Annotated in this window: 42 protein-coding genes and 1 tRNA gene (1 of these 43 running past the window's edge); 28 read left to right on the top strand and 15 right to left on the bottom strand. The window is 70.4% G+C overall.

From position 1 onward, the window contains the following. From ADL03_RS25895 to ssb, 3 genes are all read right to left on the bottom strand, one after another. The coding region (locus ADL03_RS25895; protein ID WP_157529227.1) for a hypothetical protein at positions 1–3,347 on the bottom strand (3,347 nt) is incomplete at its 3' end. An 18-nt stretch (positions 3,348–3,365) separates the two neighbouring features. Continuing rightward, positions 3,366–5,042 (bottom strand): energy-dependent translational throttle protein EttA, encoded by a 1,677-nt coding sequence (gene ettA / locus ADL03_RS25890; protein ID WP_053736142.1) that lies wholly within the window; start codon positions 5,040–5,042, stop codon positions 3,366–3,368. A gap of 264 nt (positions 5,043–5,306) precedes the next feature. Next, entirely contained in the window at positions 5,307–5,732 is a 426-nt protein-coding gene (gene ssb / locus ADL03_RS25885; protein WP_053736141.1) for a single-stranded DNA-binding protein, read from the bottom strand. Positions 5,733–5,965: 233 nt separating this feature from the next. Here ssb and ADL03_RS25880 point away from each other — a divergent pair, with 233 nt between their 5' ends. Genes ADL03_RS25880 through ADL03_RS25870 form a run of 3 tightly spaced genes read left to right on the top strand, consistent with a single transcriptional unit; the run spans position 5,966 to position 8,302 of the window. Then, positions 5,966–6,580 carry a TetR/AcrR family transcriptional regulator gene (locus ADL03_RS25880; protein ID WP_053736140.1) on the top strand — a complete coding sequence of 205 codons (615 nt, stop codon included), beginning with the start codon at positions 5,966–5,968 and terminating at the stop codon, positions 6,578–6,580. Further along, positions 6,573–7,496, top strand: a complete 924-nt coding sequence (locus ADL03_RS25875) for an ATP-binding cassette domain-containing protein (RefSeq protein WP_053736139.1) — start codon at positions 6,573–6,575, stop codon at positions 7,494–7,496. The genes ADL03_RS25880 and ADL03_RS25875 overlap by 8 nt, the downstream gene beginning before the upstream one ends. An 8-nt stretch (positions 7,497–7,504) precedes the next feature. Next, positions 7,505–8,302 (top strand): ABC transporter permease, encoded by a 798-nt coding sequence (locus ADL03_RS25870; protein ID WP_053736138.1) that lies wholly within the window; start codon positions 7,505–7,507, stop codon positions 8,300–8,302. Here the strand turns inward: ADL03_RS25870 and ADL03_RS25865 are convergent. Continuing rightward, positions 8,299–10,230: a cytochrome c oxidase assembly protein gene (locus ADL03_RS25865; protein ID WP_231642263.1), complete on the bottom strand. Its 1,932-nt coding sequence runs from the start codon at positions 10,228–10,230 to the stop codon at positions 8,299–8,301. The genes ADL03_RS25870 and ADL03_RS25865 overlap by 4 nt on opposite strands. Positions 10,231–10,265: 35 nt before the next feature. Between ADL03_RS25865 and ADL03_RS25860 the strand changes: the two genes are divergently transcribed. After that, positions 10,266–10,787, top strand: coding sequence for a lipoprotein (locus ADL03_RS25860; protein WP_053736136.1), 522 nt, complete (start codon positions 10,266–10,268; stop codon positions 10,785–10,787). Here the strand turns inward: ADL03_RS25860 and ADL03_RS25855 are convergent. Beyond that, positions 10,765–11,787: an MFS transporter gene (locus ADL03_RS25855; protein WP_197288656.1), complete on the bottom strand. Its 1,023-nt coding sequence runs from the start codon at positions 11,785–11,787 to the stop codon at positions 10,765–10,767. The two genes, ADL03_RS25860 and ADL03_RS25855, sit on opposite strands and share 23 nt — an antisense overlap. 202 nt (positions 11,788–11,989) lie before the next feature. Here ADL03_RS25855 and ADL03_RS25850 point away from each other — a divergent pair, with 202 nt between their 5' ends. The 4 genes from ADL03_RS25850 (at position 11,990) to ADL03_RS49770 (ending at position 14,657) form a co-directional block, all read left to right on the top strand. Further along, positions 11,990–13,078, top strand: a complete 1,089-nt coding sequence (locus tag ADL03_RS25850) for a LacI family DNA-binding transcriptional regulator (RefSeq protein ID WP_053736135.1) — start codon at positions 11,990–11,992, stop codon at positions 13,076–13,078. A gap of 130 nt (positions 13,079–13,208) precedes the next feature. Further along, positions 13,209–13,281, top strand: a tRNA-Arg gene (locus tag ADL03_RS25845). 220 nt (positions 13,282–13,501) lie between these two features. After that, on the top strand, positions 13,502–14,083 hold the full coding sequence (locus ADL03_RS49775) for a hypothetical protein (protein WP_231642260.1): 582 nt from the start codon (positions 13,502–13,504) through the stop codon (positions 14,081–14,083). Positions 14,084–14,141: 58 nt separating this feature from the next. Beyond that, on the top strand, positions 14,142–14,657 hold the full coding sequence (locus ADL03_RS49770) for a hypothetical protein (RefSeq protein ID WP_231642258.1): 516 nt from the start codon (positions 14,142–14,144) through the stop codon (positions 14,655–14,657). A gap of 61 nt (positions 14,658–14,718) precedes the next feature. On the opposite strand, the gene ADL03_RS25835 is transcribed toward ADL03_RS49770, so the two are convergent. Beyond that, positions 14,719–16,206 (bottom strand): alpha/beta fold hydrolase, encoded by a 1,488-nt coding sequence (locus ADL03_RS25835; RefSeq protein ID WP_053736134.1) that lies wholly within the window; start codon positions 16,204–16,206, stop codon positions 14,719–14,721. An 85-nt stretch (positions 16,207–16,291) separates the two neighbouring features. Between ADL03_RS25835 and ADL03_RS25830 the strand changes: the two genes are divergently transcribed. After that, the gene (locus tag ADL03_RS25830; protein WP_157529225.1) at positions 16,292–16,675 is read left to right on the top strand and encodes a hypothetical protein; all 384 of its coding nucleotides are present in this window, start codon (positions 16,292–16,294) and stop codon (positions 16,673–16,675) included. Here ADL03_RS25830 and ADL03_RS25825 read toward each other — a convergent pair. After that, complete coding sequence (locus ADL03_RS25825) at positions 16,651–17,457, bottom strand: NAD(P)H-binding protein (protein WP_053736132.1); 807 nt, start codon at positions 17,455–17,457, stop codon at positions 16,651–16,653. The two genes, ADL03_RS25830 and ADL03_RS25825, sit on opposite strands and share 25 nt — an antisense overlap. Positions 17,458–17,547: 90 nt before the next feature. Between ADL03_RS25825 and ADL03_RS25820 the strand changes: the two genes are divergently transcribed. Beyond that, positions 17,548–18,300 carry an AraC family transcriptional regulator gene (locus tag ADL03_RS25820; protein WP_082373480.1) on the top strand — a complete coding sequence of 251 codons (753 nt, stop codon included), beginning with the start codon at positions 17,548–17,550 and terminating at the stop codon, positions 18,298–18,300. A 24-nt stretch (positions 18,301–18,324) separates the two neighbouring features. On the opposite strand, the gene ADL03_RS25815 is transcribed toward ADL03_RS25820, so the two are convergent. Further along, positions 18,325–18,894 carry a TetR/AcrR family transcriptional regulator gene (locus ADL03_RS25815; RefSeq protein ID WP_053736130.1) on the bottom strand — a complete coding sequence of 190 codons (570 nt, stop codon included), beginning with the start codon at positions 18,892–18,894 and terminating at the stop codon, positions 18,325–18,327. A gap of 85 nt (positions 18,895–18,979) precedes the next feature. Here ADL03_RS25815 and ADL03_RS25810 point away from each other — a divergent pair, with 85 nt between their 5' ends. Next, positions 18,980–19,627 carry a class I SAM-dependent methyltransferase gene (locus ADL03_RS25810; protein WP_053736129.1) on the top strand — a complete coding sequence of 216 codons (648 nt, stop codon included), beginning with the start codon at positions 18,980–18,982 and terminating at the stop codon, positions 19,625–19,627. A 34-nt stretch (positions 19,628–19,661) separates the two neighbouring features. Here the strand turns inward: ADL03_RS25810 and ADL03_RS25805 are convergent, their stop codons facing one another. Next, on the bottom strand, positions 19,662–20,474 hold the full coding sequence (locus tag ADL03_RS25805) for an NAD(P)/FAD-dependent oxidoreductase (protein WP_053736128.1): 813 nt from the start codon (positions 20,472–20,474) through the stop codon (positions 19,662–19,664). Between the two features lie 50 nt (positions 20,475–20,524). Between ADL03_RS25805 and ADL03_RS25800 the strand changes: the two genes are divergently transcribed. Continuing rightward, positions 20,525–21,082, top strand: coding sequence for a helix-turn-helix domain-containing protein (locus tag ADL03_RS25800; RefSeq protein ID WP_053736127.1), 558 nt, complete (start codon positions 20,525–20,527; stop codon positions 21,080–21,082). A 9-nt stretch (positions 21,083–21,091) separates the two neighbouring features. Next, positions 21,092–21,361 (top strand): DUF2277 domain-containing protein, encoded by a 270-nt coding sequence (locus tag ADL03_RS25795; RefSeq protein WP_053736126.1) that lies wholly within the window; start codon positions 21,092–21,094, stop codon positions 21,359–21,361. Here ADL03_RS25795 and ADL03_RS25790 read toward each other — a convergent pair. Beyond that, positions 21,358–21,564 carry a hypothetical protein gene (locus ADL03_RS25790; protein ID WP_053736125.1) on the bottom strand — a complete coding sequence of 69 codons (207 nt, stop codon included), beginning with the start codon at positions 21,562–21,564 and terminating at the stop codon, positions 21,358–21,360. The two genes, ADL03_RS25795 and ADL03_RS25790, sit on opposite strands and share 4 nt — an antisense overlap. A 340-nt stretch (positions 21,565–21,904) precedes the next feature. Here ADL03_RS25790 and ADL03_RS25785 point away from each other — a divergent pair, with 340 nt between their 5' ends. After that, the gene (locus tag ADL03_RS25785) at positions 21,905–22,585 is read left to right on the top strand and encodes a hypothetical protein (RefSeq protein ID WP_197288655.1); all 681 of its coding nucleotides are present in this window, start codon (positions 21,905–21,907) and stop codon (positions 22,583–22,585) included. 133 nt (positions 22,586–22,718) lie between these two features. After that, positions 22,719–23,456 carry a trans-aconitate 2-methyltransferase gene (locus tag ADL03_RS25780; protein ID WP_063798705.1) on the top strand — a complete coding sequence of 246 codons (738 nt, stop codon included), beginning with the start codon at positions 22,719–22,721 and terminating at the stop codon, positions 23,454–23,456. Here the strand turns inward: ADL03_RS25780 and ADL03_RS25775 are convergent. Together ADL03_RS25775 and ADL03_RS25770 are read right to left on the bottom strand one after the other, a co-directional pair. Continuing rightward, positions 23,443–24,093, bottom strand: a complete 651-nt coding sequence (locus ADL03_RS25775) for an HNH endonuclease family protein (protein WP_053736123.1) — start codon at positions 24,091–24,093, stop codon at positions 23,443–23,445. The genes ADL03_RS25780 and ADL03_RS25775 overlap by 14 nt on opposite strands. Positions 24,094–24,165: 72 nt before the next feature. After that, entirely contained in the window at positions 24,166–25,113 is a 948-nt protein-coding gene (locus ADL03_RS25770; protein ID WP_053736122.1) for a methionyl-tRNA formyltransferase, read from the bottom strand. A gap of 92 nt (positions 25,114–25,205) precedes the next feature. On the opposite strand from ADL03_RS25770, the gene ADL03_RS25765 reads away from it, so the two are divergent. Beyond that, positions 25,206–26,456: a lysine N(6)-hydroxylase/L-ornithine N(5)-oxygenase family protein gene (locus tag ADL03_RS25765; RefSeq protein ID WP_053736121.1), complete on the top strand. Its 1,251-nt coding sequence runs from the start codon at positions 25,206–25,208 to the stop codon at positions 26,454–26,456. After that, complete coding sequence (locus ADL03_RS25760; protein ID WP_197288654.1) at positions 26,453–27,988, top strand: amidohydrolase; 1,536 nt, start codon at positions 26,453–26,455, stop codon at positions 27,986–27,988. The genes ADL03_RS25765 and ADL03_RS25760 overlap by 4 nt, the downstream gene beginning before the upstream one ends. A gap of 178 nt (positions 27,989–28,166) precedes the next feature. Here the strand turns inward: ADL03_RS25760 and ADL03_RS25755 are convergent, their stop codons facing one another. Then, entirely contained in the window at positions 28,167–28,976 is an 810-nt protein-coding gene (locus tag ADL03_RS25755; RefSeq protein ID WP_053736149.1) for a hypothetical protein, read from the bottom strand. Positions 28,977–29,127: 151 nt separating this feature from the next. Between ADL03_RS25755 and ADL03_RS25750 the strand changes: the two genes are divergently transcribed. Both ADL03_RS25750 and ADL03_RS25745 read left to right on the top strand, forming a co-directional pair. Next, the gene (locus ADL03_RS25750) at positions 29,128–30,597 is read left to right on the top strand and encodes a CYTH and CHAD domain-containing protein (RefSeq protein ID WP_053736120.1); all 1,470 of its coding nucleotides are present in this window, start codon (positions 29,128–29,130) and stop codon (positions 30,595–30,597) included. 674 nt (positions 30,598–31,271) lie between these two features. Further along, a complete protein-coding gene (locus ADL03_RS25745; RefSeq protein ID WP_231642256.1) occupies positions 31,272–32,771 on the top strand; it encodes a beta-N-acetylhexosaminidase in 1,500 nt (499 codons plus the stop codon). On the opposite strand, the gene ADL03_RS25740 is transcribed toward ADL03_RS25745, so the two are convergent. Further along, a complete protein-coding gene (locus tag ADL03_RS25740; protein WP_053736119.1) occupies positions 32,772–34,109 on the bottom strand; it encodes an aldehyde dehydrogenase family protein in 1,338 nt (445 codons plus the stop codon). It lies immediately after the preceding gene. Between the two features lie 160 nt (positions 34,110–34,269). Between ADL03_RS25740 and ADL03_RS25735 the strand changes: the two genes are divergently transcribed. The 8 genes from ADL03_RS25735 to ADL03_RS25700 are packed head-to-tail and all read left to right on the top strand — an operon-like array spanning position 34,270 to position 40,391. Next, positions 34,270–35,664: a GAF domain-containing protein gene (locus tag ADL03_RS25735; RefSeq protein ID WP_231642254.1), complete on the top strand. Its 1,395-nt coding sequence runs from the start codon at positions 34,270–34,272 to the stop codon at positions 35,662–35,664. 58 nt (positions 35,665–35,722) lie between these two features. Continuing rightward, positions 35,723–36,997 (top strand): NAD(P)/FAD-dependent oxidoreductase, encoded by a 1,275-nt coding sequence (locus ADL03_RS25730; RefSeq protein ID WP_053736117.1) that lies wholly within the window; start codon positions 35,723–35,725, stop codon positions 36,995–36,997. Beyond that, on the top strand, positions 36,975–37,526 hold the full coding sequence (locus ADL03_RS25725; protein WP_053736116.1) for a DUF402 domain-containing protein: 552 nt from the start codon (positions 36,975–36,977) through the stop codon (positions 37,524–37,526). The genes ADL03_RS25730 and ADL03_RS25725 overlap by 23 nt, the downstream gene beginning before the upstream one ends. Next, the gene (locus ADL03_RS25720) at positions 37,523–38,110 is read left to right on the top strand and encodes a uridine kinase (protein WP_053736147.1); all 588 of its coding nucleotides are present in this window, start codon (positions 37,523–37,525) and stop codon (positions 38,108–38,110) included. Before ADL03_RS25725 ends, ADL03_RS25720 begins: the two co-directional genes overlap by 4 nt. A 46-nt stretch (positions 38,111–38,156) precedes the next feature. Next, positions 38,157–38,714 carry an RNA polymerase sigma factor gene (locus ADL03_RS25715; protein WP_053736115.1) on the top strand — a complete coding sequence of 186 codons (558 nt, stop codon included), beginning with the start codon at positions 38,157–38,159 and terminating at the stop codon, positions 38,712–38,714. After that, positions 38,711–39,436: a hypothetical protein gene (locus ADL03_RS25710; RefSeq protein WP_053736114.1), complete on the top strand. Its 726-nt coding sequence runs from the start codon at positions 38,711–38,713 to the stop codon at positions 39,434–39,436. Before ADL03_RS25715 ends, ADL03_RS25710 begins: the two co-directional genes overlap by 4 nt. Before the next feature lie 10 nt (positions 39,437–39,446). Continuing rightward, positions 39,447–39,731, top strand: coding sequence for a DUF6412 domain-containing protein (locus ADL03_RS25705; protein WP_053736113.1), 285 nt, complete (start codon positions 39,447–39,449; stop codon positions 39,729–39,731). A gap of 42 nt (positions 39,732–39,773) precedes the next feature. After that, positions 39,774–40,391 carry a membrane protein insertase YidC gene (locus tag ADL03_RS25700; RefSeq protein WP_053736112.1) on the top strand — a complete coding sequence of 206 codons (618 nt, stop codon included), beginning with the start codon at positions 39,774–39,776 and terminating at the stop codon, positions 40,389–40,391. Here ADL03_RS25700 and ADL03_RS25695 read toward each other — a convergent pair. Next, positions 40,373–41,881 (bottom strand): CdaR family transcriptional regulator, encoded by a 1,509-nt coding sequence (locus tag ADL03_RS25695; protein WP_053736111.1) that lies wholly within the window; start codon positions 41,879–41,881, stop codon positions 40,373–40,375. The two genes, ADL03_RS25700 and ADL03_RS25695, sit on opposite strands and share 19 nt — an antisense overlap. Positions 41,882–42,037: 156 nt before the next feature. Here ADL03_RS25695 and pruA point away from each other — a divergent pair, with 156 nt between their 5' ends. Further along, positions 42,038–42,183: the beginning of an L-glutamate gamma-semialdehyde dehydrogenase gene (gene pruA, locus ADL03_RS25690; protein WP_053736110.1), read on the top strand. The gene runs 1,480 nt beyond the window's last position; only the first 146 of its 1,626 coding nucleotides appear in the window; its start codon is at positions 42,038–42,040; the stop codon falls past the right edge of the window.

Below are 42,183 nucleotides of genomic sequence, written 5' to 3'. Positions count from 1 at the left end.
GACGTGGAGGCCTCGGACCGGGTGGCGAGGTCGCCGAGCTCGAGAGAGCTGAAGTCCAGTTCGGGGAGTTTCAGCTCGGGCAGGGTCAGGTCGGGGAGCTTCAGGTCCGGCAGCTGCAGCTCGGCGGGCTCGGGCTCGGCTGCGCTCGCCGGAGAGGGCGTCGGCTCGGTGGGAGTGGCCGCGGGGAAGCCCGATGACGGCGTGAACAGGGGATAGCCGGGGTCGGCGGACGGCAGCCGGTTGTTGGTGGCGGGAAGGCCCACGGGCGACGGGTCGTCGAAGTGCGGGCCGAAGTCCGGGGCCGCGGGCGGGCGGGAGAAGGCCGCCGCCAGACCGGAACGGGTGGGGTGGTCCGGCGTGTCAGGGGAAGCCGGGGTGCCGGAGGCCGCGAAGTAGTCCGGGGCCGGGGTGTCCTGGGCGGGCGACGGCGGGTGGTCGGTGGAATAGCTCGACGGAGCGGGGGCGGCCGGGGTCGTGGAGAGGTCCGCGAAGAACGGCTGGGACGGCACGGGGTCCGCGGCGTCGTCGGAGTAGGCGGGGGCGCGGTCGTCGCGGAGGCGAGAAGGAGGTTCGACGCGCCACGACGACGCCTCCGGCTGGGGCTCGGCGGCCGCGGGCGGGGTGGCTTCAGGGGCGCGGCGGCGGCCACCGGCGCGGAGGCCCTGCGCCTTGAGCTTGTCGAGGACGCTCTCCTCCGAGGAAGGGGAGGACGGCGACTGGGCGAACGGGGACCTCGTGCGCAGGGTCTCCTGGCGGTCGGCTTCGAAAGGCGAAGAGCTGCGGGAGGCGGCGTCGGACGAGGAAGCGCCGAGCGGGCTGGCGTCGGCTTGGGCGCTGTCAGGCCTGATGGCGTCAGCGCCAGTAGCGTCAGATCTGGCGCCATCAGCGCGGGCAACATCAGCCCTGGCGCCGTCGGCGCGGACAGCATCGAACGTGGGGGCGTCGGCGTGAGCGGCGCCGGACGTCGTGGCGTCAGCGTGGGAAGCATCCGTGCGAGAAGCGTCAGCGACAGCGGCGTCGGGCCGGGCTGCGTCGGAGCGGGCTGCGTCGGAGCGGGCTGCGTCGAAGCGGTCCGCGTCGAAGCGGTCCGCGTTGAGGCGGTCTGTGTTGGGGCGGGCGACGTCGGACCGGGCGGCGTCGAAGCGGTCCCCGTCGGGCCGGGCGGCGTCGGAGCTGTCCGCAACGGACCGGGCTGCGTCGGGCCGAGAGGCGTCGGGCAGGACGGTGTCGGGCAGGACGGTGTCGGGACGGATCGCGTCGATCAGGGTGGTGTCGTCGTCGGCCCCGGCGGCGCGGGCGGTGGCCTGCCGGCGGGCGACTTGGCGGCGAGCAGCCTCGCGGAGGGCGGCTTCCTCGCGTTCTGCGGAGGCGCGGAGGGCTTCCTGGCGGGCGGCCTCTTCGCGCGCGACCTCCTGGCGGGCGGCCTCCAGGCGTGCCGCTTCCTGGCGGGCGGCCTCTTGGCGCACGGCTTCCACCCGTGCTGCCTGGGCGCGCACGGCTTCGAGGCGGGCGGCCTCGCGCGCTGCCACCTGGCGTGCGGCCTCTTGCAGCGCGGCTTCCTGGCGGGCGGCTTCCTCGGCGGCTTTGCGGGCCTCCCGGTCGGCCTTGGCGCGTTCCTCGGCGCGGGCCTGGCGTTCCACCTCGATCTGGCGGCGGGCCTCGCGCTGCAGCTCCATCAGTTGCTGCTCGACCTTGCGCTTGCGTTCCTGGTCCGGGCTCAGCTGCTGCTCGGCGGGGACCGACGAGACCGAGGACGCGGCGGGAGGCGGGACCGGCGACGCCGGAGGCGGCGGGACCGGCGAGGACGCGTCCGGTGGGGAGACCGGAGAGGATGCTGGAGCAGGTGGGGGTGTGGGGGCGGCGGGGGCCGCAGCGGGAGTGGTGTCTTCGATTTCGCCGGCGGCCACGCGGGCGGCACGGCGGCGGCCGCTGACCATGGCGCCGGCTGAGGCGATGAGGCCGGAAGCGGGGACGCTGCGTTCGGAGGACAATGGCGGCTCTACGGGTTCCGGGTTCTTGTCGTCGGGCTCGCCGAAGGGCTGGACCATGCGCCAGCGATCGGCGGCGTGGGCACGTGCCGCTGACAGACCCTCCACGGTCATGTCTTCGGCAGCGCGGCGTGCGCGCTTGACCTTCAGGCCGTCGCCCTTGCGGACCTGGACCGGGCGCCACTGGCGAAGCTGCTGCTTCAGGGCGGCGGGCAGGATGCCGTCGCTGGGCTTGGGCATGCCCTCGATCGGGCGGAGCACGCTCGCGAGCTGCTGGTGGAGGTCGGCGGGCTGGCGGTGGACGCCGGAGAACTCCGCGGCGAGCCGCGCCCGCACGGCGTAGACCGCGCGGGCGCGGCGGCGTTCCGCGGCGTGGGCGGCGCGCAGGTTCGTGAGTGCGTCGGCCAGGTCGCCGGACAGCTCGTGCACGTGCGCCAGCGCCAGCAGACTTTCGGCGAGCAGGGTGTCGAGCTGGTGGCGTTCGGCGGTGGCCGCGGCGTCGGCCAGCATGTCGCGGGCCACGGCCACCCGGCCCGCGGGCAGATGCACCCGCGTGGCGAGGGCGAGGCGGAGCCAGCTCGCGGTGGAGGCGCCCGGTGCGCGGACCGGGCGGTCGAGCATCGGGGTGGCCACGGCGCTCGCGTCGAGCAGGCGGTTCGCGTCCATCAGCGCGAGCACCAGCTCCAGCGTCAGGCGGCCGTGGGCCTGACCGCTGTCGGCTGACTGGTCGGCGAGCCGGCTCAGCAGGTCGAGGCCTTCGCGGGCGGCACCGATGGCGGCGGCGATGTCGCCCCACCGGCGGTGCTGCGCGGCCTGCACCGCGCGGATCAGCCCGCGCAGCACGAGCCGCATGTCCTCGTCGAGCTCGGTGTCGGCGACGTAGAGCTGGTCGGCCTCGGCGAGCGCCCGCGTGGGTTCGTCGCCGCGGCCCACGGTCACCAGGCACTCGCTGGCCTGCACCAGGGCGGAGGCCCGCAGCTCCGCGGGCACGTCCGCTGCCTCCAGGACGGGCGTGACCGCCGCGAAACCGGTCAGCGGTGCGCCCACCGAACGCGCACACCCCGCCAGTTCGACCCGCAGCAGCCACGCCGTCTCGTGGTCGCCGGCGGCCTCGGCCGCCTTGAGCGCGTCGAGCGCCCGGTCAGCGACCCGGACGCCGCGGCCCACTCGGTTGCCCGCGAAGACCACCAGCGCCTCGGCCCGCAACCGGTCGGGGACGTCGCGACGGGCGGAGGCGAGCGCCAATGCGCGCTCGCCCAGCACCAGAGCGAGCTCCGGTGCCCGCCAACGCAGCTGCCAGGCGGGCACGACAAGCGTGCTCACCTCGACGTTCGCCTGCGTCTCGCCCCTCGCCGCCACGACGTCGCCGTTGCCCTCTCAGTCTCGTGTCAACTTGCGGTAGGTGACACGGTGCGGCCGAGCGGCATCGGCACCCAGACGCTCGAGCTTGTTCTTCTCGTACCCCTCGAAGTTGCCCTCGAACCAGTACCACTTCGACGGGTTCTCGTCCGTGCCCTCCCACGCGAGGATGTGCGTGGCGACGCGGTCGAGGAACCACCGGTCGTGGGAGATGACCACGGCGCAGCCGGGGAACTGCTCGAGAGCGTTCTCCAGCGAGCCCAGGGTCTCGACGTCCAGGTCGTTCGTCGGCTCGTCCAGCAGGATCAGGTTGCCGCCGAGCTTGAGCGTGAGCGCGAGGTTCAGGCGGTTGCGCTCACCACCGGACAGCACGCCCGCGGGCTTCTGCTGGTCCGGGCCCTTGAAGCCGAACGCGCTGACGTACGCGCGGGACGGCATCTCGACGTTGCCGACGTGGATGTAGTCGAGTCCGCCGGACACGACCTCCCACACGTTCTTCTTCGGGTCGATGCCGCCGCGGTTCTGGTCGACGTAGGACAGCAGGACCGTCTCGCCGACCTTCACGCTGCCGGCGTCCGGCTGCTCAAGGCCGACGATGGTCTTGAACAGCGTGGTCTTGCCGACGCCGTTCGGGCCGATGACGCCGACGATGCCGTTGCGCGGCAGGGTGAACGACAGGTTGTCGATCAGGACCCGGTCGCCGAAGCCCTTCTTCAGGTTGTCGACCTCGACCACGACGCTGCCCAGACGCGGGCCCGGCGGGATCTGGATCTCCTCGAAGTCGAGCTTGCGGGTCTTCTCCGCCTCGGCCGCCATCTCCTCGTAGCGGTCGAGACGCGCCTTGGACTTCGCCTGGCGGGCCTTGGCGCCGGAGCGCACCCAGTCGAGCTCGTCCTTGAGCCGCTTCTGCAGCTTCTGGTCCTTCTTGCCCTGGACCGCGAGGCGCTCGGCCTTCTTCTCCAGGTAGGTGGAGTAGTTGCCCTCGTACGGGTGGGTGCGGCCGCGGTCGATCTCGAGGATCCACTCGGCCAGGTTGTCCAGGAAGTACCGGTCGTGGGTCACGGCGAGCACGGCGCCGCTGTACTGCGCGAGGTGCTGCTCCAGCCACAGGACGCTCTCCGCGTCCAGGTGGTTGGTGGGCTCGTCGAGCAGCAGCAGGTCGGGCTTGCTCAGCAGCAGCTTGCACAGCGCGACGCGGCGGCGCTCACCACCGGAGAGCTTGGTGACGTCGGCGTCGGGCGGCGGGCAGCGCAGGGCGTCCATCGCCTGCTCCAGCTGGGAGTCGAGGTCCCACGCGTCGGCGTGGTCGAGCTCCTCCTGGAGCTTGCCCATCTCCTCCATCAGCTCGTCGGAGTAGTCGGTCGCCATCAGCTCGGCGATCTCGTTGAAGCGGTCGAGCTTCACCTTGATCTCGCCCAGGCCCTCCTGGACGTTGCCGAGGACGGTCTTCTCCTCGTTGAGCGGCGGCTCCTGCTGGAGGATGCCCACGGTGTAGCCGGGCGACAGGTACGCCTCGCCGTTGTTGGGCGTGTCCAACCCCGCCATGATCTTGAGCACGCTCGACTTGCCGGCGCCGTTGGGACCGACCACACCGATCTTCGCGCCGGGGTAGAACATGATCGTGACGTCATCGAGGATGACCTTGTCACCGTGCGCCTTGCGCACCTTTTTCATGGTGTAGATGAACTCGGCCATGGCGGCGATCGTAGAGCGGTGCCCGGAGGCCACTGACCTCGGTCGCCGACAAGCAGGTCTTCACCCCTGGATCGAGCGTCACGCGACACGGTGACCAGCCCGTTCCGTTCGAATGTGAACGACCCTCGGCGATCGGTCCTCATCGGCCCCGATCTACGAGCTTCCCTCCTTCTGAGATCGCAGTGCGTACATCATCACCGGCGGCGCGGCCGGATCGCGTGTGTTCCCGAAGTCCCGTGCGCGGTTGCCCTGATCGGCGCAAGGTCAAAACGCCGGGACCACCGCGGCCGGCTCCCCCGCGTGATCTTCGCTCACGCGGGGCTCAACGATCACGGCGGAGGCGAGTGACTGCACGCGGGTGAGATCCAGGCCGATCTGGAGCGCGTCCACGTTGAGCGCGGACTTCTTCTGCTCGTCCTTCTCGTAGTAGCGCATCCGCAGCCTGCCCTGGACCAGCACGGGATCACCCTTGGACAGGGTGGTGTGCACGGTGTCGGCGAGCTTGCGCCAGCACGTGACACCGAGCATCAGCGTCTCGCCGTCCTCCCAGTCGCCGAGCGCGGTGTTGTACCGGCGTTCGGTCGAGGCGATGCGGAAGAAGGCGTTGCTCCTGCCGTCCTCGCCGATCCGGTGGCTGACGTCGCTGACGACATTGCCAACAACGGTGATCAGGGTGGAATTCCAGGCCATCGGGTGTGCCTCCAGGGTCGGGGTTGCCCGTCCAGGTTGCTCCGGTGGCGGGGTGGGGTGGCGGCGTGGAGGTGGATCTGTGGATTACTCGCGGGTTGTGGACAGGTAGGGATCTTGGGCCGTCTCCGTCGGCGGAATTGTCGGTCCTGTGTGCTAGGGCCGCGCTGGAGCCGAGCGAGTGAGTGAGCGCCCACTCATTGACATGAGTGAGTACTCACTCATACAGTGGTGAGGTGCCAGAGGAACCACGCCGCCGCCGCGCCCCCGCGATGAGCCCGGAGGACCGCCGCGAGGCGATCGTCCAGGCGACGCTGCCGCTCGTCGTCAAAGACGGCGCGAACGTCACCACCAGCCAGATCGCCGCCGCGGCCGGGATCGCCGAGGGCACGGTCTTCCGCGTCTTCAAGGACAAGGCCGAGCTGCTCGGTGCCGTCATCCAGCGCGCTCTGCTCAGCGAAGAGGAAGAAGCGCGCATCAAGGCGATCCCCGCCGAGCTGCCGATCGAGCAACGCCTCGTGGAGGCGGCCAGCACGGTGACCGGCTACCTCGAACGCATGTGGAGCGTCATGGGCGCTCTGCGCGAGTCCGGCTACCAGCCGAGCCACGAGGACCACGAGAAGCACAAGGGCCCGCAAGCCGGCATGCAACGCATCTCCACCGCGATCGCCGACATGTTCGGCGACGTGGAACTGCGCACGAGCCCCGAGCACGCCGCCCGGCTGCTGCTCGGCTTCGTCTTCACCAACCGCCTGCAGGGCAACGGCTTCGGCGAGACGACCGTCGATCCGGACCAGCTGGTGGAGCTGTTCCTGCACGGAGCACTCAAGTCAGGGGGAACCGATGTCTGAGCTCATGATCGAAGCCACCGATGTGAGCAAGAGGTTCGGTGACGTCAACGCGCTCGACGGCGTGAGCGTCACCGCGAAGAAGGGCACCGTCCTGGGCCTGCTGGGCCACAACGGCGCCGGCAAGACCACGCTGGTCAACATCCTCACCACCATGCTGCCGCCGACCGGTGGCAACGCGAAGGTCGCCGGCTTCGACGTCGTCAGGCAGAGCCACGACGTGCGCAGCCGCATCGGCCTGACCGGCCAGTTCGCCGCGGTCGACGAGCAGCTCAGCGGCCACGACAACCTCGTGCTGATCGCCCGCCTGCTCGGCGCCAGCCGCAGGCAGGCCCACCAGCGCGCCGACGACCTGCTGGAGCAGTTCGACCTCACCGACGCCGCCAAGCGCAACGCCAAGACGTACTCCGGCGGCATGCGGCGGCGCCTCGACCTGGCCGCGTCGCTGGTGGGCAACCCCGAGGTGCTGTTCCTGGACGAGCCGACCACCGGGCTCGACCCGGCCAGCCGCCTCGCGATGTGGGAGATCGTCGAGAAGCTCGTCGCGGACGGCACCACGGTGCTGCTCACGACGCAGTACCTGGACGAGGCCGACCGGCTCGCCGACTCGATCACCGTGCTGTCCCACGGCAAGGTCGTCGCGTCCGGCACGTCCGCCGAGCTCAAGGCGCAGGTCGGGCAGCGCACCGTGACCGTGACGCTCGACTCGGCGTCCGATGTGGACACGGCGCTGACGGCGATCGGCGCCGTGGGCCTGCACCCGGTCGCCGAAGGTCTCACGCTCACCACGCCCGTCAGCGCATCGCGCGACCTTGCGACGGTCGTGCGCGCGTTGGACGACAACGGCTTGGAGGCGCACGAAATCGGCCTCAAAGAGCCCACCTTGGACGACGTCTACCTCACACTCGCCGCGAACTAGGGGGAACCATGGCGACCTTGACCTGGCACGGCAGCAGCTACCCGACACAGGTTCTGGTGCTGACCGGCCGTTCTCTGCGCGCACTGCTGCGCACGCCCGCGCTGGTGTTCTTCAGCATCCTGCAGCCGTTGATCATGCTGACGCTGTTCAGCCAGATCTTCGGCAGCATCACCTCGACGGCGAACTTCCCGCCGGGCATGAGCTACATCAACTTCCTGCTGCCCGCGATCCTCGTGAACACCGCGATGCAGTCCTCTCTCGCGTCCGGTATCGGGCTCGTGCAGGACATGTCCAACGGTGTGCTCGCACGGTTCCGTTCGCTGCCCATCAGGCCCAGCACGGTTCTGCTGGCCCGCAACCTCTCCGACGCCGTGCGGACCGCGTTCCAGCTCGTGCTGATGATCGCGTTCGGCGTGCTGGTGTTCGGGTTCCGGCCCGACGGCGGCATGCTCGGCACGCTCGCCGCCCTGGGGCTCGCGCTGGTCGTGGGATGGGCGCTGAGCTGGGTGTTCATCGCGATCGCAGCATGGGTGCGCAAGGCGGAGCTGATGCAGACCGTCGGCTTCCTGGCGATGTTCCCGCTGATGTTCGCGTCCAGCGCGTTCGTGCCGATCACCGGCCTGCCCGGCTGGCTGCAGGCGATCGCGAAGGTCAACCCGCTGACCTACGCGGTCGACGCCGCACGCAGCCTCGCGCTCGCCCACCCCGTCACGGGTGTGGCCGGTGCGCTAATCACGAGCGGCGTGATCGCGGTGGTCGGCGCGTTCTTCGCGGTCCGCGGGTTCCGCAGGCCGTTGTCGATCTAGTCCTTGCCCGCGAGCTTGCGCAGCATCGCGTTGTAGGCCTCGAGGTCGGCGCCGCCATCGGCGTCGGCCTTGCGGTCCAGCCGCTTCGCGTCCCGGCCGTCCTGCCGCGCCCACTGCGTGAGCAGGGCGACCATCACCACCAGCAACGGCAGCTCGCCCGCGGCCCACGCGATGCCGCCGCCGAGCCGCTGGTCCTCCAGCAGGTTCTGCACCCACGGCAGCGACAGCCCGCGGTAGAACTGCTCGCCGATGACGTTCTGCGAGCTCATCAGCACGACGCCGAAGAACGCGTGGAACGGGATCGACGCGAACAACAGCCCCAGCCGGCCCAGCGGCGGCAGCTTGTTCGGCGACGGGTCGACGCCGATCACGGGCCAGTAGAAGACGTAGCCGGCGAGGATGAAGTGGGCGTTCATCGCGAGGTGCGCCCAGTGGTACGGCAACGCGGCCTCGAACAGACCCGAGAAGTACAGGGCGTAGAACGAGCCGACGAACAACGCCAGCGCCACGAACGGGTTCGTGAGCACCCGTGCCACCGGCGAGTGGACGAAGGCCAGCAGCCACTCCCGCGGCCCCGGCACCTCCTTGCTCACCGGCAAGGCGCGCAAGGCCAGCGTCACCGGTCCACCGAGCACGAACAGGATCGGCGTCAGCATGGACAGCACCATGTGCGCTTCCATGTGCACGCTGAACATCGCGGGCGAATAGCGGCCCATGCCCGACGACGTGGCGAACAAGAGGGAGAAACACCCGCACAGCCACGCGACCGTGCGACCGACCGGCCACTTGTCGCCACGCTTGGTGAGCCGGCGCACGCCCAGCACGTACAGCGCGGCGAAGACCAGCGCGAACGTGCCGTAGATGAGGTCGAAGCGCCAGTCGAACAGGATGCGCGCCAGCGTCGGCGGACCGTCCAGGTCGTAGCCGATGGCGATCTCGGTGCGGCTGGGCAGCTCGACGCTGCCGTTCGGCGGAGGCGTGCGGGCCAGCGCGACGGCGAGCCCGATCGTGAACATCATCAGCAGGACTTCGACGCCCGCGAGCTTCAGCAACGCCGCCGGCCGCCCGTCGACCACGCCGCGCACGCCGCGTTCGCGCTGGAAGTAGCCGAACACGCCGAGCACCACCAGGCAGGCGAGCTTGCCCAGCGTGAGCCAGCCGTAGGTGGAGGTCACGAGGTCGGCCGGGGTGATCCTGACCAGCGCGTTCACCACGCCGGAGACGGCCAGGACGATCCAGCAGACCAGCGCGAGCTTCGAGAACCGGGACGCGGCCAGCGGCAGGTGGGCGCCGCCACGCCTGCCGTGTGCGAGCAGTGCGATCAGACCGCCCACCCACAGCACCACGGCGACGAGGTGGAACAACAGGCTGTTGGTGGCCATGTCGTGCGAGCCGCCCGACGACGAGTGGCCGGTCACCGCCACCGGCACCAACGCGAAGATCGCCACGAACAGCAGGACCGCGGTCCACGCCCACGACAGCACCAGGCGGCAGCCGAGCGCGAGCAACGCCACGATGATCGCCGTCAGCGCCCACGCCTTCGACTGCTCCAGCAGCATCGACGTGCCGATCATCTGCGAGAGGCTGAACGACGACACCGGCCGGTCGATGGCCGAGGCAGTGGTGAACGGCACAGAGAGCACCGCGCCCGCCAGCCACACGAGGGAGGACCACCCAGCCGTGCGCATCGCGGCATACCCGTCGGCGGCGAGCATGCCGGAGCGCTGCGGTGGCACGAGGAACGCTGCCAGCAACAACGAACCGATGGTCACCACCGCGCCGGTCTCGGTGAGGACGCGGACGATGAGCAGGCCCGCGGGTGGGTTCGGCGAGAGCGCGCTCATCGCGACCGCGACGAGCGCCGCCACCGCGAAGCCGATGACGACGAGGGGGACCAACCCCGTTCTGGTCGAGCGCTCGATTGCCACGGCTTGGAGCCTACGCACGTCTAGTGTTGCCCTGTGTGAGCCGTTCTCTCCTCCTGCTGGTCGCCGTGTTCCTCGTGGCCGGCTGCTCGTACCGCGTCCAGGGCGAGCCCGTGGCGGAGCCGTTGCCGCCGGGCCCCGCCGTGCCGACGCCGCGCAAGACGGCGAACATCGACCCGTGCTCGCTGGTCTCCGAGAACGACCTCAAGCCGATCGGCACGCCCAAGTACAAGCCGGCGCCGCAGAGCGACAAGATCCCCAACTCGTGCCTGTTCGTCATGAACGAGAACGTGCAGGTCATGGTCGCGGTGCCGTACCGGTCGTTCGACGAGTCGAAGAACCGGCAGACGAAGGGCTCCGAGGTCCAGACGCTCAAGCACGCCACCTGGCTGTCCTGTGGCCAGGAGAGCGACAACATGGTGTGCACGGCCACGATCGCGACCTCGCGCACCGAGTCGCTGCTGGTCGCGATCAACAAGAAGGGCGCGACCGAGACGCAGGCGACGAAGCTGCTGGAACCGGTCGCCCAGGTGGCGCTCAAACGCCTGCCGGCTGCCTAGCAGCCCGTTTCGCGAGCCAGGTCGCCGGGATGATCAGCGCCGTGACCAGCGCCACGAACCCGAGCGACACGACGAGCGAGCTCACGTGCGCCAGCCCGCCCACGATCGGCGGACCGGCGAGGAACCCGGTGTAGGCGATCGTCGTCACCAGCCCCAGCTCCCGCTCGCCACCACTGCCGTCCGCACGTTCACCCGCCTCGCCCGCCAGGTCCATGACCACCGGGAACAAGAACGCGAGCCCCAGCCCGGCCAGCCCGAACCCGAGGTAGCCCGCGGCCGGGAACGGGACGACGACCGCGAGCGCCAGCCCCGTTGCGGCAAGCCCGCCACCCGCGGCGAGCAGCCGGTGGGGGCCGAGCCGGCGTTGCACCGGCTCACCGAACCACCGTGCGAACGCCATCGTGACGGAGAACCCCGCATAGGCGTATGCCGCCGCCGCGTCACCCATACCGCGCTCACGCACCATGAACAGCGCCGACCAGTCCGCCGCCGCCCCTTCCGCGATAGCGCTGCACAGCGCGACGCTCGCCAACAGCCAGAGGACCGGGCTCTTGAGGACATTCGCTCGTTCGGTGGTCTCTTGCCTATGCCGCTCCCCTACTCCTCCGGGGATGCTTCTCGCCACAATCGCCGTGACGATCAGGCCGACGAGCGCCGCGACGAGGAAGTGCCGCATGGGCGTCCATTGCGCCTGAGCGGCGGCGGCACTGCCCAGCGATCCGACAAGGCCGCCGATGCTGAACCCGGCGTGGAACTGCGGCATCAACGGCCGTCGCAGGTCGCGGACGACGGTGACAGCGGCGATGTTCATCGACACGTCCATCGCCGCCACACTCGCGCCCAAGGCGACCAGGCTGAGCCCCAGTTGCAGCGGCGACTGCGATAGCGCGAGAACGGGCAGAAGCAGCGGACAGAGGAGGGTGCTCCCTATCAGGACTCCTCGCGATCCGTGTACGGCACAGATCCTGGCGGCCAGCCGCCGTGAACGCCAGCCCGACACTCGCACCGAGCAGTGCCAGGCCGAGAACCCCTTCCTCGGCGCCGACCTGCGTGGCCAGCGCGGGCACGCGGGAGGCCCAGGTGCCGAAGACGGCGCCGTTCACCAGGAAGACGACGAACGTGGCCAGGCGTGGGGACATGGCCCCAGCATGACTGAAGCGCTTCAGACGCGCCAGCTCACGTGCTGTGATTCCTCGCCTACGATGCTGTTCGTGAACTCCGATCGCCGCCGCAGGCCGACGCTGGACACCGTCGCCGCCGCGGTCGGGGTGTCACGGGCAACGGTGTCGAACGCGTACAACCGGCCCGACCAGCTCTCGTCGTCGTTGCGCGAACGCATTCTCGAGACGGCGCGCTCTTTGGGCTATGCGGGCCCAGATCCCGTTGCGCGCTCTCTGGCCACACGGTCGTCAGCAGCCGTGGGTTTCATGCTGCCCGAAGGCCTGCGTGGGGCGTTCACGGATCCGGCACTGTCCATCGTGCTCGACGGCCTCGCTTCGACCGTGGACGGCCACGACCACAGCCTCGTTCTGATGCCGGGCGACTCCACGGGCGGACCGCGCCCCTCCATCGTGACGCGCGCGCAGGCGGACGTGATGGTCGCGTACTCACTGCCGGACTCCGCACCCGCGCTGGACGCCGTGGCCGCCCGCGGTCTGCCGCTCGTGGTGATCGACCAGCCCGTCCTGCCCGACTCGGCCCGCGTCGAGGTGCAGGACTACCAGGGCACCTCCCTCGCCGCCGCGCACCTGCTGTCCCTGGGCCACACCCGGTTCGGCGTGCTCATGTTCGCGCTGCACCCGGACGGCGTATCCGGCCCGGTCTCCGCGGACCGCCGATCGGCCGTGCCGTTCCGCGTGAGCCGCGACCGCCTGGGCGGCTACCTCGACACTTTGGAAAAAGCAGGGGTGCAACCGGACAATGTTCCGGTGTGGGAGGCGCGCGGCAGTGATCGCGAGCTCGGACGTCTCGGCGCGCGGTGGCTGCTCACCCGCACGCCCCGGCCGAGCGCTTTGCTGTGCGCATCGGACCAACTGGCGTTCGGCGCACTCCGGGCCGCCCGCGACCTAGGCCTTTCAGTCCCCGCCGACGTGTCGATCGCCGGATTCGACGACGTCCCCGAGGCGGCCTACAGCGACCCACCGTTGACTACGGTGCGTCAACCCCTCGCCGACAAGGGTCGGCGAGCCGGCGAACTGGCACTGAAGTTACTGGCCGGAGCCAGACCGCCACGCCCGACGAGACTCGACGTTTCCCTGGTGGAGAGAGCCTCAACAGCCCCACGAATGTGATTCGCATCACGTTTAGGGCGTTTTCGTCACCCGTTCGGACGTAGGACGGAAACGGTCGATCGACTTCGGACGATGTGTCCGGTGGGGGCAGCGGGCGACCACGAAACGTGGCCGCTCCCGCACCCCTCCAGCCTCTGTAGCTCAGTGGAGAGAGCGAGGGACTTCTAATCCCGAGGTCGCAGGTTCGAATCCTGCCAGGGGCGCTGGAAAACATGGCCGCTGACCTGCACAGACAGGTCAGCGGCCTTCTTTGTGTCGACCTTCGGCTGCTCCAGTGAGCTGCTTGTGGAGCCTTTCGGTCGTTCGGTGCCACACTCGAAGTCAGAGGCCGGACATCAGGGCAGGCGGAGCGATGGCAGGTGACGTTCCGGACTGGGCGCGCGTGAGGCGCGTGGCTGGTCTCAGGCCGAGGCAGTCGCCGAGATGCGTCGGCACACCGACGAGGCGTTGCCGGACGATGATCACCTCGTTCGGCGTTGGAAGGCCTGGGAACGCGGCGAGAACAAGCCAAGCCACGACGCGCCGGTCATAGCCGCGGCACTGCGCACGGTGACCAGCAGCCTGTTCCCACCTATGAATCGCACCGAGTCCGGTCTGAAGATCGTCCACGCCACAGGCATGGACACCAAGGAGGTCGTGGCGCGGTTGCAGGCGTCCAGCCTCAACGACGCCACCGTGGAGGCGTTGCGGATCATTGTCGACCGCCTGTGTTCCGAGTATGCCCACCGCCGTCCTGACGAGCTTCTTCGCGAAGGACGCCGTTGGCTGAGGCGCATCGGGGAGCTGGACGAACAACGCTTGAGCCTCGGCCAGCGACGCGACACGCTGGAGCTGGCCGGGTGGCTTGCGCTGCTGGTGGGCTGTCTTGAGTACGACATGGGCGACAGGGCCGGTGCCGAAGCTAACCCGCCAGACCGCCTTGAGCCTTGGCGGCGAGGTCGGCAGCGCCGGCGTTCTCGGGTGGGCGCACGAGATGCGGGCGTGGTTTGCGTTGACGACAGGTGACTATCGCGGTGTTGTGGCGGCCGCACGATCGGGGCGAGCAGTGGCCGGTTCTCACTCCGTGGCGGTGCAGCTGATCGCGCAGGAGGCGAAGGCCTGGGCGCGGATGGGCGAGCAGGACGAGATGGAACGCCCTCTCGACCGCGGCCGATCGTTGCTTGATTCCATGCCGTATCCGGACAACATCGAGAACCACTTCGTCGTTGATCCGGACAAGTTCGACTTCTACGCCATGGACTGCTACCGGCACATCGGGAATGACCGCCTTGCGAGCGGCCTGGCCGAAGAGATCATCAGGTCGGGCATCGATTCCAGGGGCTTTGAGCGCGCTCCCATGCGGATCGCGGAAGCGAGGGTGACGCTGGGAGTCGCAGCGGCACGGGGTGGCGACCTCGACGGCGCGATCGCCTTTGGGCGATGTGCGCTCGGAGGGGAGCGGAAGTCGTTGCCGTCGTTGACGATGGTGTCCCGCGACCTCGCTGTGGTGCTGGGCAAGCGATTCGGCAACGAGCCCGCGGTTCGGGCCTACCTCGACGAGCTTCGTTCCCTCGCTGGGTGGCGTGCTCGAACGCAGTGAGACGCGGGAAAGATGCCGCCGCACACCGAAGACATTCGGTGTGCGGCGGCCATAATCCGAGTTACGCGAACGGGAATTTGTCGATGCCACAGGTGCGCTGCGTCGGCAGCACGCCGGTGAACAGGTACTCGCGCTTGACCTTCTCCGCACACGCGCTGCGAACGTACATCGAGGTGTGGCCGGAGCCCTCGACGGTCAGAAAGCCGGTGCGGGCCATCTCCGCGGCGCCGTCCTGCGCGCCGTGCAACGGCGTGGACGGGTCGAACCTGCTGTTGATGAACAGGATTGGTGCGGAGGTCCAGCGGTTCCACGGGCCGGTGTAGCGGTCGGTGTCACGGCCCTGCCAGAACGCGCACGGCATCATGTCGTACACGATCGGGCGGCCCCAGTAGGGAACGCGCGAGTCTTCGCTCTGGCCGTACTTGGTGTAGGCGGCCGTGTCGCGTGGGAAGTCGCTGTCGGCGCACTGGATCGCGTTGAACGCCTCGGTGCGGTTCGAGGTGTAATCGGGCGCGGCGGTCCTGGCGAACGAGGGCTGGGTTTCCCACAGGGTTTGGAGGAGCTGTGCGGTGGACTGCCAGGTTTCCGGCTGGGCCATCGCGTCCCACACGGTGCCGATCAGCGCGGCGCGGTCGAAGGTGCCGTCCGGGGTGGTGATCGGGGTCGCGGTGACCTTGGCGACCAGGTCCGCCCACTTCTTCTTCAGGTCGCCGCCCGCGAACGCGCACTTCGCGCCCGGTGCCGCGCACTGGGTGAGGAACTGGTCGAACGTCTCGGCGGTGCCGCGGGGCACGTCCTGGCGGGTGTCCAGGGGCACGGTGGTGCCCTGGTTGCCGTGGCCGGTGGCGTTGCCGATGAAGTCCAGCGAGCCGTCGAACGCGAGCGCGCGCACCTTGTCCGGGAACAGGTTCGCGTAGATCGCGCCGAGGTGGGTGCCGTAGGAGATGCCGTGGTAGGTCAGCTTCTTGTCGCCGACGGCCTTGCGCAGCAGGTCCAGGTCACGTGCGGTGTTGGCCGACGAGACGTGGTCGAGCAGGTCGCCCGACCTGGTCTTGCAGCGCTGCGCGAACTCCTGGTGCTTGGCGTAGAACGCGGGTTCGTCGGCTGCCGTCACCGGGTACAGCGGGATGGAGTTCAGGAACTGCTGCTGCTCGTCGACGGAGTCGAAGCACCGCACCGTCGCGCTGCGGCCGATGCCGCGCGGGTCCCACGACACGAGGTCGAAGCGCGACCGCAGCTCGGCCGAGAAGAGCCACTCCCACCTGGCCCTCGCCCGCAGCCGGTCGACGCCGGAGGCGCCGGGGCCGCCGAAGTTCACGAACAGCGAGCCGATCCGCTTGGCCTGGTCGGTCGCCGGCAGGCGGATCAGGGCCAGGTCGATCTTCGTGCCGCGTGGCTGGTCGTAGTCCAGCGGCACCTTCGCCGTCGTGCACTGGAACCCGTCCTGGCAGTCCTGCCAGGACAGCGCCGGGGTCTCGGCCTCGGTGTCGGCGGTCGCGGCCGGCGCCAGACCGACCAGCAATGCCGCCGCTAACAACAATGATCGCAAGGTGTGCTCCCCAGGTAGTCCTGACCATCACGACGCCGGTCGCGGCCGATCGGTTGCCTCGGGGGCCCACGGGTTACCGTGACCTGTGGACAGGACGCGGGTGGGCAGCGGGCTGGTGGTCGCGATCTTGGTTGTGCAGGTGCTGGCCAGTCTGGTGTGGAGCGCTGACGCGACGCTGACGGGGATCGCGCTGGCGTTCAACGCGGTGGCGGCGGTGTCGACGGCGTTGTTCGTGCGCCGGGGCGGGCGGGCCGCGTGGGTCGTGGTCGGGTGGTGCGCCGGGTTCTTCGGCTGGCACGTGCTGGGGCTCGGTGAGCTCGCCGGGTGGTGGACGACCGGGCTGGAGGCGGCGTTCGCGGTTGCGGGGCGGTACCAGCTCTCGGTCGTCTACCAGGCGGTGCTCGCCGCGGCGGCCGGGTTCGCGGTGCACCTGCTGCTGCCGCGTCAGCGCCAGGTGTCGGCCACGTAGGTGTCGAAGTCGATCGGCGCGCGGCCGAGCAGGCCGCTCACGTCGTCGGTCGGCGTGGCGAGCAGGCCCTTGCGCATGGCGTCGAACATGCCGTTCAGCTCCGCGGCCGCGGGCTCGGGGACGCCGTGCGAGAGCAGCTCGGCGTGGTACTCCTCCGGGGTCAGCCGGACGAGCTCGACGGGGCGTCCGGTTCGTGCGGCGATCTTCTTGAGCCCGTCGGCGAACGTGACCCCGATGGGTCCGCTCAGCTCGTACGTCCGGCCCGCGTGGTCCTCGGTCAGCGCCTTGACCGCGACGTCGGCGACGTCCCGCACGTCGATGAACGGCTCCGGGGTGTCGTCCACCGGCAGCGGCAGGCGGCCGGCCCGGACCTCCTGCGCCCAGACGTCGTCGGAGAAGTTCTGCGTGAAGTTGTTGGCGCGCAGGACGGTCCAGTCCAGGGTCGAGGCGCGGACCGCGGCCTCGGCGGCGTGCATGTTCGTGAAGACGTCGATCGGCAACCGGTCGAGATTGCGGCCGGAGAGCAGGACCACGCGGCGGACGCCCTGCTGTTCGGCCAGTTCGACGAACGGTGCCGCGTCGGCCGGGTCGTGTGGCGCGATCAGGTAGACGCCGGTCGTGCCCGCCAGCGCCGGTCGCCAGGTGGAGCGGTCGTCCCAGTCGAAGCGGACCGCGCTGGAACGGGAAGCGGCGCGCACGGTCACGTCGGTCTTCCCCAGAGCCGCCACGACGCGCCGGCCGGTCTTGCCGGTGGCGCCCAGCACCAAGATCTCCTGTGTCATGCCGTCCAGCCAACCGTGGACCGCGCGATCGGCCCATGTCCGAGAGTTCATCGATGATGCTCGATCGTTCGACCCACTATCGTGGACGGCATGGATCCGTTCGACGAGCTGTTGCGCGGGGTCCGTGCGGACGGCGGTGGTCTGCGCCGCTGCACGGTCTCGGGCACCGTGACGCACGACAGGTGCACCTTGTACGCCCTCGTGTCCGGTGAGGTGCGGGCCGGCGGGAAGACCGCGCGGGCGGGCGACATCCTGGTGGTGCGCGGGCCGGGCAGCCTGTCCGGCCGGGCGGAGGCGGTGCGCGGGTCGTACGAGCTGACCGGCTCGGTTTCGAGGCGGTTGTCGGCGGTGATGCCGGACGTGCTGGTGGCGCCGGGGGACGACGGCTGCGCGGAGTTCTACGGCGGTCTCGAGGACGAACAGGGCGTGGTCGCCGACCGGTTGCTCGACTGGCTGATGGTGTGCGGACTGCGGACCTGGTTCGACCACGAGCACGGCACGGGCTGGCTGGGCGCGCTGGCCGACGACGTGGCGGGGCCCGCATTGCGCGCGATGCACTCCGACGTCGCACGGCCGTGGACGCTCGCCCAGCTGGCACGGGAGGCCGGGGTGTCGCGCACGACGCTGGCGAGCCGGTTCACCAGGCTGGTCGGCACGCCACCGCTGACGTACCTGACCGAGTGGCGCATGGCGCTGGCCGCGGACCTGCTGGCCGAGTCGACGGCCACGGTCGCCGCGGTGGCCCGCCAGGTCGGGTACGCGGACGCGTTCGGGTTCAGCGCGGCCTTCAAACGCGTGCACGGTGTCAGCCCGAGCGAGTGCCGTGCGGGGTGCGCCGCCTGACCTCCCGGCAGGCCGGGTGAGCCGTCAGTCGTTCGTGAACAACCGCGAGAGTTGGTGCTCCACCAGCTCTTCCGCGGTCCGCACGTCGACCTGACCGATCAGCACCTGCAGCATCAGGCCGTCCACGAACGCCAGCAACGCCAGCGCGTCCCGTTCGGCGTCCCCCTCCGGCCGCACCGCGCGGATCTGGCCGGCCACGAACGCCACCATCTCGTGGCTGCCCGCGCGCAACGGCTCGGCCAGGCGCGGTTCGACGACCGCCTGCGCCAGGAACGCCGCGAGCACCGGTGCCTCGGCCCGTGCCGCAGCGCTGATCGGCAGAAGCTCCAGGAGCAACGCGCGCAGGAACGTCCGCGGGTCGTCGGACCAGACCTGGCCGATGCGGTCCGCGACGCGGTCGCTGATCAACCGGAACGCGAACAGCAGCATCTCGTCCTTGGTGGCGAAGTAGTGCTGGACGCGGCCCATCGACACCCCGGCCTCGGCGGCGACGTGCCGCAGGCTCACCGCGTCGAGGCCCCGCGCGGCCATCACCCGGCACACCGCGGCGCCGATCTCCCGCCGGCGTGCCTCGTGGTCGACCTGTTTCGGCAAGACAGTCTCCAATGCAATCGCATTGCATCCTACTGCCCGGTCGTTTTACGATGCGATCGCATTGCAACGACGTCAGGGGGACGCCATGCAGTTCTGGGACTTCGCCGCACTCACCTACTACCGCCTGCTCGACCGGTTCTCCGGGCCGCTCAACCGGCTGGCCGTGCGGCGGCTCGGCCTGCGGCCCGGCGAGGCGGTGCTCGACATCGGCTGCGGCACCGGGGCGTTGCTGCCCGAGCTCGTCCACGCCGTGGGGCCGCACGGCCGGGTGGTCGCGGTGGACCGCAGCCCGCGCATGGTCCGGATCGCCCGCCGGCGCGCCGCCCGGTGGCCGAACGTCGAGGTGCGCGAGGCTGACGCCTGCACCACCTGCCACGGCTCCGGCGAGTTCGACGCGGCGGTGGCGCTGGGGGCGTTCAGCGCGATGCCGGACGTGGCCGCGGCGGTGGCGAACGCCTGCGACGCGCTGCGGCCGGGCGGGCGGCTGTTCGTGTTCGACGTGCGGCTCGCCAAGGACGACCGCGTGACCGGGTTGCTGCGCCGCGGGTACCGGCTGGTCGCGGGGTTCACCGGCGCGGACGTCGTGGCCGAGCTGCGGGCGGTGTTCGGGCGGGTCGAGCCGGTGTTCGCGGTCGAGGGCGACACGACGGCCACGGTGCTGGCCACGAAGGCCGCACAAGTCACGGATGCGGTCACGGGTTCGGCAGGCACACCTTGCCGTCCCGCGGGATGACCGCGGCGTGCCGGGCCGGGTTCGACGTTCCGGATCAGCCTTCCCGCGGAGCGCTGAGCAGGTCCATGTTGATCATCCCGGCGGCTTGGGCGCCCTGTGCGGCGGCCACGATCACGATGGCGGACGGGTCCGTGACGTTGCCGGCCGCGTAGACGCCGGGCACGCTCGTGCGGCCGAACTTGTCCGTGCGCACGAACGGACCGGCGATCGTCTCCTCGGTCTCCGCCCCCAACGCCAGCAGGTGCTCGTCGCGTGGCTTGACCGGTGCGGAGTACACGAGCGCGTCGGCCGGGTGGCGCCGGTCGCCGGAGATCACCGCGACGAGCCGGTCGTCGGCGACCTCGGTGTCGTCGACCGACGGGACGAGCGTGACGTCGGCGGACCACTGCCGCACGAGTGCCACCTTCTTCTCCTCGCCGAACACCACGAGCTTCTGGTCGCGCACCTCGTAGCCGTGGCAGTACGGGCAGCCGAACACGTCACGGCCCCAGCGCTCGCGCAGCAGCTCCGGCACCTCGTCCACCAGCCCGGTCGCGAACAGCACGACCCTGCCGGTGACCGTGCGCGTGTCGAGCTCGACCGCGAAGCCGTCGGCGAGCCTGCTCACCGACCGCACCTCGGCGGTCACGATCTCGCCGCCGTAGCCCTCGACCTCGGCGCGGCCGTGCTTGAGCAGCTCCAGCGGCGAGAAGCCGTCGCGGGAGAGGTAGTTGTGCATGTGCGCGGCCGGCTCGTTGCGCGGCTTGCCGCCGTCGACCACCAGGACGCTGCGGCGCGCCCTGGTCAGCATCAGGGCGGCGCTCAGGCCGGCCGCTCCCCCACCGATGATCACCACTTCGTAGTCCATGCCACGAGGGTGCGGTCGACAGTCCGGTTTCAGCAACGTATGTTGCCGGAATGGCAACTCTCGGCAACCGGCTCGCCGCGCTGCGGGCCGAGCACGACCTGACGCTCGCGGAGCTGTCCGAGCGGACGGGCATCTCGAAGTCGACCCTGTCACGCCTGGAGAGCGACCAGCGCAAGCCGACGCTGGAGCTGCTGCTGCCGTTGTCGCGCACGTACCAGGTCACGCTCGACGACCTGGTGGGCGCGCCGGAGGTCGGCGACCCGCGGGTGCGGATGAAGCCGCGCCGGCTCGACCACGGCCGGGTCGGCATCCCGCTGACCCGCTCGATCGGCCCGCTCCAGGCGTGGAAGATGATCATCACCGACGACCGGCTGCACGAGCCGCGCGTGCACGAGGGCCACGAGTGGTTCTACGTGCTCAGCGGCCGGGTCCGGTTGCGCCTGGGTGAGCGGGAGGTCGTGCTGCGGGCCGGCGAGGTGGCGGAGTTCGACTGCCGCCAGCCGCACGCGCTGGGCAGTGCGGACGGCAACCCCGCGGAGATCATCAGCCTGTTCGGCAAGCAGGGCGAACGCATCCACACCCGCGCCGCACCGCCGAAGCCGTCCTAGGCTGGGGGCATGTGCCGAAACATCCGGGTGCTCCACAACTTCGAACCGCCGGCCACCTCCTCCGAGGTGCAGGCGGCCGCGCTGCAGTACGTGCGCAAGGTCAGCGGGGCGGCCAAACCGTCCGCGGCGAACCAGGAGGCGTTCGACCGGGCCGTGGCGGCGGTCGCGGCGGCCACGCAGGAGCTGCTCGCCGCGCTGGTGACGACCGCGCCGCCGAAGGACCGCGAGGTGGAGGCGGCCAAGGCGAAGGCCAGGGCTGAGGAGCGTTACGCGCGTTAGTCCTTGACGCGGGTCTCCAGGTACATGCAGATCAGCTTGGCCGCGACACCGGCGGAGCCGACGATGAACGCCTGGTCGGGACCGAGCGTGAGGGCGATGGCCCACAGCAGCAGGGCGATCAGCACGAGGATGACCGTCACCTGGGCGGCGTGCGGCCACTGGGCGGGGTGGACGAGCCACCGCGCCGGCTGCCGGGCCTCCACGTCACCCTCACTTTCGGGTGAACGCCTAGCGGGCTGAGCCGCCTTGACCGCCATCGTGCTCCCTACACCGCGGAATCGTCTGCGGAACCCATTCTCTTCAGTTGATCTTCTACGGAGGGTGACTCCGGCCTGCCGTGCGGTGAGCGTTGCGCGAGCGTCGGCGAACGGCAGACGAACGGTCGGCGGTGCGATCGGCGGCCAGTTCGTCACGGTCCGCTTACCGAATGAGGCCTAAAGCACCACCCTGAGTGGCACCCGTTGGAGTGAGTCGGCAACACTAGGTAGTCACTAGGCCGTTCGGCGCAGCGCCGTTTTTGTCAGACCCCTCGGCTACCGTCAGGTGAAGAAGGCGGTACGAGGGGAGAAAGCGTTGCCGGACAACAACGTCAGCGTCACCGCACTGTCGTTCACCGAGTACGTCATGAGCGGCCAGCGTGGACGCATCAGCATCGTGTCAGAGCAGCGGGGAATGTATCTGACCGAGGACCCGAAGATCTGCGGCTTCTACAACCCGATCCGCGACGCCATGCGCCGAGCGGTCAACTCGACCGAACCTGAACTGGAGCTGAAGAAGGCGGTCATGGCCGCCAACCGCACCGGCCAGCCGCGGGCGTTCGAGGAGATCGCCGACGGCTTCCTGCCCTGGCTGAGCGCGTTCAAGGCGACCGGCGTGCCGGTGGAGGGCACGACCTACCGGGCCGGCGAGCTCACGTTGAAGGTGCGGCCCCACCTGGGGCTGCGCAAGAAGGACGGGTCGACCTACGCGGTGCTCGTCCACGCCAAGGAGGTGCCGCTGACCAGGGAGGCGGCCAACGTGGGGCTGCGCATCCTGCAGCACACGATCGGCGACACCCTGCCGGGCGCCACGCCGGTGGTGCTCGACGTGCGGCGCGGCAAGGCCTACCAGATGCCCAAGCGCACGAACCTGGGCAAGCTCGACGTGCTGATCGCGGCCGAGGCCATGGGCTACGTGACGCACTGGAAGCTGTCCGGCCTGTTCGAGTCGGTGCAGGTCAGCTAAGCCACCGCCGGCAGGGGTGGCGTCCCGGTGCCCGCCGGGCCCGCCATCCCGCCGGACCACCGCGGTGCCGAGCGGCGTCTGCTTCAGGCTGATCTCCCGGCAGGCGCGCGCGAAGTGAGGCAGTGTCTGGGGAATGTCCGGGGACAAGAGCGGTACAGGGCTGGGTTTCAGCGGTGAGGTGGCGGACTTCTACGCGAGGTTCCGGCCCGGCTACCCACCGCCGGTGATCGACGCGCTGGTCGGCAAGCTCGGGCTGACCCGCGACCACGTCGTGCTCGACCTCGGCTGCGGCACCGGCCAGCTCGCCGCCCCGCTGTCGAGGCACGTGCGGCGGGTGCTCGCGGTCGACCCGGAGCCGGACATGCTCGCGCACGCGCCGGCGTTGCCGAACGTCGACTGGCACCTCGGCTCGGACGCGGACGTGGCGGAGCTCGGACGGTTCGACGCGGTCGTGGTCGGGCAGGCGCTGCACTGGATGGACCACGAGCGGCTGTTCCGCCAGGCGCGCACCGAGAAGTTCGCGATCATCGCGAACGGGACGCCGCTGTGGCGCCAGCACCCGGCGATCCGGCGGGTGCTCCAGGACTGGTTCCACACCCCGATCACGGCCGACTGCGGCACGGATGCCGTTGCGCGCCAACGGTATGCGGACGCACTCAGCCGTGCGGGGTTCACGCCGCACGAGTGGACCATCGGCTACACGCACCAGCACACCGTCGAGGAGCTGGCGGGCAGCCTGTTCTCCGCGATGTCGCCGGACACACTGCCCAAATCGCACGAACGCCCGCTGTTCCGGGAAAAGCTGCAGCGGGCGCTCAGGTCGGACACCTATGTCGAGCCGGTCACCGTGACGGTGATCAGCACGCCTTGAGCATCCCGGCGAGCGCGTCGTGCTCGGCCTGGTCCACGGTCAGCTTGTAGGTGATCTTCACCGCGATCCAGTGCTGGGCGTAGGTGCACCAGTAGGTCTGCACCGGCGGCTTCCACTTGGCCGGGTCCTGGTCGCCCTTGCCGCGGTTGGTCTTCGCTGTCACGGCGATCAGCTGGATGCCACCCAGGTCGTTGGCGAACGCCTTGCGCTGGTCGTCGGTCCACTTGTCCGCACCGGACCGCCAGGCTTCCGCCAGCGGCACGGTGTGGTCGATGTCGACCTCGGCCGCGTCCTTGATCACCACGTTGTCGTACGGGCTCGTCCACGTGCCGGAGACGGCCTTGCAGTCGTTGTCCGACTTGACGTCTGTGCCCTGCCGCTGGAGCACGACCTCCCTGGTGTCACAGGAGTTGCCCTGCGAGGCCCAGTGCGGGAACCGGTCGCGGCTGTAGCCGGCCATCTTGCCCTCCGGCGCGATCTGCAGCGCGCCGAGGTCCGTCGAACCCCCTGGCGCGGGCGTGTTCGTGCCGGTCGGCGTGGGCGGATTCTCCTTGTTCGACTGGAGTTCCGTCAGATACCAGCCCAGTGCCACCAGGAGCACGAAGACGACAAGTGACGTCACCGCAGCGCGATTCATGGGCCAATGATCGACCATGCTGATCACGGCCCGGTCACCCGGTCCGCGATCAGCCCGTCGTGACCCGCCTGATCAGGGCCGGGAGGTCAGGTAACCGCCCATGGTCCGGAAGTACTCCTGGGCCTTGAGCTCGGTGCCGTCGGCCGTGCGGACCGTCTTGACCAGCAACGCCTTGCTGCGCCCGCGGCGGGCCTCGGCACCCGCGACGACCGCCACGCCGTCACCCTCGCGGTAGAAGATCCGGCCGGGCGTGCCGCCGTAGACCTCGGCGGAGACGTCGGCCTCGATGATCTCCAGGCGCTCACCGCGGTGGAAGCAGAACGCGCTCGGGTACGGCGCGCACTGGGCCCGCACCAGCCGGTCCAGCTCCTCCGCGCTCCAGGTGAAGTCGATCCGCAGGTCCTCCTCGGCGCGCTTGTGGAAGAACGAGGCCTGCGACCGGTCCTGCTTGGTGAACTCGGTGCGGCCGGACGCGATCTCGGCGAGGCCGTCGATCGTGATGGGGCCGAACAGCTCCAGCGTCTTGGCGAACAGGTCGGCGGTGGTGTCGCGCGGGCCGACCGGGACCGAGCGTTGCAGCACGATGTCGCCGGCGTCGAGCGTGTCGTCCATCATGTGCGCGGTCACGCCGACCTCCTTCTCGTCGTTGATCAGCGCCCAGATCAACGGGGAGAAGCCCGCGTACTTCGGCAGCAGCGAGTCGTGCACGTTGAGCGTGCCGCGCTTGGGCAGCGTGAAGACCTGCGGCGGGATCCAGGTCCGCCAGTTGCACGCGACGATCACGTCCGGGTCGGCGGCCTTGAGCCGGTCGAGCAACTCCTGGTCCTCCGGCCGTTCGCGGACGACGACCTCGACGCCGTTCTCGCGGGCCAGGTCCTCGACCGAGTCGCTCCAGACCTTCTCGTACACGCCCTCACCCCTGGGGTGGGTCACCACCAGGACGACCTCGTGCTCAGATGCCAAGAGCGCCTGCAGGGTGCGATGACCCCAGGTCTGGAACCCGAACATGACGACCCTCATGGGGGTGTCCTCCTCAACGCCGGTGGGATACGGTCAGGCTAACCTAACGAACCGCTTGCAGATAAGCTTAGGCTGCCCTAAGTTCAAGTCTCGTGCACCCCATCTACGACGTCGTCGGCATCGGCTTCGGGCCTTCCAACCTGGCGCTCGCGATCGCTCTCACCGAGCACAACGAGCAGGCCGAAACCCCTGTCACCGCAGTGTTCCTGGAACGTCAGCAGGCGTTCGGCTGGCATCGCGGCATGCTGCTGGACGACGCCACGATGCAGGTCTCGTTCCTCAAGGACCTGGTCACCATGCGGAATCCGGCCAGCCGCTTCTCGTTCCTGTGCTACCTCAAGGACCGCGGCCGGCTCGTCGACTTCGTCAACCACAAGAACCTGTTCCCGCTGCGCGTGGAGTTCCACGACTACTTCGAGTGGGCCGCCGCGCAGGTCGACGACCTGGTCACCTACGGCGCGGAGGCCGTGGACGTGACGGCGGTCGAGGACGACCTGTTCGAGGTGACGACCGCCGCCGGTGACGTGTACCGGGCCCGCAACCTGATCTTCGCCACGGGCCTGCGCCCGGCCGTTCCCGAGGGCGTCGCGCTGTCGGACCGGGTGTGGCACAACAGCGAGTTCCTGCACCGGGTTCCCGGACTGAAGGACCCGAAGCGCTGCGTCGTCGTCGGTGCCGGCCAGAGCGCCGCCGAGGCCGTCGCCCACCTGCACCGCGAGTTCCCCGGCGCCGAGATCTGCTCGGTGTTCTCCCGCTACGGCTACAGCCCCGCCGACGACAGCTCGTTCGCGAACCGGATCTTCGACCCGGAGGCCGTCGACCACTACTTCGGCGCACCGGACGCGGTGAAGCAGCGGCTGATGGGCTACCACCGCAACACCAACTACTCCGTGGTCGACGTCGACCTGATCGCGCAGCTCTACCGGACCACCTACCGGGAGAAGGTGCTCGGCACCGAGCGGCTGAAGATGATGAACATGACCCGGCTCGTGGCGGTCGAGGAGTCCGCGACCGGCGCGCGTGCGGTGATCCAGTCGCTGGTCACCGGCGAGCAGGAGTTCCTCGACGCCGATCTGGTCCTGCTCGCGACCGGCTACGACGAGGCCACGCCGGCGCTCGGTTCGCTCGACGCGACGTGCGCCCGTGACGCGGCCGGCCGGCTGGTCGTGGGACGGGACTACCGGATCAGGTCGACGTTGCGCGGCGGCATCTACCTCCAGGGCGGCACCGAGCACTCGCACGGCATCACCTCGTCGCTGTTGTCCAACGTCGCGGTGCGCTCAGGTGAGATCCTGGCTTCCGTGCTGACCAACACCCCCGTACCGGTCCTCGCGACCGCGTGAAACTCGACCTGAAGCTGACGGGCTGCCGGGTTCTCACCATGGACCCGGCCCGCCCCGCCGCGCACACGATCGGCATCTGGCAGGGCCGCATCGCCGGGCTGGACGAGCAGGTCGCCGACCTGCCCGCGGCCGAGACCGCGGACCTCGGCGGTGCCGTGGTGCTGCCCGGTTTCATCGACGCCCACACGCACCTGGCGTGGAACGGCCGGCGCACCATCGACGTGACCGGGCTGAACACCGTGGCCGCCGTGCAGCGCGCGTTGACCGACGCGCCCGGCACGGCGTGGATCGAGGCGTCCGGCTACGACCGGCGGATCATGGACCGGCCGCTCACCGCCGCAGACCTCGACGTGGTCAGCGGCGGCCGCCCGGTGTACGTCGCCGACCTGTCCGGGCACGCGTGCGTGGTGAACTCGGTGGTGCTGCGGCAACTCCCGCAGATCAACAGTGACGGCTGGCTGACCGAGAACGAGCAGCTGGCCGCGCGGTCGTTGCGGCTGCCCTACTCGGTCGAGGAGATCGTCGCCGAGCTGCACCGCAGTGCCGAGCAGGTGCTGGCGCAGGGCGTGACGATGTGCGCGGAGGCGGGCATCGGCGCGGGCCTGATCGCCAGCTCACCGCTGGAAGCCGCGGCGTACCAACGCGCGCGGCTGCCGATCCGCGTGCAGCTCATGGTCTCCGCGTACGTGCTGCACGACGTCGCCGCCGATCCGGCGGACGGCATCGCACGGGCGATCGACCTCGGCCTGCACACCGGCTTCGGCGACGACATGGTGTCGTTGGGCGCCCTCAAGCTGTGGACCGACGGCGGCATGATCGCGCGCACGGCCGCGTTGACCGAGCCGTACACCGGCGGCGACAACCGCGGTCAGCTCGCCGAGTCCGAGGAGTTCATGCGGGCGGCCATCGTCGACGGCCACAACGCCGGGTGGCAGCTCGCGATCCACGCGATCGGCGACCGTGCCATCGACTTCACGCTGGACGCGGTGGCGCGGGCGCAGTCGGCACGGCCGCGCCCGGACGCCCGGCACCGCATCGAGCACTGCGGCCTGGTGCGGCCGGACCAGCTCGGCCGGATCGCCGCTCTCGGCCTGGTCCCCGTCGTGCAGCCGACGTTCCTGTGGGCGTACGGCGACGACTACAGCGAGATCATGGGACCGCGGCGGGCGCCGTGGATGTACCGCGGGCGGTCGTTCCTCGACCACGGCATCACCGTCGCGGGCAGCTCGGACCGGCCGGTCGCGGACGGGGCACCGTTGCGCGCCATCGAGTTCATGGTGCGGCGGCGGTCGGCGAGCGGCCGCGCGGTCGGGCCGGACGAGGCGGTCACCGTCGAGGAGGCGATCCGCGCGTACACGCTCGGCGGCGCCTACGCGTGCCGCAAGGAGGACGTGCTGGGCAGCATCACACCCGGCAAGCTCGCGGACCTCGTCGTGCTCGGCGACGACCCGCGCACCAGCGACGCGATCGCCGACATCCCGGTGCTGGCCACCGTGGTCGGCGGGAAGGTCATGCCTCAGCGATCTTCTTGAGCCGCGCGAGCCGGCTGTCCCACTGCGAGGCCGGCGAGGACCTCCAGGTGGCGGTGGCGTCGGAACGGACCGAGAAGCGGTTCTCGCGGCCGGGGCGTTGCGACGCCACCGGCTCGGCGCGTTGATCAGCACATCGCGGTCCGTGCCGGCCTCCCGCAACCGTTCGGTTGCGGGAGGACTACTGGAGGTGGAACGTGGCGGCCAGCGTCGCGAGCCGGTCGGTGATGTCGGCGTAGACGTTCGCGCGCCGCACCCACGCCTCGTTGCCGCTGGTCGCCGACGGCGGCGCACCCAGCGGTGAGACCGCGTCGGTGACCCCGTACTCCAGCCGGTAGGCGAGCACGGCGACCGCCGCGTCCAGCCAGAACGACGGGTCCGGCGCGGTGATCTCGCCCAGCCCGACCCGGAACCACACCGGCATGCGCGCGTACTGGCTGAGCGCGGCGGAGATCCGGCGCGCGGCGGCGTCCCTGATCTCCTCGCGGGCCTTCTCGCCGGCGAGCACGGCCTCGGTCCGCCACTGCTCACCGGTGGCGTCCTCGTCGGCCACCAGCCGCTCGGCCGCCCGCTGCGCGCTCGCCTCGTTGGCGTTGATCAGCCACTCCATCTGGCGCACCTCGTGGCTGAGCGCGTCCCGCTCGAACCGCGGCACCCGCCCGCCGTCGAGCTTCGACCGCGCCTCGTCGCGGCGCGCCTTGAGCCCCTCGAACTCCAGCACCAGCTGGCGCAGCTCGACCCGCATCGGGTCGGCGAGCAGCTCCTGCTCGGCGTCCCACGCCACCCGCAGCGCCTCGACCAGCGGCGCGATGTCGCCCGCGACCGCGTCGAGGTCCGCCGGCTCACCGTCGCCGGCACCGGACAACCTGCGCTCCAGCACGGTGAGCCGCGCCGTCATCCGCTCCAGCTGCGCGGCAAGCTGGCCGACGTGACTGATCAACGTGGCGACCTGCGGCTCGACGACCTCGAGGCGTTCCTTCTCCGTGGGCACCCACCCAGCGAACCTGACGGTGTGCACCGCGCCAAGGAGGGCAACCCGGATTACACGCGTCCGAGTCCGGCTTCCGCCCGCCCGAGCGCCCGTCCTTCACGGACCGTCACGATGCTGCGTGAACTGCGGCGGAGCGGGGTATGAATAGGAAATGGCGACCTCTACTACTGAGACCGAACGCAAGTACGAGGCCCCATCGGACGCGAGTCTGCCGGACCTCAGCACGATCACCGGCGTGGCGGCGGGTCCGGAGGAGTTCGACCTCGAAGCCACGTACTTCGACACCGACGACTACCGCCTCGCGCGCGCCGGCGTGACGCTGCGCAGGCGGGTCGGCGGCCCCGACGAGGGCTGGCACCTGAAGCTCCCGGCCGGCACCGACTCCCGCCAGGAGCTGCACGCCCCGCTCGGCCGCGCGGTGAAGAAGCCCCCGAAGGACCTCACCTCCCTGGTCCGCGCGCACACCCGCGGCTCCGAGCTGGCCCCGGTCGCCCAGATCAAGACCAACCGCCGCCGCTGGCAGCTCTCCAACGGCACCGGCGAGATGCTCGCCGAGGTCGTCGACGACGTGGTGACCGCCCAGACCATGGGCTCCTCGACCCGCACCACCTCGTGGCGCGAGATCGAGGTCGAGCTCGGCGCCGGCGACCGCGCCCTGCTCGACACCGTCGAACAGCACCTCGGCGACGCGGGCATCCACCGGTCCTCGTCCTCCTCGAAGCTCGCGCAGGTCATCGGCGTCAAACGCGACCCCGTCCCGCGTGTCACCAAGAAATCCACCGCAGGCGACGTCGTCCTCGCCTACCTGCACGAACAACGCGCCGCGCTGCAGAACCAGGACCCCCGCGTCCGCCGCAACGAACACGACGCCGTGCACCAGATGCGCGTGGCCACCCGCCGCATGCGCTCGGCCCTCCAGGCGTTCGGCAAGATCATCGACCGCGAGGCCACCCGCACCCTGACCGACGAGCTCAAGTGGCTCGCCGGCGTCCTGGGCACCTCCCGCGACCTGGAGGTCCTGCGCACCCGCTTCGAGGACGCCCTCCACACCCTCCCGCCAGAACTGGCCCTGGGTGACGTCGCCGCCCGCCTCACCCGCCACTTCGCCCCTCGCGAGGCCGCCGCCCACCAGGCCTCCGTCGCAGCGCTGGACGACAAGCGCTACTTCACCCTCCTCAACTCCATCGACACCCTCCTCACCACACCCCCGCTGACCCGCCTCGCCTCCGGCAAGGCCAAGGACGTCCTCCCCCGCCTCGTCGAGAAGGCCCGCCACCGCCTCGACACCCGAGTCGAGGCCGCACTGGCCGCCGAGCACGCCGACGAACCCCTCCACGAGGCCCGCAAGGCCGCCAAACGCCTGCGCTACTCCGCCGAGGTCGCCGAACCCGCCCTGGGCAAGCACGCCACGCACCTGCGCCAGCGCGCCAAGGACGTCCAGACCCTCCTCGGCGAGCACCAGGACTCCGTGGTGGCGCGCCCCGTCCTCCTCGAACTGGGCCGGGGCGACGAGAACGGCTTCACGTTCGGCCTCCTCTACGGCCGTGAGGTCGAGCTGGCGCACAAGACCGAGGCCGAACTCCCCGCGCTGTGGCGGAAACTCACCAAGGAACACCTCTGATCCCGTTGCCCAGGGCCGATTCCGTCACCCCCGGGCTGGTTCCTCCGGCCTGGGGCCGATTCCGTTGACCCGAGGCCGCCACCGCATCCCATGACCGTGGCCACGCCCCTCGCGCGCTTCCTTTTTCGCGGGCGGAGATGACCATGGTTGTAGGACACCGGAACCAGCACACGTAATAGAGACGACCGCACCCGTGGATCCGGACAAGCTTCACTCGACCGAGTGAGGCCCCCGCCTTCGACCTGCGGTTCGGCGCAGCCGAAGGCAAGACTTGCATTCGAGCCGAAGGCGAGACGCCAGAAGCTCTTCGACGGCGGTTCCGCGGTGGGTGGCTTCCCCGTCTAGCGCTCCGACCGTTTGCAGGGCCTGAGGGGCAGCCACCCACCGCAACGCAACCCAACAACGCAACCGGCAGCCGCCCAACACAAACAGGCGTGCCATCAACCCGCGAGTGGCGCTGGAGGGCTTCTTTGGGAGTGTCGGGGTCTGGGGCGGAGCCCCAGGACAGCCGAACAGGCAGCCCGCACATTGGTCTGGACCTTGACACCCCCACTCCCGCCTGGAACCGTGATTCGAACCGCCGCCACCGCTCGATCCCCCTGGAGGACCAAGCCGTGGCCCCACACCGAGCGCGAACCCTGGCAGCCGTGCTGATCGTCGCATCTGGAGCCCTGGTGACCGGAACAGCCGATGCGGCCCCGCAACCGCACCACCTGATCCCCCACCCCGCCAAGATCACCCAGCACACCGGCGTCACCTTCACCCTCTCCCCGTCGTCGAAGATCCAGCTGACGACGCAAAAAGCCCGCCCAGCGGCCGCCCTGCTGGCCGAGACCCTCCGCCCCTCCACCGGTTTCGCCCTCCCGATCACCACCGGCGTCACCGGCGGCGGCATCGTCCTCACCACGGCAGCCGACCCGAAGCTCGGCCCGGAGGGCTACAAACTGGACGTCACGCCGAAGCAGGTGGTCATCCGGGCGAACTCCGCGGCAGGCCACTTCAACGGCATCGCCACGCTCCGCCAGCTCCTGCCGGCCAAGGCCGAGGCGAAGACCGGGCAGCCGGGCCCGTGGCAGGTCAGCGGCACCAGCATCACCGACACCCCGCGGTACCGGCACCGCGGCGCGATGCTCGACGTGAGCCGGCACTTCTTCACCACGGACCAGGTGAAGCGCTACATCGACCAGCTGGCGATGTACAAGATCAATTACTTCCACCTCCACCTGAGCGACGACCAGGGGTGGCGGCTGGAGATCAAGTCGTGGCCCGAGCTCACCAAGATCGGCGGCAGCACCGAGGTCGGTGGCCGCACGGGCGCGCTGTTCTACACGCAGGAGCAGTACAAGGACCTCGTGGCCCACGCGCGCAGCCGCGGTATCACGGTGATCCCCGAGTTCGACATGCCCGGCCACACCAACGCTGCCCAGGCGAGCTACGCCGAGCTCAACTGCGACGGCCAGAAGCGGCCGCTCTACACCGGCACCGGGGTCGGGTTCTCGTCGCTGTGCATCGACAAGGACATCACGTACAGGTTCGTCGAGGACGTCGTCCGCGAGGTTTCGGCGATCACGCCCGGCCCGTACCTCCACATCGGCGGCGACGAGGCGCACAGCACCCCCGACGCGGACTACCGGACGTTCATGGACCGGGTGCTGCCGATCGTGCGGAAGCACGGCAAGACGACCATCGGCTGGCACGAGTTCATCAAGACCACCGAGGACACCGAGGTGATCCCGCAGTTCTGGGGCACCACGTCGACGAACGCCGACGTGGCCGCGGCGGCGCGGCGCGGCAACGAGGTGCTCATGTCGCCGGCGAACCGGATCTACCTCGACATGAAGTACGACAAGGACACCAAGCTCGGGCTGAACTGGGCGGGCTACGTCGAGGTGAAGGACGCCTACGGCTGGAACCCCGGTGCGTACCTCGACGGCGTCACCGAGAAGAACGTCCGCGGGGTTGAGGCTCCACTGTGGACGGAGACGATCCGGACGTCCGCCGACATCGAGTACATGGCCTTCCCGCGGCTGCCCGTCGTCGCCGAGCTCGGCTGGGCCCCGGCGAGCGTGCACGACTGGGAGCGGTTCGCGCCGCGGCTGGGCGCGCAGGCACCCAGGTGGAAGGTCATGGGCATCAACTACCACCCCTCCACCCAGGTGCCCTGGACGAACTAGCTAGAAGTAGCCCTGCGTGCGGTCGGAGTAGCTGACCAGCAGGTGCTTCACCCGCCGGTACTCGGCGAGCACCGCGGTGTTCGCCGGGTACACGTGGTAGCTGTTCACCCAGACCCGGTCGGCGCGCAGGTCCTGGCCGAGGGTGTGGGCGAACGCGACGTCGCGGGACCAGACCCCGGCGCCGAGCTGGGCGGTGGCCTCGTTCGCGATCTTCACGGCGTCGTCGCGGTCGTCGAACCTCGTCACCGACACGACCGGGCCGAGCACGTCGTCGGCGAACACGGCGGAGCGGTGGTCGCCCTCGAAGATCGTCGGCTGCACGTAGTGGCCGTCGGCCTCGCCACCGGCGACCAGGCGGGCACCCTCGGCCTTGCCGCGCTCGACGTAGGCGAGGACGCGGTCGCGCTGCGCCAGGCTGACCACGGCGCCGATCATCGTGTCGGTGTCGAGGGGGTTGCCGGTGCGGATCTGCCGCGTGCGCTCGGTGGCCAGGTTCAGCAGTTCCTCGTAGCCGGCGGTCTGCACGAGCGCGCGCGACGGGGCCGTGGCGATCTGGCCCTGGTTGGCCGCGAACATCGCGAAGCCCTCCAGCGCCTTGTCGAGGAAGCCGTCGCGCTGGGCGACGACGTCGGCGAAGAAGATGTTCGGGCAACGACCGGCCACGACCGGGTGGTCATCCGACCCGGTGACCACGTTCACCACACCGGGCGGCAGCAGGTCGGCGATCACGTCCATGAGCACGTGGATCGACGCGGGCGTCTGCAGCGCGGGCTCCAGGACCACGGCGTTCCCGGCGGCGAGCGCGGGGGCGAGCACGCGGCCGGCGTGCAGCAGCGGGAACGCCCAGCCGAGCCGGCGCTGCACCACGCCGATGGGCTGGTGGGAGCGGTAGTCGGCGATGCCGTCACCGAGCTGCTCGACGGTGCCGACCTCGGTGCGGATGACGGCGGCGAACTGGCGGAACTGCTCGATCAGCATCGGCACGTCGCTGACCAGCGCCTCGCGCACGGGCTTGCCGTTGTCCCACGTCTCCGCGACGGCGAGCTCGGTGGCGTGTTCCTCCACGCGGTCGGCGATCTCGCCCAGCACCGTGGCGCGCTCTCGTGCCGTGGTGCGTCCCCACGCCCGTGCGGCACCGCTGGCCGAGTGCAGCGCACGCGCGCGGTCGGCGTCGGTACCGCGGGCGACCTCCGTGAACACGTCCCCGGTCACCGGGGTCACGTTCTCGACGTACTCCCCGGACACGGGCGGCACGTGGTCGCCGCCGATGAAGTGGTCGTACCTCGGCCGGTACGCGACCACGCTGCCGGGCTGACCCGGCGCCGCGTACTGCGTCATTTCTCGACTCCTGCCAGAAGATGGCCCACCGGACCTGGTGGGGTGGGGAAGATGAGAAAGTAGGCAGCGGAACGTTGCATGCTCGTTGCACGCCGTGGATGGATCAGTGATGGCCGACCCCAGGCAACACGCACTGTTGCTTAACCGGGTTAGAGATGCCGTGTTGAGTGGCACTCGCACGGCCGTTTCGCCACGCTCCGTCATCTCGGCGTCGTGGCAACGGTCACTGGCGGCCAACGTGAACCCGGACCTGCACACGGCCCCCACGGTGTTCGCCCCCGACGAGCTGCCGGAGCTGCGCGAGCGGCACCCGCTGCACCCGACGCTGCCGGTGCTGCGCGAGACGCTGCTGGGCTTCGCGCAGGAGGCGAAGCACATCATGGTGGTCGCGGACGCCCAGGGCCACATCCTGTGGTGCGAGGGCTCCCACCACACCCGCTCGTACGCCGAGAACGTCGGCCTGGCGGAGGGAACGCGCTGGTCGGAGGACTCGGCGGGGACGAACGCGATGGGCACCGCGCTCGCGGTGAACTCCAGCGTCACGGTCCACTCCGCGGAGCACCTGGTGCGGACCTACCACCACTGGACGTGCGCGGGGAGCCCGGTGCGCGACCCGGACACCGGCGAGACGATCGGGGTCATCGACCTCAGCGGCCCGGTCGAGACGATGCACCCGTCGATGGTGGCGCTGGTGTCGGCGTCGGCCCGGCTGGCCGAGTCGGCGCTGCTGGCGAGGATGAACGCCAGGGACGAGGAGCTGCGGGCGCGCAACATGCGGCACCTGGTCGCGTTGCGCGGCGAGCCCGGCGCGCTGCTCAGCTCGACCGGCCGGGTGGTGGCCGCCGAGCCGTACGGGCTGGTGCCGCCGCGCGTGGACGTGTCGTCGGACCGGGTGCGGCTGCCGGACGGCCGGGACGCCGTGCTGGAACCGCTCGCCCAGGGCTACCTGCTGCGGGTGCCGCGGCAACGGCTCGTGCGCCGCCCGGTGCTGTCGCTGTCGTTCCTGCTGCCCGAACCGAAGGTGGTGCTGGACGCGCGCGAGGTGCCGATCTCGTTGCGGCACGCGGAGATCCTCTGCGCGCTGGCGTTGCACGGCGGCCTGACCGCGGACCAGCTCGCGTTGCGGCTCTACGGCGAACGCGGCAACCCGACGACCGTGCGCGCCGAGCTGCACCGGTTGCGCGCGCAGCTGGGCACCGGCGTGCTCGCGACCCGCCCGTACCGGCTGACCACGCACGTGGAGGCGGACTTCCTGGCCGTGCGCGCCGCGCTGCGGGACGGTGACGTGCCGCTGGCCGCCGCCCGGTACCGCGGCACGCTGCTGTCCCGCTCGGAGGCGCCGATCGTGCTGGCCGAGCGCGACGACCTGGCCAGCGGCGTGCGCAGGGCGGTGCTGTCGCGCGGCGACGCGAACGCGCTGTGGACGTTCACCCAGACCGACTCCGGCGAGCACGACGCCGAGGCGATGGAACAGCTGGTCAGGCTGCTGCCGCCGAACGACGTGCGGCTCGCGATCACGAACGCCCGGCTGCGGAGGCTCGACCAGGACGATTGACAAGACTCTCAGGAACTGAATATCTTCTCGACTAAGATACTTTGTCGAGGGGGAAATCATGCGCGTACTCATCATCGGAGCGGGGACCGGTGGCCTGTGCCTGGCGCACGGGCTGAAGAAGGCGGGCGTGGACGTGGCGCTGTTCGAGCGCGACCGCACACCGCGCAGCATGCTGATCGGCTACCGGGTCGGGATCAGCCCTGATGGCAGCAAAGCACTGCACAGCTGCTTACCGCCCGAGGTGTTCACGGAGTTCGTCCGCACCACGGCACTGCCGCCGAAGCTGATCAACATGCGCACGGAGAAGTACCGGGAGCTGCTCGTCGCGGAGCTGCCCGAGCAGGCGGACGAGTCCCGCAGCGAGAAGTCGGTCAGCCGCATCGCGATGCGGACCGCGCTGCTGGGCGGCCTGGACGACGTCGTGCGGTTCGACAAGACCTTCACGCACTTCAGCCGCAACGACGACGGCTCGGTGACGGCGTTCTTCGCCGATGGCACCTCCGAGACCGGTGACGTGCTGGTCGGCGCGGACGGCGCGCAGTCCAGGGTGCGCAGGCAGTACCTGCCGCACGCCAGGATCTCCGACACCGGCATCACCTCGATCGCCGGCAAGCTGCCGCTCACGCCGGAGAACGTGAAGCTGTTGCCACCGCAGGCGGAACGCGCCGTGACGCTGCTCTACGGCCCGCGCGGCGCGTTCGTGATCATCCACGTCATGCGCTTCGAGACCGCGGGCGTCGAGGACGACTACATCATGTGGGGCTTCGCCGCCTCGCACGACAAGTTCCCCGAGCTCAAGGACCTGAGCCAGGAACAGCTCAAGCAGGTCGTGCTGGACCTGACCCCGAAGTTCCACCCGGACCTGCGCGAGCTCTTCCGCCTCGCCGACCCGCGGACCGTGTTCCAGATCAAGGTCCGCACGTCCGAGCCGGTGCAGCCGTGGGAGGCCAGCAACGTCACGCTGATCGGTGACGCCGTGCACCTCATGACGCCGGGCCGCGGCATCGGCGCGAACACCGCCCTGCGCGACGCGGAACTGCTGACCCGCAAGCTCACCGAGGCCCACCACGGCAAGAACCCGGTCACCGCCATCTCCGAGTACGAGCGGGAGATGGTCAGGTACGGGTTCGAGGCCGTGCTCGCCTCCCGTGAGCAGATGGACGGCAACGGCGCACTGCACAAGCCCGTGATCGGCCGGGTCATGCTCGCCATGTTCCGCACCTTCCTGCGCGTCACCAACGCCGTTCCCGCGCTCAAGCGCCGGATGATGGCCAGGGACGCGGCGGAGCGCGATCACGTAAGTTCGGCGCATGAGGTTGTTCACGCCGGGTGAGGTGGTCGTGCGGCGGGAGGTGCTGCACGGCAGGGTGTGGTCGGAGATGCCCACCAGGGTCGTCGTCGACGAGCCGGGACTGCTCGCGGTGTTCGTGGAGCCGGGCACCCGGCTCACCTACCCCGACCACCACCACCCGCACCCGTGGGACCGGCCCGGGCGCGGGTTCTGGCGCGGTCACGGCAAACTCATGCTGCACCGCCCGGACGACGCCTACTCGGTCGACCTGTTCTGGCACGGCGACGACCGCCACTTCGGCAACTACTACCTGAACCTCCAGGCGCCCTACCGCCGCACGGACGACGGTTTCGAGACGCTCGACCACGCACTGGACTACACGGTGGCGCCCGACGGTACGTGGGAGCAGCGCGACCTCGACGAGTTCGAGGAGCAGGTCGCGAGCGGCAAGTACTCCGCGGCGGAAGCCGAGTCGATCAGGGCGGAGGGCCGCAGGATCGAGGCGATGCTCGCGTCCGGCGAGTCCTGGTGGGACCCGGCCTGGGCGGACTGGCAGCCGGTGTGGCGATGAAGGTCCGGCCCCTGTCCCACGACACGCTGGTCGCCGAGATCGTCTCGCGGATCAGCGCGCTGCCCGGCCGGGTGCGCGTGCTCGTCGACGGCGCGCCCGCCGCCGAGCCGGGCAAGCTCGCGGACGCCCTCGTGGAACCGTTGCGCGCCTTGGGCCGGTTCGTGCAACGGGTGTCCACAGAGGACTTCCTGCGACCGGCGTCGGTGCGGCTGGAACACGGCCGCACCGACCCGTACTCCTACCGCAACGACTGGTTCGACCTCGCCGGTCTGCAGCGCGAGGTCCTCGACCCCGCGCTCGACGGCAAGGTGCTGCCGTCGTTGTGGAACGCCGCGACCGACCGGGCCAGCCGCGCCGAGTACGTGGACGTGCCGGAGAACGGCGTGGTGCTCGTCGACGGCACGCTGCTGCTCGACCGGTGGCTGCCCGCGGAGCTGACCGTGCACCTGTGGCTCTCGCCCGGTGCGTTGCGGCGCAAGACGGCCGAGCAGTGGACGCTGCCCGCGTTCGACGACTACGAGCCGGTGGCCGACCTCGTCGTGCGCTACGACCACCCGGACCGGCCGGGACTGGTCGAGTCGTGAACCACCCCTCCTCCTGCGGACATGAACGGGGCAGAGAGGAGGGTCCGTGACCGACGAGGAACTCTGGGGGCGCGTCCGGGCCGGCGACGGCGACGCGTTCGGGCTCTTGTTCGAGCGGCACGCCCAGGCCGTGTTCGCCTACTGCCTGCGCCGCACCGGCGGATGGGCCGTGGCCGAGGACCTGGTGTCGGTGGTGTTCATGGAGACGTGGCGCAAACGCCGGTCCGTGACGGTCGACGGATCCCCGTCGTGGTCACTGCTGCCGTGGCTGTACGGCGTCGCACTGGGTGTCACCCGCAACCACCACCGCTCCCGATCGCGGTACAGGGCCGCGCTGGACAAGGTGCCGCTGCCCGACCCGGCCGGTGACCACGCCGACGACGTGGCCCGGCGGGTGGACGCGGAGACCAGGACGCGGGCGGTGATCGCGGAGCTGGAGAAGCTGCCCGCCGCGGACCGCGAGGTGCTGGAGATGTCCGCGTGGTCGGACCTCACCCAGGCGCAGATCGCCCAGGTGCTCGGCATCCCGGTCGGCACGGTGAAGTCCCGCATCTCTCGTGCGCAGCGCACGGTGCGCGGCGCTCTGGTCGAGGAGGCACTGTGAACATCACCCCCGAGGTCCCGCGGCTCGACCCGGTGCGCGTGCAGGTCCGCAAGCACGCGCTGCTCAACGAGATCAGCACGAAGCCGGCCCGCCGGTGGTGGCGGTTCACCGTGCCCGCGACCGTGCTGACCGCCGGTGTCGTCGCCGGCACCCTGCTGTGGACGCCGACCACCCCGTCCGCCTACGCGTCGTGGACCGCCGAGCCACGCGCGCCCGGCCCCGAGGCGGACGGCCTGGTCGCGGGTTGCCGGGAGGAGTTGGCCCGCCACGACAGGACCATCAGGCAGGACCTGCCGAACTGGCCCGCGATGCCGACCGAGGTGTCGATCGTCGACCAGCGCGGCGACCTCACGCTGGTGCTGTTCACCGGCCCGCAGAGCGACCAGACGTGCCTGGGCACGCCGAAGGGGATCGAGGTGCAGGGTGGCGGCGGCGATCCGCGGGGACGGCCTCCGCTCGGGTCGGCGAAGTTCAGCCTGGAGGGCTCGCAGGTGTCGAACCCCGATCCCGGGAGGGGCGAGCCGCGGCGGACGGTGCTCGCCAGGGTGAGCCCCGACGTCGTGAAGGCGCGGCTGGAGACCGCGGACGGCAGGAAGGTGACCGCGACCATCGGCAACGGGTGGCTGATCGCGTGGTGGCCGACGCTCTCCGAGGCCACGAAGATCACGCTGTACGACGGTGAGGGCGAAGTCATCGCGACGGAGAGCGTCGGGTTCAAGTAACCTCACGGGCATGTGGCGGCCCGAGTACAGGAACCGAGCGGCGTTGCTGCTCGCGGTCTTCCTGCCCGCCCTCTACGCCTTCACGTTGCTCTCCTCGCCGACCGAGCTCGTCGCGGCCGTGACCGCGCTCGCCCTCGCGTTGATCGTCGTGGTCGCGCTGGTGCCGCGGTCCGTGGCACCGGCGCGGTCGCTGGCCATCCGAGAACGCGCCGGGCGATCAGCCCAGCTGCGGCTGCGCGACCCCGACGCCGCCGGCCGGCCCCGTCCTCGAGCACCGGGATGCCGGACGTTCTGACACGTCCCGCGCACATCCCCACTCGATACGGAGAAACCTCCCTTGTTCGCTGACCTGGGCGCTGCCCTGGCGAGCCTCGGCATGCCCGCGCTCGCCATCGTCGGATTCACGATCGCCGTGCGGCTCGCGCTGCACCCGCTGTACCGCGCGGCCGTGCGCGGTGAGAAGGCCAAGGCCAAGCTCGCGCCGGAGATCCAGAAGCTGCAGAAGAAGTACGGCAAGGACCTCGTGCGGCTCTCGGAGGAGTCGCAGAAGGTCTACAGGAGCAACGGCGTCTCGATGTTCGCGGGCATGCTGCCGATGCTCGCGACGGCCCCGTTCTTCATGGTCATCTACCAGGTCGTGACGACGCCGAACCCGTTGCTGGAGGGCACGTTGTTCGGCATCTCGCTCGGCACGCACTTCACGTCCGGGTTCGCGTGGGTGTTCTTCGTGCTGTTCGGCGCTCTCGCCGTGGTGGCGTACCTGACCGTGCGGTGGCAGCGGTCGCAGATGACCACCGCGCCCACGCCGGGGTTCATGACCGGGCTGGTCAGGGTGCTGCCGTTCGGCACGATCCTGGTGGCGGCCTACCTGCCGCTGGCCGCCGGGCTGTACCTGCTCACCACGACCACGTGGACGATCGCGGAACGGGCGCTGCTCTACCGCATCCTGAGCTGAAGCTGCGCCACCAGCCGGACCAGCGGGTCGTCCAGGTCGAGGTCGATGCGCCGCAGCCGGTACCGCAGCGTGTTCGGGTGGACGTGCAGCCGTTCCGCGGCGGCGCGCACGTCCCCCAGCGCGTCGAGGTAGGCCAGCAGCGACTTCGCGAGCTCGGGGTCGAGCGCCTCGATCCTCGGGTCGCGGATGCGGGGGTTGTCCTGCAGCAACGCCAGGATCTCGCTGACCAGCACCTGCGACCGGACGTCGGCGAGCGTGGCCACCTCCGCGTCGAGGTCGCGGGCCATCGCGTCCAGCACGCGTTCGGCCTCCTGGCGCGAGACCCGCACCTCGTCCAGCGTGGGCACCGTCGAGCCGACCGCCGCCTGCACCGCCGTGTGCAGGTGGCGCCGGGCCGTGGTGACGATCTCCCTGGTCAGGTTCAGCAGCTGCGCGTTCGGCGCGAGGTCCGGCAGCAGCACGTAGGTCCGGCCGCCGGACTCGCTCACCAGCGCGCTGCGCCGGTAGGCCGCCGCGTGCACGGAGATCAGCCCGGTCATCTCGGCGCGGCGCAGCTCGTGCTCGCTGCGGTCGCCCTCGCCGCCGCGCAACGCGAAGACCACCACCGCGGCGGGTTTGCCGGGGTCGGCGCCGATCTGGCCGGCGACGGTGACGGCGTCCATGCGGCCGGTCAGCAGTGCGGCGAGCAGGTTCTCGCGGAACCGCGACGTGGGCTGGTTGCGCTGCTGGATCAGGTGCGGCGCGGTGACGCGGGCGGCGCCGAGCAACGCGCGTTCGGCCCGTTCGGTGAGCGGCTGGTCGCCCTCCTGCACCCAGATCGCGCCGAGCGGCTGGGACCCGGCGTGGATGCCGACGGCGATGCGGCGGCGGATGCCGAGCTCGGGGCGTTCGTCGATCCGCACGACCTCCTCGGAGGACCGCAGCAGGGTGTAGACGCCCCACTCGCGCAGCATCTTCAGGTACGGCTCGGGGCCCTGACGGCCGAGGATCGACAGCCGGCGCAGCTCGTCCACCTCGTCGGACGAGCGCGAGTAGGCGAGCACGCGGCTCGCGGTGTCCTCGATGCTGACGATGCCGCCGGTGAGGGTGGCAATCGTTTGCGCGAGCGCGAACAGGTCGCCGAGCACCTCGCCGTCGTCGGTCGTCGTCGTGAGCACGCCCTTGGCCAGCGCCTCCAGGTGCGCCCAGCGGACCTCCGGCCTGACCTCCAGCAACGCCACCCCGGCGTCGGTCGCGGCCTGTTCGAGCGCCTGCGACGACTCCTTGACGGCCACGGCGGCGGCTTTGGCCCGTCCGGCGGCCCTGATCAGCGGCAACGCGGCCCGGCCACGCGCGCCGATGACCAGCGCGAGGTCGCCGGCCGCCACGTCCGGCGGGTCGTCCGGGTCCATGATCACGACGTCGCGCACGTCGACCTCCAGGCCGTGCGGCGCGACCTGCACCTCGACCAGCGGATCGCCCAGCGCGATCAGGATGTGCCGGAGACTCATCCCCGCCCCCGCCGTCCGGGTGCGAAAGCTCCCCGCGTGCACGTCAACACTGTCCGATCGTACATCTGACCTGGTGAATCTTGGCCGGTCGCACAACGGATGACGACTCACCCGGACTTACCGTTGAGCCACCCGACCAGTACGAAGGAGTTGCGAGTGGACGCGGTCACGCAGGTTCCCGCCCCGGTCAACGAGCCGGTGCTGCAGTACGCCCCCGGTACCCCGGAGCGCGCCGAACTGCAGGCGAAGCTGGCGGAGCTGCAGAAGGAGCCGCTCGAACTCACGGTCACCATCGGTGGCGA

The organism is Nocardia sp. NRRL S-836, assembly GCF_001279525.1.
Lineage (GTDB): Bacteria > Actinomycetota > Actinomycetes > Mycobacteriales > Pseudonocardiaceae > Lentzea.
This window is presented reverse-complemented; position numbering and strand designations above follow the sequence as displayed.

Coding starts and splice junctions, on each gene's coding strand:
- ettA (WP_053736142.1), bottom strand. CDS start 5,042: ATGGCCGAGTTCATCTACACCATGAAAAAGGTGCGCAAGGCGCACGGT.
- ssb (WP_053736141.1), bottom strand. CDS start 5,732: ATGGCCTGGAATTCCACCCTGATCACCGTTGTTGGCAATGTCGTCAGC.
- ADL03_RS25875 (WP_053736139.1), top strand. CDS start 6,573: ATGTCTGAGCTCATGATCGAAGCCACCGATGTGAGCAAGAGGTTCGGT.
- ADL03_RS25870 (WP_053736138.1), top strand. CDS start 7,505: ATGGCGACCTTGACCTGGCACGGCAGCAGCTACCCGACACAGGTTCTG.
- ADL03_RS25850 (WP_053736135.1), top strand. CDS start 11,990: ATGCTGTTCGTGAACTCCGATCGCCGCCGCAGGCCGACGCTGGACACC.
- ADL03_RS49775 (WP_231642260.1), top strand. CDS start 13,502: ATGCGTCGGCACACCGACGAGGCGTTGCCGGACGATGATCACCTCGTT.
- ADL03_RS25825 (WP_053736132.1), bottom strand. CDS start 17,457: ATGACACAGGAGATCTTGGTGCTGGGCGCCACCGGCAAGACCGGCCGG.
- ADL03_RS25820 (WP_082373480.1), top strand. CDS start 17,548: ATGGATCCGTTCGACGAGCTGTTGCGCGGGGTCCGTGCGGACGGCGGT.
- ADL03_RS25810 (WP_053736129.1), top strand. CDS start 18,980: ATGCAGTTCTGGGACTTCGCCGCACTCACCTACTACCGCCTGCTCGAC.
- ADL03_RS25805 (WP_053736128.1), bottom strand. CDS start 20,474: ATGGACTACGAAGTGGTGATCATCGGTGGGGGAGCGGCCGGCCTGAGC.
- ADL03_RS25800 (WP_053736127.1), top strand. CDS start 20,525: ATGGCAACTCTCGGCAACCGGCTCGCCGCGCTGCGGGCCGAGCACGAC.
- ADL03_RS25795 (WP_053736126.1), top strand. CDS start 21,092: ATGTGCCGAAACATCCGGGTGCTCCACAACTTCGAACCGCCGGCCACC.
- ADL03_RS25780 (WP_063798705.1), top strand. CDS start 22,719: ATGTCCGGGGACAAGAGCGGTACAGGGCTGGGTTTCAGCGGTGAGGTG.
- ADL03_RS25775 (WP_053736123.1), bottom strand. CDS start 24,093: ATGAATCGCGCTGCGGTGACGTCACTTGTCGTCTTCGTGCTCCTGGTG.
- ADL03_RS25770 (WP_053736122.1), bottom strand. CDS start 25,113: ATGAGGGTCGTCATGTTCGGGTTCCAGACCTGGGGTCATCGCACCCTG.
- ADL03_RS25750 (WP_053736120.1), top strand. CDS start 29,128: ATGGCGACCTCTACTACTGAGACCGAACGCAAGTACGAGGCCCCATCG.
- ADL03_RS25740 (WP_053736119.1), bottom strand. CDS start 34,109: ATGACGCAGTACGCGGCGCCGGGTCAGCCCGGCAGCGTGGTCGCGTAC.
- ADL03_RS25730 (WP_053736117.1), top strand. CDS start 35,723: ATGCGCGTACTCATCATCGGAGCGGGGACCGGTGGCCTGTGCCTGGCG.
- ADL03_RS25725 (WP_053736116.1), top strand. CDS start 36,975: ATGAGGTTGTTCACGCCGGGTGAGGTGGTCGTGCGGCGGGAGGTGCTG.
- ADL03_RS25720 (WP_053736147.1), top strand. CDS start 37,523: ATGAAGGTCCGGCCCCTGTCCCACGACACGCTGGTCGCCGAGATCGTC.
- ADL03_RS25705 (WP_053736113.1), top strand. CDS start 39,447: ATGTGGCGGCCCGAGTACAGGAACCGAGCGGCGTTGCTGCTCGCGGTC.
- ADL03_RS25695 (WP_053736111.1), bottom strand. CDS start 41,881: ATGAGTCTCCGGCACATCCTGATCGCGCTGGGCGATCCGCTGGTCGAG.